This window comes from Pseudomonas sp. Leaf129 (assembly GCF_001423465.1).
GTDB classification, from domain to species: Bacteria; Pseudomonadota; Gammaproteobacteria; order Pseudomonadales; family Pseudomonadaceae; genus Aquipseudomonas; species Aquipseudomonas coleopterorum.
Window position 1 is genome coordinate 114244 of sequence record NZ_LMOC01000001.1, and the last position, 55803, is coordinate 170046.

A 55803-nucleotide genomic window follows, 5' to 3' on the forward strand; every position below is an offset into this window, starting at 1 on the left:
CCCAATGCCCAGGGCAACTACGAAAATGGTGAAAGATCCCCCAGAGCCGACTATTTGGCAGCTGTTTCGACGATAGGCGTCGACGTTCTGTATGTCGTGCTGGGGCGCCGGACACCCCTCGCCGAGCAGGCACTCAGCGGAGGCGAGGAAAAAGTCTTAGAGACATATCGGATACTTCCTACGTCTGGGCAAGCAGCTCTGAGCAATCTGGCCAACAGCATGGCCGAGATGGCGGCGAACTATTCGGTACGCGGCAGGGTCCAGAAAAAAATAGCGCCTGCAAAGCGTCCGGATTAATTGTCGCATCGACGTGCACCGCCATATCCATGACGCTTTGAGCTAGGTCCAAAGGGGCAATGTTTGCTACTGTGGCGGCATTCCCCGAGACCACTATTACGAGGTGTCCGTTTGATTCGGGTTCTAGTAGTCGACGATCACGACCTGGTCCGTACCGGTATCACGCGCATGCTCGCCGATATCGATGATCTGCAGGTCGTGGGCCAGGCGGAGTCGGGCGAGGGGGCGCTGCAGTCTGCCCGCGATCTCAAGCCGGACGTGGTCCTGATGGACGTCAAGATGCCCGGCATCGGTGGTCTCGAAGCCACGCGCAAACTGTTGCGCAGCCACCCCGATATAAAGGTGGTCGCCGTGACCGTCTGCGAGGAAGACCCATTCCCCACGCGCCTGCTGCAAGCTGGTGCGGCGGGGTACCTGACCAAGGGCGCAGGGCTGGCGGAAATGGTTCAAGCCATTCGCCTGGTCTTCGCCGGTCAGCGCTACATCAGCCCACAGATTGCCCAACAGCTGGCGCTCAAGTCATTTCAGCCACAGACCAGCCATTCGCCGTTCGACCTGTTGTCCGAACGGGAAATCCAGATTGCCTTGATGATCGTTGGCTGCCAGAAGGTCCAGATCATCTCAGATAAGCTCTGCCTGTCGCCAAAGACGGTCAACACCTACCGCTACCGGATCTTCGAGAAGCTTTCCGTGACCAGTGATGTGGAGTTGACCTTGCTGGCGGTCCGGCATGGCATGGTAGATACCAACCTTTGACCATGACCGCTCCATTCGATCCCAGTGCCTTTCTTGCCACCTGCAGCGGACGTCCGGGCGTGTACCGGATGTTCGACGACGCCATGCGCCTGCTGTACGTGGGCAAGGCCAAGAACCTCAAGAAGCGTCTTGCCAGCTATTTCCGCAAGACCGGCCAGGCACCCAAGACGGCCGCGCTGGTGGGCAAGATCCACCAGATCGAAACCACCATCACTGCCAACGAGACCGAGGCGCTGCTGCTCGAGCAGACCCTGATCAAGGAATGGCGGCCGCCCTACAACATTCTGCTACGTGACGATAAGTCCTACCCGTATGTGTTTCTGTCCGACGGCGAATTTCCACGGCTCAGCATTCACCGGGGCGCCAAGAAAGCCAAGGGTCGATACTTCGGCCCGTACCCAAGCGCCGGGGCGATCCGTGAAAGCCTGAGCCTGCTGCAGAAAACCTTCTTCGTGCGTCAGTGCGAGGACAGCTATTTCAGGAATCGTACGCGCCCCTGTCTGCAGCACCAGATCAAGCGCTGCAAGGCACCGTGCGTCAGGTTGGTGGAAGCGCCGGAATACGCCGAGGACGTGCGCCATTCGGTGATGTTCCTGGAAGGGCGCAGTAACCAGCTGACCAATGAGCTGTCGGCCAGCATGGAGAAGGCGGCGATGGACCTGCAGTTCGAGGAGGCTGCGCAACTGCGCGACCAGATCGGCCTGCTGCGCCGTGTGCAGGACCAGCAAAGCATGGAAGGCGGCAGCGGCGACGTCGACGTCATCGCCGCTTTCGTCAATCCGGGCGGTGCCTGCGTGCACCTCATCACCGTGCGCAGCGGCAGGGTTCTGGGCAGCAAGAATTTCTTTCCCCAAGTGGGTATCGAAGAGGAGGTCGCCGAGGTCATGTCGGCGTTCCTCTCGCAGTACTACCTGGGCAGTTCCGAGCGCGACCTGCCCAGCGAGTTGATCGTCAATGTCATTCCCGAAGACCACGAAGCGTTGCTCGATGCCCTCGACACCCTGCGTGGGCGCGAGCTGAGCCTAAGCCATCGCGTGCGCGGCACCCGGGCACGCTGGCAGCAGTTGGCGGTGACCAACGCCGAGCAGGCGCTGGGCGCACGCCTCGCCAACCGCCAGCACGTCGCCGCGCGTTTCGATGCGCTGGCCGAGGTGCTGAACCTAGACGAGCCCCCGCAGCGCCTTGAGTGCTACGACATCAGCCACTCCAGCGGCGAAGCCACCGTGGCGTCTTGCGTGGTGTTCGGCCCCGAAGGGCCGATCAAGTCCGATTACCGTCGCTACAACATCGATGGCGTTACCGCAGGCGATGATTACGCGGCCATGCATCAGGCGCTGATGCGGCGCTTCAGCAAGATCAAGGCAGGCGAGGGCAAGCTGCCAGACGTGCTGTTGGTGGACGGTGGCAAGGGCCAGTTGAACATGGCCCGGGACGTCCTCAACGAGCTGGCCATACCCGACCTGATCCTGCTCGGCGTGGCCAAGGGCACGACGCGCAAGGCCGGCTTCGAAACGTTGTACCTCAACGACGTGGCTCACGAGTTCACGCTCAAGGGTGATTCGCCGGCGCTGCACCTGATCCAGCAGATCCGTGACGAAGCCCACCGTTTTGCAATCACCGGTCACCGTGCACGGCGCGGCAAGACCCGACGTACCTCCACCCTTGAAGGGGTGGCAGGCGTTGGGCCAAAGCGCCGTCGCGAACTGCTCAAGCATTTCGGCGGGCTGCAGGAAATCGCCCGCGCCAGCGTCGAAGAAATCGCCAAGGCACCGGGAATCAGTAAAAAGCTGGCAGAGTCGATTTATGCGAACCTGCACAGCGAGTAGAATGCCATCTCACCTTGCAGCCAGTTGTGCCGATGAATATCCCTAACTTGCTTACCGTACTGCGCGTCCTGCTGATACCGTTCTTCATACTGCTGTTCTATCTGCCTTACCATTGGAGCTACATGGCAGCCAGTACGGTGTTCGCGATCGCGGCAGCAACCGACTGGCTGGATGGCTATCTGGCCCGTCGTTGGGAGCAGAGTACGCCGTTCGGCGCCTTCCTCGACCCGGTGGCCGACAAGCTCATGGTGGCGGTGGCCCTGGTGCTGCTGGTGCAGGAGCACGCCAACTTCTGGCTGACTTTGCCTGCTGCCATCATCATCGGCCGCGAGATCGTCGTTTCCGCGCTGCGCGAGTGGATGGCCGAGATCGGCGCCCGAGCCCAGGTGGCAGTGTCCAACATGGGCAAATGGAAGACCGCTGCGCAGATGCTGGCGCTGGTCATCCTGCTGGCCAACCCCAAGGCAGTGACCTTCTGGGTCATCGTCGGCTATACGCTTTTGATCGTCGCCGCCGCGTTGACCCTGTGGTCCATGCTGCAATACCTGCGCGCCGCCTGGCCACACTTGCGCACGACCGCCGAGAAAAAATAAAACTATTTTTGAATCAAAGGCTTGACGGGTGTCGCCGATTAGATAGAATGGCGCCCGTCAACACGACGCGGGAATAGCTCAGTTGGTAGAGCACGACCTTGCCAAGGTCGGGGTCGCGAGTTCGAGTCTCGTTTCCCGCTCCAAATTGGATCTGCAGGATTTCACGAATTCTGCAGATCATTGAAAAAAGGACCTTCGGGTCCTTTTTTCGTTGCCTCACAATCTTCCGAAAGGCCTCGCGAACGAGCCGTTGTAAGTGCATTTTTGAATGCAGAAAAACGACGTGTTTCTTATGGGTCTCTTACTATGCTCTGTATGAAATCCTGAGAAACCCAATCGGCATCCTTCGGAAGCTGAAATTTTTTAGAGTTGTCAGCTATCTGCAGAAAGGAATCCTGTGATGGCAAAGCATTACGAACTCTCTGATGAGGCTTAGGCTGTGGTTGCCGATCTCTTCATCGAAACTCATGGCCTGCCGGCCATCTGGAACCCGACGAAAATCTGCTGCAGGCAGCGCTGCGCGAAACGCTGGAAGAAACCGCCTGGGACGTCGAACTTACCGGAACGCTTCGGCCCTTGGTCAACAATGTGTCAACGGTTTCGGGGCTGACAAAACAAGGGGGCATTCGATCAGATGCTCAAACGCTTGCACCTGAGATTGAATGAGCGTGGATTGATCGATTTGCAAACATGGATGATCGACTCAACCGCAGTACGCGCAACCTGAGCCTCTTCTGGCGCCGGGAAAAAAGGAAGCCTGAGGAGCCTGCCGATCATGCTCTAAGCCGCAGTCACGGTGGCCCGACAACCAAATCCACATGCTCTGCGACGCCAACGGGACATCGTTGCGCTTTCTCCTCTCTGGCGGTCAAGCCAGTGACATCAGCTACGCCTAGCTACTGTTGGACGAGGTTAACATTCCATCAAGCCAACGTGGCCGCCCGCGTAAACGCTGTAGATGGTTACTTGCCGAAAAGGCTACGACGCCGAAGCGCTACGCCGCTACTGCGACCAATATCAAATGCAGCCCGTCATCCCCCTGCGCTCGATGAAGCGCAAACACAAGCCTGCCTTTCTAAGACTATTTGATCAGGCCAAGTACCGACAGCGCAATATCATCGAGCGTATGTTTGGCTGGCTGAAAGAGAACCGCCGGATCATGACACTCATTGAAAAGCTCATGAAAAGCTATGCCGCTATGGTTTCACTGGCTTGTTCCAGGCGGTGTTTGCGACAGCTCTTTTCGTACAGAGCCTAGAGGAGCGCCTGTAAGGGGCGAAGCATTTGATGCCCGTTTATCGTCTAGGTTTTGTACGAAAAGTATTGCCGCATACAGCGTAGGCTGCAGGCCAGCGTAACCATGGCCGAAAAGCTTCTCGCCAGCTTGTCGTAGCGAGTGCCGATTCTGCGGTTCTCCTTTAGCCAGCCAAACATACGCTCGATGATATTGCGCTGGCGATACTTGGGACGATCAAAGAGTCGGGGCAAGCCAGGCCGGCATCGCGCGCAGCGGGATCAACGGCTGCATTTGGTAGCGGTCGTAGTAGTGACGCAGGTGTTCTGCGTCATAGCCCTTATCGGCCAGTAACCAACGACTGCGTTTGCGCGGCCGCCCCGGCTTACCGGGAATTCGTACCCGATCCAACAACGGCTGGGCATGGGCGATATCACTGGCTTGTCCCGGAGAAAGCGTGAAGCGCAATGGCACGCCATTGGCATCGCAAACCATATGAGTCTTGGTTGTCAGGCCGCCTCGGCTGCGTCCCAGAGCATGGTTTAGCGGTTCTTCAGATCCCCCTTTTTCCCGGCGCCTGAAGAGGTTCGGGTTGCACGTACCGCCGTGGAGTCGATCATCCAGGTGTCCAGATCGATCAATCCTTCCTGATTGAGTCGAATGTGCAAGCGTTCCAGTATCCGGTCGAACGTACCGTCATCGCGCCTGTCACGAAAACGCTGATACACCGTCGACCACGGCCCAAATCGTTCCGGCAGGTCACGCCAGGCAGCGCCCGAACACAGGATCCACAGGATTCCATGCAGTACCAGACGATCATCGCTGCGTGGGCGACCCATTTTCTGCACTGGGGAAACCAGATCTTTGATCAATTCCCACGATGCGTCGGAGAGTTCGTAGCGCTTTGCCATGCGGGCCTCCAGCCAATCATGGCAGCAATCTTAACTGCACTGACTTTTCGTACAAAACCTAGGCATTCGATCACAGCGCTTCAGATCACTCGATGGGAGGCCGTAGGTATTGTCAGCAACTACAGTAGTTTCTGGTGCGGTACCTCATACGGACGACTGGGGTTGCAGCTTCGCTACTGCTGCGCTTACAAGCTCGCCAGATATCTCTCGAAAGCTGTCCCGAGGTGGGCCCGCAGCAAAATGTGATAGCAGATCACGTATCAATATGCAAACTATGAGTATGAATCTTCTACTTGACCGCAAGTGAAAGCGCCAGCGAATTTAGCTCGGAGACAGAACGCTGTCACATTTTAAGAGGAATAGCTCATTTATTTAGCGCTAGTGTCCGAAAGGCGTCGGCTATGAATCCCGATGTCAATCCGCTGAATGTATGCCGAAGATGTGCTCGCAACTGGCCGATTTTTTTCAGGCGCGCAGCACTTTAAACTATCCGATTTTTGGGCAGGTCTGGTATCAACCTCCGTAGGCGGTGGTGAAGAGAGGTCTCACTTGGTTTGTATAGCTTGGCCCTCCCCCTAAGCGTCTATTGTGGTGCACGGCCCTTCAAGGAAATCCGCTGCTTAGTCAGGATGTGACGATTTTGCCGCGATAGTGCGTTCAATATGATTACTTCCTGTAGATAAGAAGGCTATCTAACATCCTGCAGCAGGTACGTAATTAGTCATTCAAATCCTAGGTGCAGTTGAGGTGTTGATTAAGATCTTTGCGGACGTTTACTCGGCTAGGCTTTCCTATCTCTCGGCGCTATAATTTTAATCTAAGGGGTAGAGTATCACTTATTTTAACTTAGATATTGATGTAGGTTTAATTTGGCACGAATCACGATAATAAGCGTAGTGCCAGAATTGACATCACCATCAAACTGTATGGTGCCATAGCCTTCGAAGTAGTGCTTCATCGTCTAGTTTGCAGCAGGCTGGCGATGCAGTATTAGCGTGCCTACGTTGGAACTCTAGCGGAGCATACCAATAAAAACTTTCCGATCGCCGTGCAGGAGCGAGTTGAGATTCGAATCCGGTCACAGAGGCTAGAATCCGCCCAGCGCTGTCGGCACCGCTGAGAAGGGTCATCAGGCAGCTTTGGTTAGGATTACTACTTCCTGCGGGGGGGGGGCAGTGACTGGGCCAAGCCTGGGAGTGAGATTTTCTGTGCCTAAACGCCTGTCCTTAGCCTGTACTGGAGGCGTCGCTCTGATCGGCTGCATGAATGGGCAGTCCGTTGGGAGAGTTTAGGATTGATTTGATCCCTGCTAGGAGTAAAATCACCTTTTTTTGGCCACCTAGAGTGTTATTATCTCGATCACAGTCGATAGGATATTAGAAATGAGCTCTAGCGCTGCTCCTGCGAACCCCAAATTGCACAGCGTGTCAGGAACGGGCAGATCGCATTGGTATCCATATTATGCGGGCTATTCACCTGATTTTGTTGCAGACCTAATTTCGCATCTTCAGTTGGATTCTAAGTCTACCGTATTAGACCCTTGGAACGGGTCAGGAACCACAACGTCAATTTGCTCTATAAAAGGCGTACCGTCGATCGGGTTTGATATAAACCCCTCGATGGTAGTGGTTTCTCGTGCAAGGCTCGTAGCTGCTCATACATCTGCCAGTCTTGAACCGTTGCTTCAAAAAATCTTAGCTGTCAGCAAGGCGATGCGACGTCCGAAGCTTGCATCTGATCCTTTATGTTCTTGGTATACGCTCACCACAGCCAGAAGACTGAGGTCGGTGGAGTCTGCTATACGATCTATATTGGTCGGAGGAGATACCTCCTCAGTAGTCGATGTTTCAAATTTGTCGTCATTGGCGGCTTTTTACTATGTTCTTCTATTTAGAGTAACAAGGCGATTGGCAGGTAAAAGTACCACTAATCCAACTTGGATAAAAGTCAATGCTGAGGATAATCGAGTATCGTTGACGTGGGAGCAAATTGAATTTGCTTTATCTGTGGAGTTAAATGACATAGGTTTTTATGATGATGGCAGTACTGAAGACGGCCTACAAGCATCGGCGATCGTTAAAGTTGGAGATTCTAGAGCTCAATCGCTGAAAGACTCTTCTGTGGATGCTGTTATTACATCTCCACCCTATTGTACTAGGATAGACTATGCGGTAGCAACACGTGTTGAGCTGGCTGTTTTGAATTACAGTAATGGCTCTGACTTTGAAAGTCTTCGTAGGAGTATGCTTGGAACGACTCTTTCTGAGGCTCATTCGGGGCAAAGTGAGTTTCGAGTAGGCTCATTCGTAAGTACGTTGTTGGAAGCAATAAAGAAGCATCCTTCTAAAGCGTCGGCTGGCTATTATTATTTGACGTACAATGATTACTTCAATAAGCTCCGGAGGTCTATATGCGAGCTTGGTCGTGTTATTCGTAAGGGGGGGTCAGCAACTTTCGTCGTTCAAGATTCGCATTACAAGGAGCTGCATGTTGACCTTGCGCTTGTTGTTGAGCAACTATTTCAGGACTGTGGATTCAGGCTCGAAATGAAGTGGGATTATCCCGTATTGAGAAGTCTTAGGCAAATAAATTCTGGTTCGCGAAGCCATAGTGGTAAATGGCTGCCCACTGAAAGTGTTTTAATACTTCGTAAATAATGTCATATGGAGAATGCTTATGGATATAGAATCGGATTTCGAAAGGGAAGAAGAGTTATCATCTCCCAACATCCTAGAAGAAAAATATAGAAAGCAAATGCGGCAAATTCATCCGCAGAAAATAGAGCTGCCAATATCAACGCTCCAAGCAATGATCAAGGAGCAAATCACTCTGAATCCGGATTTTCAGCGTCGCGGTCGTTGGGATACAAAACGTCGATCTCGTTTTATCGAATCACTTATTATGAATGTTCCTGTGCCGCCTGTTTTTCTTGGTGAAGATGAATATGGTACCTATGTTGTCTTGGATGGGCGCCAAAGGCTCACAGCTCTAAGTGAGTTCCTAGATAATCACTATGCATTGGAAGATCTGACCGTATGGTCCGAACTGAACAAAAAACGTTATTCGGATTTGGTTTCTGAGGGGTTGAACCGAGCTTTAACTCGAAGATTTATTCCCGCAATCCTTTTGTTAAAAGAATCATCGGCGGAGGTTAAATATGACGTGTTTGACAGGCTTAATACAGGCGGTGTAAAAGCCAACGAAATGGAAATCCGGAATGCAGTATTTCGAGGCGATTTTACGAAACTCATGCATGAAATGTCTTCTTTGCAACGTTTTCGACAGTTGTGGGCAATTCCCGAGGGCAGGTCTGATCTTGAAAAGAATACTCTTTATAGTACGATGGAGGATGTCGAGTATGTCCTGAGATTTTATGCTCTGCAAGAGCCGGAGCGGATTGAAGGGCGACTTAAAGATTATTTAGGTTTATTTATGAAAAGCTCTAATGAAGCCTATAGAGCAGATGAGTCAAAAATGGCTGAGGACAGAGCTTTATTTTTACGCACTCTGGAATCTACGTGGAAACTGCTGGGCTCAAATGCATTTTTGCGACCTTCTACAAACGATCGTTTCCATCGCTCTGCACCACTCGCTGATGCAGTTCTTTATGGGATGTCGTTTATCGATCCGAACGCAATCGGAGAAGGCGATGATGTTCTCGCTCGGTCAGCACTCGATCAACTATTACTCGAGCCCGAATTTGCCGCTGCAGTAAGAGCGGGAACAAATGGTAAGGGTGCAATTGCTAAGCGCACTTCATCTGCTCGAGCAGCTTTTGCAGCAGTACTACCTCATGCTGTGAGGGCTTAAATCTATGCCTACGCCACTCAGGCTTCAATTTCAGAGTTTTAGTGAGTCAGCTAAACCTATTGGTAGGCTGATGGACGATATAGAGCTAGATGCAGCAAGAGTTTTGAAAGATTCGGCTGTAAGAGCTAAACATATAGCCGTAAGAAGCGCGTCGCTAGTTCTTTTAAGCGGGTTGCTGGAGTCGTTTCTTCGTCAGGCGGCGGAGGTGTTTTTTCAAGAGCTTGCTAGACGAGGGCTTACATATTACGAATTGCCGCCGGAAATGCATAAGATACATTTCGTGAACGGTCTTAGTTTGGCACAGAAAGCCGCTGATCAGAAGGAAGAGGTTAGCAATGCATTTAGTGAAACCCGACAAGCCCTCGTGCGATTAGCGGAACCACCCTCTAAAGGAATGCCAACTCTGATTTGGGAAGCTTTTGCGGTAACGAAAGGGAATCCAGGACCAAAAGTAATTGGTGATTATATGAGGGCCTTTGGTATAAAAGATGGTTTGAGAAAAATTGCAGAAGAATCAAAACAAGATTCTAATCTTTTGAATACGCATTTAGTAAGCTTTATTTTGTTGAGGAATGAGTGTGCACACACTGGCACTTCGAAAAATCCACCTTTACCATCTGACGTGAAAGTTTATGTAGATATTCTTCGTCGGACAACTCTTGGGATAAGTAAGGCTCTCGATAGACGAATTAATGAGTTGTATGCAGCGGCTGTTCAAGCTCGTGTTGTAGTCTAGCGTATTATATGCGTTATGCCCGAATTAGAGTAGTGATAGGGGTTTTCTGCTATAGCTCGGGCGCGTTCTTTCGGTTGTATAAGCCTGTTTTTCTGAGTGGCTCAGGTAGAGACGTTTGCTGTCGAGTATTTGCATGTTGATTATTATCCTTGGCTATTGAAATTGGTTTTTACGTGTTTCCGATTTTGAGTTGCTGGTTTCTTTTTGATGGGTTTGGATCTCTTGCTTGAGGAGGCCTGCAGAGGTATATGGCTTAGCTAGAGATATTTTCGTATGTATCCTTTGATCCCGAAAGCTTTTCCTGATTTTTAAATAGGTAGGTCTACTTCTATCCCTAGGCAGTTGCGGCAGTCGATGTCCGAATGATTCATGCTAGGGTTAGAGGTTTATATTATCGGTGTTTTATAGCCACGTTCGTACAGCATATTTTGACAATAAATGGGAGCTGGTCGTTATTCTGCTCTACTCGGAGTTGATGTCCAATCTGTCCGAAGCTGCTCAAACACACCTCGATCCAGATAAAGCATTGATTCTTATCAGCATGTGGATGAGTACCTGATAGATGTGTGGCGCCCCCCAGATGTCCACCGCTGACTCAGCAGACCACCTACGCTTCGTACGGTAAGTTTTTCATAGAACTTCGGGTCACTCAGTAAGCCGCATCCATGTCCCGCAAGCACGCTGAGCCGCTCACAATATGCGCTCCCGGCATATTCATAGCCCAAACAAATCGTTCGAGTTCAACCGCAATTGTTTTAGCTTAGCGGCCTCTAGTAAGCCTCACAGACCAACGCTGTGAGCTGCTCACACACTTGGGTAGGTCGTTCATGTCGCTGTCATCCGTCGCGTCGGACATTTGTGTCGATAGTAGCAACCAGGGCGATGCCGCCTATGCGCGCATTCGTCGTGACATCCTGTCGTGCCGCTTGATGCCGGGCGTGAACATCACCGAGCCTGCCTTGATGCAGATGTACGACATCGGCAAGAGCAGCTGCCGCATTGCCCTGACCCGGCTGTGCCACGAACATCTGGTCACGTCGCGTCCACGCAAGGGCTACCAGGTGGCGGCCATCACCGTGAAAGATGTGGAGGAAGTGTTCACGCTACGTGTGCAACTGGAGCCGTTGGCCGCGCGCTTGGCGGTCGGCAGGGTGGATGTTTCCCGACTCAAAGCGTTGGAGGCGGCCTGCCGGGTCAGGCATCTGACCCCCTTGCCGGACCAGATCGACGTGTTTATGGATGCCAACAAGGCGTTTCATCTGGAGATCGCCCAAGCCACGGGCAACGAGCGGTTGCTGCGGACGCTGTCCAGTCTGATGGATGAAATGAGCCGGCTGGTGGCGCTCGGGTTCAACGTGCAGGGCACCAAACCCGAGATCAAGCACGACCACAATGCGCTGATCACCGCGTTTGAGGAAGGCGATGCTAAACGGGTGGAGTCCATTGCCCGCCGGCACATCGAAACCTTCCAGGCCATGACTCTCGAAAAAGTTTATGCCAGCCTTCGCGAAGCCGGAGCGTCACTGCCGATGCTAGCGGCGAGGTTCGCCCGATGAACGCGGCCCTGAATATCGAGCTCGCACCCTTGGCGTTCAGCGCCAGAGGGCTGAACAAGCGCTTCGATAGGCTGCAGGTGTTGAGTGATATCTCTTTGGATGTAGCACAAGGGGAGATCGTCGCCGTGCTGGGTACCTCGGGCTGCGGCAAAAGCACGCTGCTCAACATTCTCTCCGGGTTGCTACCGACCGACCATGGCTCCCTCTCCATCGAGGGGGTGCCCGCCGAGCGTTTTCACGATTGGCAGGCAATTGCCTACATGTTTCAGGAAGATCGCTTGCTGCCGTGGCGGAGTGTGCAGGAAAACATTGCGTTCGGCCTGGAGGCCTCTTCGCTGGGCAAGAGCAGGCGGGCACAGCGGGTAGCGCAGGTGTTGGAACTTGTCGGCCTGGTCCCGTTCGCCAAGGCATGGCCACACCAATTGTCCGGCGGCATGCGCAGCCGGGTCGCTTTGGCGCGCAGCCTGGTGGTGGAGCCGCGGATTCTGCTGATGGACGAGCCGTTCTCCAAACTTGACCCCAGCACTCGCGGGCAGATGCACGACGAGCTGCTGCGCCTGCACGCGCTTACTGGCATGACTGTGGTGTTCGTTACTCATGATGTGGAAGAGGCGGTAGTGCTGGCCGACCGCGTGGTGATTCTCGATCCGCGGCCAGGGCGCGTGCGCGCGGTCAAATCGCTGACACTTCCGCGGCCGCGTATCCCGACCGATCCTGCGGTGACCGAGCACGTCCGGCAATTGCGGCTGGAGGTCTGAGATGGGACAGGCCAAACTCTATTCCAGCCTTGTATTGCAGCGTCTTGCGCTGCTTGCCGTAGTTGCGGTGGTGTGGTGGTACGCCGCCGGCAGGATGCCGTCGTTCGTACTGCCCGGTCCACAGAAGGTCTTCGCTGCGCTGACTAGCCTGCTGCACAGCGAAACCTTTTTGCATGACGTCGGCGCGACCATGGGGCGGGTTTTCAGCGGGTTTTTCCTTGCAGTGCTAGTGGGCACGCCGCTCGGGCTGGCATTAGGCACAAGCCGCATGCTGGCGCTTTTTTTCGAACCGCTGCTTGCGGTATTCAATACGGTCTCATCGGCCATTTGGGCCATTTTCGCGATCATCTGGTTCGGTATTTCCGATGCCACTACGGTGTTCGTGGTGTTCATGACCGCCATGCCGTTGATCCTCACCAACGTCTGGCAGGGCGCGCAGACGGTGGAGCGGCAATACGTCGAGTTGGCGCGGTCGTTCCGCATGTCGCGCCTGCAGATTCTGTTGAAAATTTCCCTGCCCAGCATCCTCCCTCATTTCTTTGCCGGTGCGCGCCTGGCGTTCGGTTTCGGCTGGCGTGTGTCGCTGGTCGCGGAAACGCTGGGTGCGTCGGACGGCATCGGTTATCGCCTGCGCCAGGCGGCGGACCTGGTGCAAAGCGATCAGGTCTTTGCCTGGACGGTGCTGCTGGTGGCGTTGATGTTGTTGCTTGAAGCCGGGGTCCTCAAACCCCTGGAACGCTGGCTGTTCCGTTGGAAAACCCACAGTCTTTAACTCATAAGGTTGAACCCCAGATGCGCAAATTGATCATCGTCGCCGCGCTTGCCGCGAGCGCTGCGTTGTCGGCTGCTGCCCAAGCGGCGGAGAAAGTCCGGATCGGCTATTGGACCAGCGGCGTCAGCCTGGGTTATGGCTCAGTACTGGAGGCCAAGGATTTCCTCGCCAGGCGCGGCATTGACGCCGAGTTTTTCCACTTTCCCGACGTCAATGCGCCGGTCCGTGCCTTGGCTGCAGGCTCCATCGATCTGGCTTTCGGCGCGCCTTTGGCCGGGGTGTTCAGCTCGGCGGCGGAAGGCGTGCCGATCAAGATCTTCGCCGCGACCCAGCCGGCCGATGTGCAATTCGTAGTGCCCGCCGATTCACCGGTCAACACCCTTGCCGAACTCAAGGGCAAGAAGATCGGCATGTCGCCTGCCGGCTCGTCGGTGGCGGTGATCGCCAGCGCGGTGCTCGAAGGCAATCACGGCATCCGCAGCAACGACTTTTCACTGGTGGGCGCCAACGAGTCGCGGCTTGCGCAGTTCCTCGCTCAGCACCAGGTGGACGCCGCCGCATTGCGTTCGGTGACCATCGCCCAAGTCGGCGATGAGCTCAAACTCAAGCGTCTGGGCAGCTTTGCCGAGGAATGGAAAACCCTGACCAAAAGCGATGCGGTGCCGTACATCGGTGTCGGCGCGGTCAGCAGCGGGTTGGTCGATGGCCATCCGCAGACCGTGGCAAAGGTCATCGCAGCGCTGCGTGACACCTTGGCCTGGGGTGACGCCCATCCCGATGAAGTGGTCGCGATCCTGAAGAAGAGCGCCAATCTGCCCGACAACGACGCACGGGTCTATGCCGGCCAATGGAACGCGATGAACCGCCTGGCCTTCGAGCCTCAGGACCTGGACACACTGCGTCGCCAGCATCAGGTGTTTGCTGCGGGCGGCCTGATCAAGGGTGACCTGACGCCTGACCTGTTCGCGACCGAACCCTACGCCCAATCCAAACACCTCAACTGACCCTGGAGACAACGACTGTGAGCACAACCATGAAAGCCCTGGTACTCGACGAACACGGCGACCTCGACCGGCTGCACGTCGTCACCGACAAGCCGATCCCGGCCGTCGCAGCCGGGCACGTGTTGATCCGCGTCGGCGCCTCCTCGTTCAACTACCACGACGTCTTTACCGTCAAGGGTATGCCGGGCATCAAGGTACCGCTGCCGGTAGTGATCGGCCTGGACCTGGCGGGCACCATCAGCGCCATTGGCGACGGGGTCTCGGGTTGGCAGGAAGGCGAGCGGGTGTTGGTCAATCCGCTCAAGCCAGACGTGGGTTTGATGGGCGAGATGGTCGACGGCGGCATGGCCGAGTACGCGCTGGTCGATGCCCGCCAACTCATTCGTCTGCCCGATGCGGTGAGTTTCGAACAAGCGGCTGCGTTGCCGGTGGCTTACGGCACGGCTCATCGCATGCTGGTGACGCATGACACGGTCAAGGCGGGTGATCGGGTGCTGATCCTCGGTGCCAGCGGCGGGGTCGGCACTGCCAGTGTGATTCTCGCGAAATTGCTGGGTGCGCAAGTGATCGCCTGCGCTGGCAGCGATGCCAAGGCCGAGCGCTTGAAAGCCCTGGGCGCCGATCATGTCATCAATTATCGCGACACTGATTTCTCCAAGTGGGCGATTGCCCAGTACGGCAAACCGCAGCGGCGCAACTACGAAGGGGGCGTTGATGTGGTGATCAACTTCACCGGCGGCGATACCTGGCTGCCATCGCTAAAGTGCATCAAGCGTGGGGGGACCTTGCTGGTATGCGGTGCCACTGCCGGGCATGACCCCAAGGAAGACCTGCGCTACGTGTGGAGCTTCGAGCTCAACATCAAGGGTTCGAACAGTTTCTACGAAGAGAACCTGGTCGGGCTGCTCGACCTGATTGCCGACGGCAAGATCGACCCGCTGATCGATCGCGTCCTGCCCTTGGAACAGGCCGCAGAGGGGCTGGCGCTGATCCGCGACCGCGAAGTTCTGGGCAAGGTCGTCATCACACCATGATCGCCCTGTCGGCTGCGGCGAGTCATGTCGCAGCCCAAGTTCATTCTCCACTTGAAAGGAATACATCCATGACTGAAGTCACCCTGCCCACTGCCGCTGAAATCCAATCCCTTTTGCTCAAAGGCCCTTACCACCAATGGTTGGGCCTGCAAGTGCTCGAAGTCGGTGAGGGCAGCATCGAGTTGAGTGCCACATGGCGTGAAGAGTGGGTCGTCAACGTCGAAGGCGGCTACACCCATGGCGGCATTCTCGCAGCGTTGGCGGATTTGACGGCCGACTGGGCCCTGGTATCCAAAACCGGCAAGGGCGTGCCCACGATCGACCTGCGTGTGGATTACCACCGTGCCGCCAAAGGCAACTTGCGGGCGAGCGGCAAGGTGATCAAGTTCGGCAAGCAGTTCTCGGTCGCCGAGGCTCAGGTGTTCGACGCCCAAGGCCACTTGGTCGCCAGCGGTCGGGGTGTGTACGCCACGCCTGCGGCAAAGGCCTGAAGCATGAGCGTCGCCGTGGATCATCTGGTCATCAACACCCGCTTCGATACCGAGGCTGCTGCAACGCTGTTCAGGCAGTTGGGGTTTACCCTGACACCGCAGGGGCATCACTCGCTGGGTTCGATCAACCACTTGGTGATGTTCACCGAGGGTTATCTAGAGCTCATCGGCCTGCCATTGGGTACCAATACCCTGCGCCTGGAGGTCCTCGACAGCCCGCGTGGCATCGATGGACTAGTGGTCGCCACGGCTGATCCGAAAGCTACCCACGCAGCGTTGCTGGACCGAGGGTTTCGGGTACAGCCGGTGCAGTATTTTTCCAGGCCGGTGGAGATCGATGGCGCGGCGGCAGAAGCGCGCTTCGGCACTGTACGCCTGGTGCCCGGGCAGTTCCTGGCAGGTCGCGTCTACTTCTGCCATCACCAGACGCCGGAACTGGTCTGGCGCCCCGAGTGGCTGGGCCATGCCAATGGCGCCACGGCGCTGGCCGGCCTGACTGTGGTCAGCCAGGACCCGGAAGCGACCCGTCGACAATACGCCAAACTGGGTGCATTCGATTCAGGCTTCGTGCTCGACATCATTGATGAGGCCACGCTTACGGAGCGCTTTGCAGCCTTGGCCCAAGCCCTCACGCCGCGCGCCGAACGCTTCGCGGCAATCACGTTTCGCGGCGCCGATCCGTTGTTGCTCGCGCGGCACGCAGTGCGCCTGGGCCTGGACCATCGCGTCGAGGCAGCCCGAGTGACCATTGCGGTGCCGGCGTTCGACCTGTTGCTCGAGTTCATTGCATGAGGCTGACCATTCGAAATCTGGGGGACGTCGTCGGTGCGCACAGCCCTGCCGATCAGGCGGCCTTCATCGGGCTGGATGGCGAGCAGGGCGAGATCTGCTATCGCTTCGATGAGTTGGATCGGTTGGCCAGTGGTGTCGCTCGGGGCCTGCACGCCCGTGGCTATGCCCAAGGCGAGCGCATCGCGTTGCTGGCCGCAAACTCCGTCGAATTTATCGCAGTGCTGCTGGGCATCCTGCGCGCAGGTCTGGTCGCCGTGCCGGTCAACCATCGTTTTCCGCAGGCGCTGGTCGAGTACGTGATCGCCGACAGCGGCGCTCGTCTGGTGTTCTGCGATGAACCACGGGCGTCTTTTGTACCTGTGAACTTGGCGCAAGTGTCATTGGTCCGGGGCGGCGAGCGCGGGCTGGACGCATTTCTCGACGCGGGTCCGTTCGCAAGCTTCCAGCCCCGGGCAGACGAGCCTGCCTTGATCCTCTATACCTCCGGCTCCACCGGCAAACCCAAGGGTGTGGTACTCAGCCATGCTGCCCAACTGTGGGTGGTCCGGACACGACTGCAAGCTACGCCCTTGGGGCAGGAACGCCCGCTCATCGCCGCGCCGCTGTACCACATGAATGCCCTTGCGCTGGCGTTGCTGAGCTTGGCCTGCGGAGCAACCACGGTGTTGATGGCGCAGTTCAACGCAGTGGGTTACATCGATGCCATCCAGCGCTATCGCTGCACCTGGCTGACGGCAGTGCCGCCAATGATCGCCATGATGCTGCAGGAACAGGCGCAATTGGCCCAGGCCGATCTGAGTTCGGTACGGGTGATCCGAATGGGCTCGGCGCCGGTCAGCGCCAGCTTGCTCCACAGCATTCATCACCTGCTGCCCAATGCGCGGGTCATCAATGCCTATGGTACTACCGAGGGTGGCCCGGTGGTTTTCGGCCAGCATCCCAAAGGGCTGCCCAGTCCAGCGCTATCGGTAGGTCACGCCCATCCACAGGTGCAGCTGCGCCTGCGCGATCCTGCCGGGCGCCTGGGCGAAGAGGGCGTTCTGGAGCTGAAAAGTCCCGGCTTGATGATCGGTTATCACCGGCGTCCGGACTTGCCAGCCCCCATCGACGCCGACGGCTTCTACAGCACGGGTGACGTGTTTCAGCGCGACCGCAACGGCTTCTATACCTATGTCGGGCGCCGCGATGACATGTTCGTCAGCGGTGGGGAGAACATCTATCCCGGCGAAGTGGAGAAGCTTCTGGAGCGCCATCCTGCGGTCCAGCAGGCCTGCGTGGTCGCGGTGGTCGACGACATCAAGGGCTTCAAGCCCATGGCCTTCGTGGTGCTGCGCCAGGGGACGGACGCCAGCGAGGCGCAGATCAAAGCGTTCACGCTGGAGCATGCCCCGGCCTACCAGCACCCGCGCAGGATCTGGTTCGTCGACGCCTTGCCGTTGGCGACAACCAACAAGATCGACCGCACCACCTTGCTGCAGGACGCCCACCGGCGGCTTCAGGCAGCGGACGAATAGCCCAATCCCCATCAGGTCAAGGAATCCGATATGCGCCTCACGTATCTACTGCCGCTCACCCTGGCGTGTGCCACTCCTGCTTATGCTCTCGACGAGGTCACCGTTGCCCTGGCGATTCCGCCCGCCGTGCATGACGGCGCCCCTTACGCAGCGGCCGAGGCGCTGGGTCTGTTCAAGGACCAGGGGCTGGACGTCAAGGTACTGATCTTCCAGGGCGCCGGTGCCTTGCTGCCGCAGGTCGCCAGCAAACGAGTCACCTTCGGTTTTCCTGTGGCGGAGCCGGTCATCTCCAGTTATTTCCACGGCAAGGACCCGCTGCCGGTGCGTTACTTCTACAACGGTGTGCCCAGCCAGACCTTGGAGTACGCCGTACTGGCCGATTCTCCGATCAAGACCCTGGCTGACTTGGCGGGCAAGCAGATCGGCGTTGGCGCTCTGACGTGGGGAACCCTGCCCAACAGCCGCGCGGCGCTCAAGGTCGCCGGCCTGAAACCGGGAGAGAACGTCGAGTTCGTGGCCGTGGGCGCGTTGGGCGCGGGATTTCAGGCGTTACGCAGCAGAAAAGTCGATGCCTTGAACTTCAACAGTAGCTGGGACGACATGCTGGAGCTTTCAGGTACCGCGATTCGCCGGATCGCCTACCCGGATGTCTTTCAGGAAAATCCGGGTAATGGCTTCATCGCCCACCAGGACACCTTCAGAGACAACCCTGATCTGATCCGCCGCTTCGGTCGTGCCTACACCCAGGCGCAGTTCGTCTGCGAGGTCAATCCGGCGTTCTGCGTGCAGGCTTTCTGGCGGCAGCATCCGGAAAGCAAACCGGCCGACGCCGATGGCAAAGGCCTTGAAGAGGCCAAGACTCTACTCAGCCGACGCTTGCAGCGCACCCTCTATCGGCCTGACGGCAGCGCCCGGACGCCTGGGCAGTACGACCTGAAGGTGATCCGCGCGGCGATTGGCGCCATGGCTGCCGCTGGCGAATTTCCTACTGCCGAACTGCCGGTTGAGCAAATTTTCTCCAATGAGTTCGTGACCTCGTTCAATGATTTCGACAAGTCAGCGCTGCGTCAGCGTGCGGAGGGAGCCAAGTGAGCCTGCAACTGTTCATCGATGCGGCTGACGGCCTGATCGACCAACCGCGGCGCATAACGGCGCGCGGTGCCACGCCCGGAATCGCCAGGCTTACAGCCACGCTGGCGCACCCTGATGGCAGTCAGTGGCGCAGCCAGGCGGATTTTCGGATTGCCGATGACGGTCGCTTGGACCTCGACGCGCAATCGCCGGTGGCGGGCGACTGGGATGTGCCGCAAGCCATGGCCTGCGTATGGGCCATGCGCCAGATCCGCGAACCGCTCGACTCATCGCTGAGCGAGAGCGTTGCACCGCTGAACATCGATGTGGAGATCGAGGACGAGCGCGGCGGCCTTGCCTGCGCGACTTTCGGCCAAAGATTCCTGGCCCCCGGAGTAAGTCGTCGACCTATCGTCGACGCCGGCCTGTCGGGCACCGTATTTCTCCCCGCTGGCAACGGCCCGTTTCCAGTGGTCATCGTTTTGAATGGCTCGGGTGGCGGCACGCCGGAGCAGCGCGCTGCGCTGTATGCCGCCCATGGCTACATTGGCGTAGCGCTCGCTTATTTCAAAGCACCGGGGCGCCCGGAGTACATTTCTGATACGCCGCTGGAGTACTTTCAAACGGCACTGGAGTGGGCGCAGCGCAGCCTCGCCCCTCGTCATAATTTCATCGCCGTGGCGGGCCTTTCGCGCGGGGGTGAGTTGGCGTTGTTGTTGGCCACTACCTTTGCACAGCAGGTATCGGCAGTGATCGGCTACGTACCCAGTGCCGTTGTGCACGGCACCCTGCGCGCCGGACGCCCGGGCCAGGCCCGCGACGCCGATGCCTGGACGTGGCAGGGGCAGCCGCTGCCCAACGTCTGGCGGAACAACGTCCATGCCGACTGGTCCGCTTTCGACCAGCCGCCGATACCTGGGGTGCCCATTCGTCAGGCGCCCGCTTTCAGCACAGTGGAGCAGGCCGCCGATAACGTGGCGACCGCACGTATTCCCGTGGAGCGCATCAACGGTCCGGTGTTACTGATCTCGGGTAGCGACGATGGCTTCTGGCCATCGACTGAGTATTGTACGCGCATCGTCAAAGCGTTGAGCGCTGCGGGGCATCCGTGGCCGGCTCAGCACCTATGCAATGAAGGCGCCGGGCACGCCATCGGTTTTCCCTACGTGCCCACGACGCTGATTGCCAAGCGTCATCCGGTAGCCGGAGTGGTGATCAGCGGCGGCGGTACGGCCTTGGCCAATGCCCAGGCCAACCGCCGCAGTTGGGATGTCGTACTGGCATTTCTCGATCGCGCCGTGAGCGCGCAGGGTGAACGCCCATGAGCGCTGCTCTGGCGTTGCACGGTGTCGGGGTTACCTACGCCACTCGGCGCGGTGCGATCGAAGCGCTGGCTGACATCGATTTGAGCATACAGCCTGGTGAGTTCGTTGCCCTGCTGGGCCCCTCCGGGTGCGGCAAGTCGACGATACTCAAGCTGGCCGCCGGTCTGCTGTCGGCCTCACGCGGGCGTATAGAACTCGCCGGGCACACAGTCTCCGGCCCCGGACGCCACACCGGCGTGGTGTTCCAAAAACCCAATCTGTTGCCATGGAAGACCGTGCTGGACAATGTCCTGTTGCCGGCACGGACCCTGGACTTGCCGACGGGGCCTGCGCGGGAACGCGCCATGGCCCTGCTGGAACTAGTAGGGCTTGCACCCTTCGCCAAGGACTACCCGTTCGAGTTGTCCGGCGGCATGCAGCAGCGCGTAGGGATCGCGCGGATGTTGCTGCACGATCCCGATCTGTTGCTGATGGACGAACCCTTCGCCGCGCTGGACGCGCTGTCCAGAGAGTCATTGACCCTGGAGTTGCAGCGCATCTGGAGTCAGCACCGCAAGTCGGTGCTTTTCATCACTCACAGCATCCAGGAAGCCGTATTCCTGGCCGACAGGGTCCTGGTCATGTCGCCGCGGCCCGGACGGATCATCGAGCAATTACCCATCTGCCTGGCCAGACCGCGCACCCTTGGAACCCTAGCCGATCCTGAATTCACGGCGCTTTGCCAACACCTGCGCAGGCACTTCACCCATGAATAGACTCACTGCCATGCTGTACCCGCTCATCAGCCTGGCTGGGGTCATTCTGTTGTGGTCCTTGGCCGTGGCGGTGTTTGCCATACCAGACTATGTACTGCCAGGCCCCTGCGCAGTATTCCAGTCGCTGGTCAGCGGTTTCGCCGACGGCAGCCTGTGGCCTCACATCGGCGCCACGCTTGCGGAAATGCTCAGCGGCTATTTCATCGGCGGGGTTTTGGCGATCGTGCTTGGTGCTTCGCTGGCCGAATCGCAAACGTTCGAGCGCTTCGTCTATCCGCTGTTGATCGGTCTGCAAGCCACGCCGAAGATTGCACTGGGACCCATCATCCTGGTGTGGTTCGGTTTCGGCATGGCGTCCAAGGTCGTGCTGGTCGCGCTGGTCTGCTTCTTTCCCCTGTTCGTCAATACGGTCAACGGCATTCGCCGCACCCCTCCGGAATTGCTTGATGCTTGCCGGGTTTTTTCCGCCTCGCGCTGGTACTTGCTGGTGCACGTCAAGTTGCCCTCGGCTGCTGGCGAAATCTTCGCAGGCCTGCAAATCGGTGTGTCCCTGGCGCTCATTGGTGCGGTTGTCGGCGAGTTTCTCTCGGCGCAGCGCGGGCTGGGTTACCTGATCGCTTCGAGCTCGGTGAGCATGAGCCTGGCGACCATGTTCTCCGGCGTGGTGCTGCTGGCGCTGATCGGTCTGTGCGGCGCGCAATTCATCCGCTGGCTACAACGGCGGGTGATTTTCTGGGAGCCCGGTGCGGCTCGAAACACTCAACGCTAGAGATACGTCCATGACTTTCAATTGGCACAACCCTTACCCCACCACCCGTATTCCCGTGTTCGCACGCAATGTCGTGTCGACTTCCCATCCCATTGCGGCGCAGGCTGGGGTGCGGATTCTGCTGGCAGGTGGCAATGCCATCGATGCCGCCATCGCCACGGCGGCTACCCTGACTGTGGTCGAGCCAGTCTCCAACGGCCTGGGCAGCGATGCCTTCGCCTTGGTGTGGGACGGTCAGCAGGTGCATGGGCTTGATGCCTCCGGCCCCGCGCCGCATGCATGGAATCTGGAGTACTTTCGCCAGCGCTACGGCGAAGATGGCCAAGGGCACGTCAAGCGGCCGGTTCGGGGCTGGGATGCGGTGACCGTTCCCGGCGCAGTGGCGGGTTGGGCGGCGCTGCACGAGCGCTTCGGCAAACTGCCGTTCGCCGATGTAATGGAGCCGGCCGCCGAGATCGCCGAGCGAGGGATTACCCTGGCCCCCATCGTCGCACTCAAATGGGCTGCGGCCATTCCAGCCCTGCATGACCAGCCCGGGTTCGCTGACACCTTCATGCCGGGCGGCCGCGCCCCTGTTACCGGTGAGAAGTTCATCTTCAAGGAGGCAGCCCGTACCCTTCGGCTGCTGGGTCAGCAGGGCGGGCGAGCCTATTACGAAGGCGAGATTGCCGAGGCCATTGCCGGCTACGCCAAGGCAACCGGTGGAGGATTGGCGCTGGATGACCTGCGCCGTTACCAGCCCGAATGGGTCAAGCCAATCACGCAACGCTACCGCGGTCATGAGGTTCATGAGATTCCACCCGCCGGCCAAGGCATTGCGGCCTTGATCGCCTTGGGCATACTCGAGCATTTCGACCTGGCGGCCCTGCCGGTTGATTCGGCGCAATCACAGCATCTGCAGATAGAAGCCATGAAGCTCGCATTCGCCGATGTCTATCGCTACGTCGCCGACCCCGCCAGCATGGCGGTGACGCCTGAGCAGATGCTCGATCCTGCTTACCTTGCCAATCGTGCGCGGTTGATCGACCCGGTCAAGGCCAGTCACCCTGGCTTCGGCATGCCCAAATCCGGCGGTACCGTCTACCTCACAGCGGCCGACGAGAGCGGTATGATGGTCTCGTTCATCCAGTCCAACTACATGGGATTTGGCTCCGGCATCGTCGTGCCAGGCTACGGCATCAGCTTGCAGAACCGCGGTGCCGGATTTTCCAGCGACCCTGCATCGGCCAACGTCGTGGCTCCAGGAAAGAAACCTTTCCACACCATCATTCCGGCGTTCCTGACCAAGGACGGTATCCCACAAATGAGCTTTGGTGTCATGGGTGGGGACATGCAGCCGCAAGGCCATGTGCAAACGCTGGTGCGCATGCTGGATTACCAGCAACAGCCGCAAGCGGCCTGCGACGCGCCGCGCTGGAAGGTCAACCGGGATTTCTCGGTCGACCTCGAATCCACTATGAACGCCGAGGCGGTCAGCGGCTTGACCGGCAGAGGGCATGCACTCAAGTCGGTGGAGGATCCTTATATGGACTTCGGTTCCGGCCAGTTCATCTGGCGACTCTCCGGGGATGCCGATCACGGCTACGTAGCCGCCAGCGACAGTCGTCGCGACGGACATGCGGTGGGATTCTGATACTGTGTGTCGAGGTTGGACGGGAAGGGCGCGTGGCGGAAGTTTTTTATACTGCGTGTTGACAAGCTTTCCAAAGCAGTCCAGAATTGCGTCCATTCCTGAGGCAGGAATGAGAAAAATCCAGGTTAATCAAAAGGTTAGCTCGAGGTTTGAAGTATCTCTCCTGCGCTAGTTTGTTTTCGCGAAGCAGCGGTTTGTTTCGCGTCTGAGGCCGAGTAGCAAAGTGGTTATGCTGCGGATTGCAAATCCGCCTACGCCGGTTCGATTCCGACCTCGGCCTCCATCATTGAGAACCCCGCAGATTAACATCTGCGGGGTTTTTCTTTGGGCGACCGAAAAAGCCTGTGTAACCGAACTGCACGTACCTCTACGGTGGTGGTCTGTTGGTCTGCACAACGTCAGTTGCGCGTCAGAGGTACCGCGCGCCTGATTGCGGTTGTGCCCGCCAAAGGATTGGTTTAGCTTTGCGCCAATAATGGCAAGGGGCCATGTCTCTTGGCATGACACCGGGATGGCAACGGTTACAACACTCTGGGATGAACCATGAAAAGATTCGTCGTGCTCGATAGTTTCCGCGGTCTCTGTGCGGTTGCCGTCGTGCTGTTCCACACTTACGTGGTTCAAAGCATTGCCGAGCTCGAGTTTTTCAAGCACGCGTTTCTGTTCGTGGAGTTCTTTTTTATCCTCAGCGGTTTCGTGTTGTTCCACACCTACGGCCAGCGTTTGAACAACGCGACTGATTATAAGGATTTCTTCATCAGTCGCACGGCGCGCCTTTATCCCCTGCACCTGACAATGTTGGGCGTTTACCTGGCACTGGAGCTGGGCCGCTCGTTGGCTGAGAAGAAAGGGTTCAGTTTCAACGAGCCGGCATTCAGTGGCGCTACGTCGATGCACGAATTCCTGCCCAACCTGCTTCTGCTGCAATCCTGGCTGAACAGTGCCATGACCGGCTCGTTCAATTACCCGGCCTGGAGCATCAGCATCGAGTACTACCTGTACTTGATATTCGGCGTCATTGCAGTGCTGGCGCGCACCCGCAGGATCAAGATCTTCGCGATCATGTCCCTGGCGGCCTTCATCACCTTGTGGAACGGTGAGTCCTGGCTGAAGCTGGAGATCTTCCGCGGTGTTTCATGTTTCTTCGCCGGTGCCTGCCTGTACGTGCTCTACGATCGCATCAAAGACCTAGACCTGGACGCCGTGGACTTCAACCTGCTGGAAATTGCCCTGGTCCTGGGCAGCTATCGCCTCCTGGTATCGGACATCGATCACAAGGGCGTGTATGCCAGTCTGCTGTTCTGTGCCTTGATTCTGGCATTCTCGTTCGAGCGCGGCGTGGTTTCGCGACTGCTGCACCACCGTTTCTTCGTCTGGCTGGGCGCCTTGTCGTTCTCGATCTATTTGACGCACGCGGCCATTCTCTTTGTGTTCAAGAGCGCCATCATCGTGCTGTCGAAAGTGCTCCACACAGACCTGACGGAGACCATGCAGGGCCATGACATGCCCAACATGGTCAAGTACATTTCGACCCACAGTGTCTGGCTCGACAACGGCATCGTCGTCTTGCAACTGGCGGCAGTGCTGCTGGTCTCGGCCTTGACCTACAAGTACGTCGAGATGCCGGGCGTGCAACTGGGCAAGCGCCTGACTCGCCGCAAAGGCTCGACGCCTGGCCCTACCTTGCAGGGCGCCGCGCAGTAACTTGATCAGCTCACCCCATTGGGCCCTTCCAGCACCCGGCGGATCTTCTTCGCCAGTTCACTGGGAATATAGGGCTTGGAAATCACCTGGAAATCCGTGCCGCCCACGTCGGTGCGCTCCAGGGAGTTTTCCGAGTAGCCGGTTGTGAGCAGGATCTTGATGCTGGGGCGCATGCGTTTGGCTTCGCGGGCGAGCATGACGCCGTTGATGCCGCCAGGCATGATCAGGTCGGTGAACAGCACGTCGAAGTCGGCGTTCTCCAGCTGCTCGAGGGCGTCCTTGCCGTTGTAGGCAATGACGCAGCTGTAGCCGTACTCCTCGAGAATGGTCTGCGCCAGTTCGGCGACATCGGGCCGGTCTTCGACGATGAGGATTTTCTCGTGACCGGGATAGGCGTGGGTGTCCTCGATTGGCGTCAGGGCATGAGGTTGGCTGTCATCGGCAGGAAAGTACATGCGCAAGGTGGTGCCAATACCCTCTTCGGAGTAGATGCGCACCGAGCCGCCGGATTGCTTGACGAATCCGTACACCATGGAGAGCCCCAGTCCCGAGCCCTTGCCTTCTTCCTTGGTAGTGAAAAAGGGGTCCATGACCCGGTTGACGATCGATTCGGGCATGCCGCGACCGCTGTCGGTGATCGCGATGCTGACGTAGCGGCCAGGCATCAGCCCGTCGTAGGAGACTTGTCGATCAAGCGTGACATTCTGCGTATCGACGGCCAAGGTGCGGCGGGCACGGCCCTCCATGGCGTCGCGGGCATTGATGAACACGTTGAGTAATGCGACTTCGGTCTGGGTCGGGTCCAGGCGGCAGTTCCACAGGTCTTCGGCCAGGCTGTAGCGGATCTGCGTATCGGCCAGAGTGCGCTCGGCGGTTTCCTTGAAGTTGTCGATCAGGCCGTTCAAATTCACCACGCGGCCTTGCAGCTTCTGTTTGCGAGAAAACGCCAGCAGCTGTTGCGTCAGCGTGGTTGCGCGCTCGGCGGCATCGCGGGCGTGCCTGGCGTTGCGCCGCAGGCGTTCTTGTTCATATTGCGGCTTGTCGACCGAGCGCTGGATCATGTCCAGGTAACCGATCATCACCTGCAGCAGGTTGTTGAAGTCGTGGGCAATACCACCGGTCAACTGCCCCAGAGCTTCCATCTTCTGGGCCTGACGCAGGCCATCTTCGGCATCGCGACGACGACTGACGTCAAGTTGCGAGGCGAAGAAATAGATGAGCTCATTGGATTCGTTGTACACGGGCGAGATGAACAGGGCATTCCAGAAACTGGAGCCGTCCTTCTTGTAGTTGACGACTTCGACGGCCACTTCCCGACGCGCCTCTACTGCGGCCCTGACTTGGGCAATGGTATCGGGATCGGTTTCCGGGCCTTGCAGGAAGCGACAGTTGCGACCGAGCAGCTCGCTTGACGAATAACCGGTCATCTCGATGAAAGCATTGTTAGCAAAGATGATCGGATTGTCCGGCATCTTGGGGTCGGTAATGATCATCGGCATACGAGTGGTTTCGACAGCGGCGAAGAAGATATTGTGATCAGACTTGCTGATATCGCCCGTGAAGCCGTCGGTCACTCGGGTAGTACGTTTAGTCATTACTGCTCCGGGTAAAGGATACACAGGGCCTGCGTCACTGCCGCCGCATGGGCGATGGCACGATCAGGCCTGGGTAGGAGGTGCGAGTTTTTCGCAGATGCCTTTCAACTTGTCCATCGAGAAAGGTTTGCCCAGCCAATGCACTTTCTTGTCGCACAGGGAGTTCGCGGCCCCGTGGAAACCGGATGCGACGATCACTGGTGTTTCCGGGTTGCGGGTATGGACGCGATTCACCAACTCCACCCCGTCGATCTCGCCCGGCATTTGCAGGTCGGTGATCAGCAGTTTGAGTGGGAAAGGGCGGTTGACGATGTGCTGCCAGGCTTCGTCGGCCGTGGCGAATGCTCGGACGTGATAGCCGAAGTCTTCGAGAATCTCCACCAGGAGTTCAAGGACCAGCGTTTCATCTTCGACGACGACAATCGTTTCCATGGCGGCAATCATTTGGAGGGCTAGCAAATCGGACACGGCGCCGACGGGAAGATTCACTGTGCCGTACCGCTCGTAACTTCCCACTACCGTTCATGCCATTGGTGCCCGACAATCGCCCCTCACTAATGGCACTAAGATATCATTGCGCAGTCTAGTAAAATTCTGAATCACATCTCCGGTGTCCCATGCAAGCCGTTCAAGCCCAACCGGCCCAATCCCCTGAGCCGCACACCATGGCAATGGTCGAACAAGCCATCGCCGGCGGGGTAGGCGGACTAACCTTCGAGCCGGCCCTGGAGCGTCGTTACGAGACGGACACGCAGCGTCAGCGTCTGCAATTTCTGACGTCGACAGGCATTTGCGGCGCGGTCATCTACAACCTCTTTCTGATCAGCGACTGGCTTGCCCTCCAGGACGTGTTTGCCTACGTAGCCGTAGGGCGCCTGCTGCTGATCACCCCGATGATCATCGCCATCCTGCTGCTGGCACAGCGCCTGACGTCGCGTCGTGCGCTGGAAACCGTTTCGGCGACAGCCACGGTATTGTCCTCGCTGATGCCGCTGGTGGTGATGATCTACAGCGACAGCCCCTATCGCTTGCACTATCAGCTAGGCATGTTGTTGCTGATGGTCTACTGCACGATGATCCAGCAGTTGCCGTTTCGCTTTGCGGCAGCCGCCATGGCCAGCATGTTGGGAATCCAGCTGGTCACCACCCACATTGCCGGGTTCATGGACCCGGTCACGTGGCGCGCCAATGCCTTTCTATACGGCTCCACGGTCGTACTGCTGTTGATGGCGTCGTATTTTCTGGAGCGGGGTAGCCGCTTGAGATACCTGTATGCCTTGCGCGGACGCCTGCTGGAGGTGCAGCTCACCGACATGGCCCGTACCGACCCGCTGACCCAGTTGTTCAACCGCCGACATCAGGGCGATGTAATGGCCCAGCTATGGCAGGCGGCGGGGACCCAGGCGACTCGCGTCACGGCGATCCTCATCGATATCGATCATTTCAAGCTCTACAACGACAGCTATGGGCACCTTCAGGGGGACAACTGCTTGAAGCAGGTCAGCGCCACCATCAAGCAGTTGTCCGCGCAAGCCAACGCCTTGCCGTTCCGTTTCGGCGGGGAGGAAATGCTGGTGTTGTGGGTAGGGGTCGACGGCCAACAGGCCAGACAGTTGGGGCAAGACCTGTGCACGGCGGTGGCGGATCTGGCGCTGCCCCATCCGGCCCTGGGTGCGGAGGCGCGGGTAACCATCAGTGTGGGAATAGCGACGGGTCTTGCGCCCTATGTCACGGCGCATAATTTGATCGGGGCGGCGGACCAGGCGTTGTATGCCGCCAAGGACGCCGGACGCAACTGCCTGCGTCAGGCACCCTTCGAAGGCAGCGCTGCGGCTTGACCGGCGATGCGGGTGGTCAATCCTGCAGGGCTCGCAGCCGCGCTTCCTTGGCATCGTCGAAAATCATGTAAAGCGTTTCGATGTCGGCAGGCTTGAGCTTGCGCGATTGTTCCAGCCCCAGAATCAGCGCGATTTCGAGCGCGCCTTCGCGCTCGACATCCGCCTTCGTGCTCGCGGCATTCAGTGCCCGTACCAAGTCGTTGATCGAACCTCGCACGTCCTTGGGCAGCTTTAGTAGATCCAGGCGTTCCTGCGGCATATATGACGCTCTCCAACAAGACAACGGGGGACGGTGGCGACTCCACCTGGCCTCAACGCGTCAATTCATGGCCGTAGGGTACGCGGAAGCCCGACGCATTGCGATGACCGCCACCGCCGAACTGTTTGGCGATTTCGGACACGTCCATGCCTTCATCCGTGCTGCGCAGTGAAAACGAGCGGCCTTTGGGACCGTCCGAGTAGCACGCGGCAAATGGCTCGCCTTGGGTCATGATGTTGCCCGCATCGCTGGCGAACAGCGAGGGTATGTTGGCCACCGGAACGTCATGGCCGCCAATCGACATGCGACGCGCAGTGGACCGCAGCAGATCGGCCACGGTCTTCTGCCGCTGCCTTTCGATCGCGATGCCATCGGCCAGCAGATCCTCCACGGGCGCTGCCAGCAGCGTGTCCCACACAGTGAAATCCTGCGGATAGCTGAACAGATTGGACAGCACTTCACGAGTACCCGGCAGGTTGAAGCGCCACAGGTCACGATCCTCGATATGGTCGATCAGGGCAGGGCGCGGCTGGCCGGCGAAGAAGTAGTCCCAGGCCAGGCCCGCACCCGAACGGTTCATATCGAACAGGGCGTGCACGTTACCGCCCTCGACCGGTTCGCCGAAGGCCCCGGCCACCGGCACCTTGAGCAGGTCTGCCTGGGCGGTCTTGTGGTGATCGAGCACCAGAATCGACAAGGCCTGCGCGGCCATAGCCATGAGCGTTTCGTAATCGTAGGCGAAATCCACAATCAGCACGTGCCGACCACTGACATCAGGAGGCAGCTGGCCGTGGCCGGCGGCGTGGAACTCGACCTCAGGCCCAAGTGCCTTGCGCACTACCCAGGCTGCGCCGAACCCGTCGGCGCAGTTTCCATGGTAGATGCAAAGCGTGTTCGTCGGGACTGCGGTCATGTAGGGCTCCGGAATAGATGATCAATGCGCATCGGTCATTCTAAGCGATTGCAGGGACGTGCGCGTGAACCCGATGGCAGAACTGGCCTTTGGCCTACGACCGTCCATCGCGGCGGCGAAGCATTTGTTCGACGCCGGCAGTCATTGTCATGGGATGAGCCCGAACAAGGATTTCATTGAGGAGCCACCGTGTCGATTTCAACGTCCAGTCCAGACCAGCGTCACCATGCAATGCAGGCGCTGCTCGAAGAGTTCGCGTTGCGCGGCGTCGACATGCAAGCGGTCGCCGAAGCCGCCAAGCTGCGGCTGCTGGGCAGCTCCGAGCTGTGCCTGCTGCACGCCGACTACCGCGTTCAATGCGCCAGGGCGGTAGATGAATTGCTCAGTCAGGTCACGCTGTCGCAAACTTGAACGGTGGCGCCCGCGCGGGCGACAGCTCTCAACCAGAGGTGCATGCAGCCATGGTCGAACTCGATACGCTGTACCAGCATATGGCGCAGGGGCCCTATCTGGTCTTGACCGGGGCCGGTATCAGTACCGCTTCGGGCATTCCCGATTATCGCGATACCGAAGGCGTCAGGCGCGGCAATGCGCCCATCATGCATCAGGATTTCATCGCCAGTGCCTCCACGCGCAAGCGCTATTGGGCGCGGGCCATGGTGGGCTGGCGCGGCGTGCACCAGGCTGCGCCGAATGCCGCCCACCAGGCGTTGGCAGCGTTGCAGTCGCAAGGCCTGATCAGCGGCGTGATCACCCAGAATGTCGATGGACTGCATGATGCTGCCGGTAGCCGCAATGTCGTCGAACTGCACGGCAACCTGCATCGGGTGGTCTGTCTGGACTGTGGAATGCGCCTGCAACGCGACGATGTCCAGTTGTTGCTGGAAGAACAGAACCCCTACTTGCAGGATGTGCACGCGGTACTTGCGCCCGACGGTGATGCGCAACTGGCGGCGCGCTTTCTGGAGGCCTTCCGAACGCCCCACTGTCCCTGTTGCGGAAGCGACATGCTCAAGCCTGACGTGGTCTTTTTTGGTGGGGGCGTGGAACCAGCGCACGCTCAGGCGGCCTGGAAAGCCGTGGCGTCGGCACCGGGCATGCTGATCGTCGGCTCCTCGCTGATGGCCTACTCGAGCTTCCGCCTGTGTCAGGAAATGTCGCGTCAGGGCAAGCGTCTGCTCGCGATCAACCTGGGACGCACCCGCGCCGATGGGTTGCTTAGCGTCAAGGTCGTACAGCCCTGCGAGCAGGTGCTGCCCCAGATCGCGCAAAAGCTCGTCCAGGGCGCTCCACCCTCAGCCTAGTGCTGTGTCCATGAACATCATGACGGCGAAGCCTAGCATCAGGCCTAGCGTTGCTGGGGTCTGGTGACCATTGCGGTGAGTTTCCGGAATGACTTCATGGGACACCACGAAGATCATGGCACCAGCCGCCAGGCCCATGCTGATCGGGTAGGACAGTGCAAAGCCGCTCGACAATCCCAGGCCGACCATCGCCCCCAGTGGCTCCATCAGGCCCGAGCCCATGGCCACCAATGCGGCTTTGCCGGAACTCAAGCCCGTTGCCCGCAGCGACATGGCCACCGCCAGCCCCTCGGGAATATCCTGCAGCAGGATCGCGCTGGTCAGCGGAATCCCGACCGCCAGGTTGCCATCGGACAAGCTGACGCCAATGGCCATGCCTTCAGGCAGGTTGTGCAGCGTGATGGCCAGCACGAAGAGCCATACCCGGTGAATCCGCTCGGCGTTGGGACCGTGTCTGCCGGCGTTCTCATGCTCGTGGGGAATCACCTTATCCAGCGCCAGCATCAGACCGACGCCAAGGCCCAGGCCCAGGATCACCACCAGCGCTGCCAGCGCTGGGCTGTCGGTGTGGGTATTGGCGGCCTCCAGACCTGGTAGCAACAGGGAGAACGTACTGGCCGCCAGCATCATGCCACCGGCGAAGCCAAGCATGACGTCTTGCACCTTCGAGGAAATTTCCCGCAGCGCCAAAGCAATCAACGCACCCAGTGCCGTCGCCGCGAAACCGCCGGTACCACCGAGCAGGGCGTACCAGGCGTGTTGACGGTCGGCATGCAACAAGGCATTGACGATGCTCCACACCAGGACCACGGCGCTGACGGCCAATAGCACGCCGGTGAGGGTCCATAACCAGGGTTTGTCGCGAAATCGCTGTGGCCAGCTGTCGCTGGCGGCGGTGTTGGAAGGCATAGGGCTCTCGGGAATTTGCGGCAGGCATAAGCATGGACCCAAATAAGCGGCAGGGGTTGCGCCGCATGTAAATGGACGCGATAGGAAAAATCTTTTTTTTTCGTGCATCCAAAGCTTCGGCTCGCGAGTAGTACCTACAGCAGCCACACAAGGCGCTGCCGCCTCGATCACTCTTCTGGAGCTTACGCGATGAACAGCACACACCGTTTCTGCCTGGCCAACGTCCTCTTCGCCGCTACCTTCGCTTTGGCAACCACTGCCCAGGCGCAAATGGATCTGCCTGCCCCGGTCCAGGTTCCGGCCGGTAACAAGGTCGCCATGGAAACCGTCGGCAAGGGTGAAATCACCTATGAATGCCGTGACAAGGCCAATGCCGCCGGCCAGACCGAATGGACGTTCGTCGGACCCAAGGCGGTCCTCGATGATCGTGCCGGCAAGCAGGTGGGCACCTATTATGGCCCGCCCGCCACCTGGCAGTCGGCAGACGGCTCCAAGGTGACCGGCACCCAGGTCGCCGTGGCTCCAGCCGGTGACGGCAATCTGCCGTACCAATTGGTCAAGGCCAACCCCGCCGAAGGCAAAGGCGCCATGCAGGGTGTGACCTACATCCAGCGCACCGCGCTCAAGGGTGGCGTGGCTCCCACCAGTGCCTGCACCACCGCGCAGAAGGGCCAGAAAGAAACCGTGAAATACCAGGCCGACTACATTTTCTGGTCCGCCAAGTAACGAAGTCGTAGCAGCGGCGCGCGGAACGGCAAATCCGCGCGTCTGGGCTACACTGCCCAGCGAACTTCATTCTTCCACTTGCCATGGCGGTCTTTCGTGTCCTTGCCGGAAAATCCATTCGATTACGAAGTCGCCCTGCAGCAGTGTGCTCGTGGCGATCGCCAGGCATTGCAGGGCTTGTATCAGCGCGAGGGCGGGCGGCTGCTGGCCGTGGCCCTGCGCCTGGTGGGCGACCGGGCACTGGCCGAGGACATCGTGCACGACGCGTTCGTGCGGATCTGGACCCAGGCGGCCAGTTTCGATGCCCAACGAGGCTCGGCGCGGGGGTGGATGTTCACCATCACCCGGCATCTTGCGCTGAACCATATTCGTCGCCACGCCCGGGTGCGAGCCCTCAACGATGAAGATCTGGACGGGTTGGCGACCGAGGAGCCAGCGGAGGCTGTGCTGGGCAGCGCACGAATCGACGGCTGCCTGGAGCAACTCGATCCGCAGCGCCGCCAATGCCTGTACCACGCCTACCTGGATGGCTATTCACATGCTGAAATCGCTCAGCGGCTGCAAACGCCGCTGGGTACGGTCAAGGCCTGGATCAAACGCAGTCTGGCAGCGCTGCGTGAGTGCATGGGATGAGCGAACCAAGCGAGCAGGTAGAACCCATGAATACTGAAGAACTGGCCAGCGAATACGTACTCGGAACGCTCGATGCCGCGCAGCGCGCAGAGGTCGAACGGCGATTGGCCACAGATCGTGAACTGCGCGCCGCGGTCGATGCCTGGGAAGCGCGGTTGCTGCCGCTAGCTGAACGCGTCAACCCAGTACCCACGCCTGCGACCTTGTGGCCTCGCATCCAGCGCAGCCTGGACAGCGCAGGGGCGCAGCCGGTACCCATCTGGTGGAATCGCCTGGGTGTATGGCGGGGCCTGGCGGGCGCCGGGCTGGCGGCAACCCTGGTGCTCGGCGCCCTGTTGTTCAACGTCCGCGCGCCGGTGCCGGGACCGGCCTATGTGGTCGTGCTCATCGCGCCGCAGGACAAGGCACCGGGCTGGGTCGTGCAGGCCAGCGATTCGAGGGAAGTGCAATTGATCCCCCTCAGCGAGACGGCGGTACCGCCGGATCGAGCCTTGCAGTTCTGGACCAAGGCCGACAGCTGGCAAGGCCCTGTCTCCCTGGGGCTGGTGGAGCCTGGACAAAGCGTGCATGTACCCTTGGACAAGCTGCCACCGCTGGAAAACAACCAGCTGTTCGAGCTGACCTTGGAGCCCAAGTCGGGTTCGACGACAGGCCGACCGACCGGCCCCATCCAGTTCATCGGTCGTGCGGTCAAGGTGATCTGAGCCGTAGCGCAGCGGCCTACGGCCGCAGCCGCTCTTCCTGGCAATCCGGGCCGCCCATGTCGAACTCGCGACAGATCAACGGGCGATTCAGGTAGATACTGCAACTCATGGTGCGTCGGTCCAGTGCCGCGCACCAGCCATCGTCGAGACGCGACATGGTTTCCGATCCCCATTCATCCACTTCGATGAAGCGCTCCGGCACGCCGGTGTCGGTGATCAGCATGACTTCCAGCCGGCAACATTTGGCCGCGCAGCGGTCACAGCTAATGGTAGGGTCGAAGTCGCTGGCTACAGCGATGTCATGCAGCACGATCAAGGGCAAGGCCTGGCGGAAAATGATCGGCGCAGCCTACCGGGTGTTGCGCCATTTCACAAAGCAAGCCGACCGTATCGGCGCTTCAAGCGACGGGTTGCAGCTCAGGCCGCCTTGGAGGGTTTGCGTTTGCGTTTGTTCTTCCACGGTGTGGCACCCTTCGGCGCCGTGCCACTGATGACCATGCGCAACCCAGCACAACGTTCCACCAGCTTGCTCATCCAGGCCGATTGCTTGGCCACGAACGTCTCCAGCGACATCTCGCCGCTCTGCACCATGTCCAGTGCCTGTTCCCAGATGGCGGTGGTGCCCGGGTCGGCGATGGCCCGCGGCACCGCGTCGATCAAGCTGAAGGCGGCAGGTGCGGCGGCCAGGGCCTTGCCCTGTTTGGTCAGATAGCCGCGGTCGATCAGGCCTTGGATGATTCCGGCACGAGTGGCCTCGGTGCCGATCCCGGTGGTGTCCTTGAGTTTCTGCTTCAGGCGCGGGTCTTCGACCAGCTTGGCCACGTTCTTCATCGCCTTGATCAGATCGCCTTCGGTGAAGGGCTTGGGCGGTTGAGTCCACAGATCCTTGAGTTTCACTTCGCGCACCGCGCAAGTCTGGCCCTGGATCAGCCGTGGCAGGGGCTGTGGTGCCGGTGCTTCGCGGCCCTTGGCTGCGCCGAGCGCTTGTGGGATGGCGCGCTTCCAGCCGGGCTCGACCACCTGTTTGCCTACCGCACGCAGCGCGTGGCTCGCGCAGTCGAAGTCGGCCTGGGTACGGTCGTATTCGTGATTGGGCAGGAACTGCGCCAGGTAGCGGGCGCGAATCAGGCTGTAGACCGCGCGGTATTTGCCCTGCAGCTTGTCCGCCGTTGCAGCGACAGCGGTCGGGATGATGCCGTGGTGGGCACCGACCTTGGCGTCGTTCCAGGCGCGTGAGCGGCGCTGGGCATCCAGGTAGGGCAGCAAGGGCGTCAGTCCGGGATCGGCGCGGCCCAGCGCGGCGATGATCGCGCCTGCATCCCCATGCTGGCTGAGTGGCAGGAAGCCGCAATCGCTGCGAGGGTAGGTGATGACCTTGTGGGTTTCGTACAGCGCCTGAGCCACGTCGAGCGTCTCCTGGGCGCCCAGGCCAAGCTTCTTCGAGCAGACTTCCTGCAGTGTGCCCAGGTCGAAGGGCAGGGGGGCGGCCTCTTTCATGCGCTCGGTGCGCAGCTTGGTCAGCGTCGCCTGGTTCGCCTGCATCATCGCTGCAGCGGCCTGCTGCGCCAGCGGCTGGTTCAGGCACCGTCCCTGATCGTCGCAGCTGTCCGTCGGTGGTATCCAGTGCGCCGTGAATTCGGTCTGCTCGCCGAGCAGTTGCACATCGATGGCCCAATGGGCTGCGGGGACGAAATCGGCAATGCTGCGGTCGCGGTCCACCACCAGCCGCAGGGTCGGCGTCTGGACGCGCCCCACGGGCAACACACCCTGGTAGCCGGCCTGACGCCCGAGCAGGGTGAACAGCCGGCTCATGTTCATGCCGATCAGCCAGTCGGCCCGCGAGCGGCCCAGTGCGCTGTGGTAGAGGGGGAACGTCTCGGCACCTGGCTTGAGGGCCGCCAACGCCTTGCGGATCGAGGCGTCGTCCAGGGCCGAGAGCCACAGGCGCTGCACCGGACCCCGGTAGCGACAATGCTCGACCAGCTCGCGGGCGATCATTTCACCTTCGCGGTCTGCGTCCGTCGCGATGACCAATTCCCCAGCTTCACCCAACAGGCGCTTGACCGCCTTGAACTGGCTGGCGGTCTTGCGCTTGACCTGCATCTTCCACTGCTGCGGGATGATCGGCAGGTCCGCCAGTACCCAGCGCTTGTAGCGGGCGTCGTAGGCGTCCGGCGGTGCGGTCTCCAGCAGGTGGCCGATGCACCAGGTGACCGTGACGGCGTTGCCCAGCCAGCAGCCGTCGCCACGACGCGTAGCGCCGAGGACCTTGGCGATGTCCTTTGCCTGGGACGGTTTTTCGCAGAGAAACAGCCGCATGGGAACCTGATCGAAAAGCTGTACAGAGGTCTAGCATGCCAGACGTGCCGACACAGGCAAGCTTTATGTGTATGGATGTACAGTTTATGATGTTGCTTCATATGAGCCGGACGTGCCGTTGTTGCGTCCACATTCTCCGTTAAAGGTCTTCTGCCGTGACCCCACAACAGGGCTTCATCCTGACGCGACATTGGCGCGATACCGCCGAAGGTACGCAGATCGAGCTGTGGCTGGCGACCGACGCCGGCCCACGTCTCGTGCGCCTGCCCGCGCAGCCCTCGGTCGCGTTTCTGCCCGTGCAGCACCAGGAGCAGGCGCGGCGCTTGCTCGAGGACGAAGCCGGCGTCGAGATCAAACCGTTGGCCCTGCGTGATTTCGACCAGCGTCCGGTGGCCGGGCTGTACTGTCGGCAGTACGGCCAGTTGCAGCGTGTGGAAACAGTGCTCAGGCAAGCCGGGATAGAGCTCTTGGAGGCCGACATTCGCCCCCATGAGCGCTACCTGATGGAGCGCTTCATCACCGCCGGTGTGGCCTTCGACGGTCAAATGCAGGCCGATGGCCAATACCATGAGGCCAAGCTCAAACCGGCGCCGGGCTACCGTCCACAACTGCGCCTGGCATCCCTGGATATCGAGACCACGGCCCAGGGTGAGCTGTACTGCATCGGCATCGAGGGCTGCGGGCAGCGCGACGTGTTCATGCTGGGTCCGCCCAATGGCGATACCCGTCAGACGGATTTCGCTCTGCACTACCGGGACAGCCGGGTGGAACTGCTGCAGAGCCTCAACGCTTGGTTCGCCGAGCACGACCCAGACGCAATCATTGGCTGGAATGTCGTGCAGTTCGACCTGCGGGTCCTGCACGAACACGCCAGGCGCCTCAACGTCCCGTTGCTGTTGGGCCGCGGGGGCGCCGAAATGACCTGGCGCGAGCACGGCAGCGGCAACGATCACTATTTCGCCGGTGCGCCTGGGCGGTTGATCATCGACGGCGTCGAGGCCTTGCGCTCCGCGACCTGGAATTTTCCCTCGTTCAGTCTGGAAAACGTTTCCCAGACCTTGCTGGGCGAAGGCAAGGACATTTCCACGCCGTACCAGCGCATGGACGAGATCAACCGCATGTTCGCCGAGGACAAGCCGGCTCTTGCACGTTACAACATCAAGGACTGCGCACTGGTCACACGGATTTTCGCCAAGACCGAGCTGCTCACGTTTCTGCTCGAGCGCGCGAGCGTCACCGGCCTGCCGGCAGACCGCAGCGGCGGTTCGATCGCGGCCTTCACCCATCTGTATTTGCCGGCTATGCACCGCCAGGGGTTCGTCGCGCCCAGCCTCGGCCGTCGTCCGCCCGAGGCCAGTCCCGGCGGCTTCGTCATGGAATCGCGGCCGGGTCTGTACGAATCGGTGCTGGTGCTGGACTACAAGAGCCTGTATCCGTCGATCATCCGCACCTTCCTGATCGACCCGGTGGGTCTGGCCGAAGGCCTGGCCAATCCCGACGACGAGCACTCGGTGCCCGGCTTTCGCGGCGCGCGCTTCTCACGCACCGTTCATTGCCTCCCGGCCATCGTCGCAAGTGTCTGGGAAGGGCGCGAAGCGGCCAAGGCGCAGGGCAACGCGCCGCTGTCGCAGGCGTTGAAGATCATCATGAATGCGTTCTACGGCGTACTGGGTTCCAGTGGCTGCCGCTTTTTCGATACGCGGCTGGCATCGTCGATCACCCTGCGTGGTCACGAGATCATGCGCCGTACGCGCGAGCTGATCGAGGCGCGCGGATATCCGGTGATCTATGGGGATACCGACTCGACGTTCGTCTGGCTCAACGGCGCTCACGACGAGGCTGATGCCGCTCGTATCGGCAAGGAACTGGTGGTCGAGGTCAATCAGTGGTGGCGTGATCATCTGCGGCGCGAACATGGGCTCGACAGTGCCTTGGAATTGCAGTTCGAGAGCCACTTCCGGCGCTTTCTGATGCCGACCATTCGTGGCGCGGAGGAGGGCAGCAAGAAGCGCTACGCAGGCTTGGTCAGGCGCGCCGACGGCCAGGACGAAATGGTCTTCAAGGGCCTGGAGAGCGTGCGCACCGATTGGTCGCCGCTGGCTCGCGAGTTCCAGCAAGCGCTCTACTCTAAAATCTTCAGGCACCAGGGCTACCAGGCGTATGTGCGTGATTACGTCAAACGGACCCTGGAAGGTGAATTGGACGGCCTGTTGGTCTACCGCAAGCGGCTGCGCAGGCCGTTGCACGACTATGAGCGTAATGTTCCTCCTCACGTCCGAGCGGCGCGTATCGCCGATGAACACAACCGATCCACAGGGCGCCCGCTGCAGTATCAACGTGGTGGCTGGATCAGCTATGTCATGACGGTGGCGGGGCCCGAACCTCTGGAAGCGCGTCAGTCGCCCATCGACTACGACCATTACCTGACTCGACAACTGCAGCCCATTGCCGATGCGATCCTGCCGTTCGTCAACGACGACTTCAACACGCTGATCGGCGGCCAGCTCGGTCTGTTTCAGTAAGCTCAAAGACTCTGGCTGATGAGCTCCAGGGCCAGTGCCATGGCCAGGCCTGCCGTCGCCCACCCCCGTAGCCCCAGCCCTTGCCGAGCCTTGTGGTGCCAGCGGTCATGCCCCAGCAGCGTGGCGGGCGCGAGCAACTGGCGCCATTGCAGCTCGGTGGCGTGAAAGGCAGCCAGGTGCGCGGCATCGCTGTCGAGCCAGCGACGGAAGTCGATGCGCTCGCTGGCCGTAGTGAGCGGATTTTGCAGTTTGACGTACCAGTGAATGGCCAGGCTCTGGCCTGGCAGCAGCGGTTTGCAGCAGGCGCGCATCGCGCTCTGCATTCGCTGTTCGACGTCGTTCAGGGTCAGGTGCAGTCGCTGGGCAATGGCCGGGTAGTCCAGTTCGTCGAGACGGCTGTAGAGCAGCACCTGTTGCGTTCGGCGCGGCAGGCCACGCAACTGCCGATAGAGGCGTTGACGGTGCGGCTGGCCGTGAATGAGGTCCAACAGATCATGAGAGGGCGTGAGCAGTGGGGTCATGGGGACACCTCCTTTTGCGCGAATCCTAGTCATCTGTAGAGAGAAGGCGAGTTCGGACTTCCGTTTTCCGATGTTCTTTTGATATCATTCGCGCCATCTTTGCAGTGGCGCCTTCAAGTCGGTGATGTTCGAAACCGACGGCGTGCAACACTCTTCATTAGCCTGAAGAGCCAAAAAAAAAGACCCGGCAAAAAGCCGGGTCAAAAACCGTGATTAGCCTGATGAGGAGATAATCTGAAGGTCCGACCTAAGGCCCTTCGGATTATCCAACCGATCTCTCGACCGGTTGAGCTCAATAATAATCGTTATCATTTGCATGTCAAATGATTTGTCTGCGTTTTCCTTCTTTTCTCCTTCCAGCCTTCATTCCAGCGGCAGCTCGGTCGTGCGTTTGACTTCGCTCATGGCGATGTTGGAGTAGGCTTCCTGCACGTGGGGCTTCTGCAGCAGGTGGTCACGCAGGAATCGCTCGTAGCTGGCGATGTCCTTGGCCACCACCTTGAGCATGAAATCCATGCCTCCGGCCATGGTGTAGCACTCCAGCACCTGCGGATAGCCGATGATGGCCTCCTCGAATTCGGTCAGGTGCCGTCGGCCGTGGCCCGACAGCTTGACGCTGACGAAGATGGTCATGCTCAGGCCGAGCTTTTTCGGGTTGAGCAGGGCGACCTTGCGCTCGATCAGCCCTTCCTCCTGCATGCGGTGGATGCGTCGCCAGCACGGCGATTGGGACAACTCCACGCGTTCGGCGACCTGCGCCGCCGAGAGGTCGGCGTCGTGTTGGAGCAGGCGCAGGATGCGCCGATCGATCGGGCTGAGGCTGTTCTGCATGAATGAGTCCGGTTCTTGTGATTATCGGGTCGACTTCATGCAGAGTATGGCGCGCTCCTGGGGTTTTGCTCCAGTGAACCGCTCAGAATTCAGCCCTGAATGTGACCGAACTTGCCAGCCTGATAATCGGCGAACGCCTGCTGGATCTCTTCGCGGGTGTTCATCACGAAAGGTCCATAACTGGCCACTGGCTCGCCCAACGGTTCGCCATGGCCGTACAGCAGAGTGGCGGAGCCGGTGGCCTCGACGGTTACGTTGCCGTGCGTCTCGCTGAGTTTGACCAAGTGATGGCACCGCAGCGCGGTACTCGCGATGCTGGCTTGGCCGTCAACCACATACAGAAAGACGTTATGGCCCACCGGTGCTGGCAGCGAAAGTCGGGCGCCGGGTTGCAGGTGCACGGTCATCAAACACAAACCCGTCAACGAGTCGATCGGCCCGCGCTCAGAACGCTGTGTACTGGAAACATAGTCACCGGAAATCAGGCGGACTTCGGCCAGAGGTTCAGTGATCATGGGGATGTCCGCGCCTTGCAGGCCGACATAGACCGGGGCAGTCATCTTCAGGCGCGCGGGGAGGTTTACCCACAACTGGAGAATCTCCAGCGGGCCGCCCTCGCGCTTGAACGACTGCGGCGAGAGCTCGGCATGGACCAGTCCGGAACCTGCGGTCATCCATTGCACACCACCGGCCCCGATGATGCTCTCGTGGCCACCGCTGTCCAGATGCGACAACTCGCCTTGCAGGATAAACGTGACGGTTTCGAAGCCGCGATGGGGGTGGGGGCCGAACGGCAGCCCTTGATTGTTGCGTGGGTAGGTCTGCGGGCCGTGATGGTTGAGAAACAGGAAGGGATCGAGGTGCTCGATGCCAGGGCCCGGCAGCGGGCGACGGGTGATCAGGTCACCGATGTCGTCGCGCTGCGCGGGAAACTGCTGGAGAACGGTGCGGGTCATGGGGCCTCGGCGCGTGGGTAGACGATGCAATGCATGACTATGCCGCACAAGCCCGCTGCCTGAACAGCTCAGCGGCGATCGAGCCACACCGTCTGGGCGTTGCAGAACTCGCGCACACCGAAGTGTGAAAGTTCGCGTCCGAAGCCGCTTTTCTTGATGCCACCGAAGCCCACGCGGGCATCCGACGCACCGTAGCCGTTGATGAAGATCGCACCGGTTTCCAGGCGCTCGGTGAAGTATTCGATCAGTTCGGCATCGGCCGTCCACACCGTCGCCGACAGCCCGAACTCACTGTCGTTGGCCAGTGCCAGCGCATGCTTTGCATCGCGCGCCTCGATGATGGACGCCACGGGACCGAACAGTTCCTGATCGAAGGCGGTCATGCCGGGCTGCACGTTGCCAAGCACCGTCGGTGCGTAGAAATTGCCAGCGCCGGCGAGCTTGTGCCCACCCAGCAGCAGTTCGGCACCTTGCTCGATGGAGGCCTGGACCTGGCCATCCAACTCGTCGCGCAGATCGTAACGCGCCATGGGGCCGATGTAGGTGTCGTCGAGCTGCGGATCGCCGACCTTCAGCGCACGGGTGGCGGCCAGGAAACGCTCGGTGAAGGCGGGCAGAATGCTGGATTCGACGATCAGGCGCTTGGCCGCGGCGCAGACCTGACCGGTGTTCTGGAAACGGCCGAGCAGGGCAGCCTTGACCGCTTCGTCCAGGTCGGCATCGGCCAGGACGATGAACGGGTCGCAACCGCCCAGTTCCAGTACGCATTTCTTCAGTGCTGCGCCGGCTTGAGCGGCGATGGCCGAGCCGGCGCCGACGCTGCCGGTCACGGTGACGGCTGCCACACGCGGGTCGGCGATGGCTCGCGACACACCGGCTGGCTCCACGTTGAGTACACCGAACAGGCCTTGGGGCAGCCTCGCCCGATCGAACGCTTCACGCAGCAGGGTGGCGCTGCCCATGACGTTCGGCGCGTGCTTGAGCAGATAGCCATTGCCTGCCAGCAGCACGGGAATGGCACCGCGCAGGACCTGCCAGAGCGGGAAATTCCACGGCATCACCGCCAGCACCGGCCCCAGCGGGCGGTACTCGATGCGTGCCTTCTGCCCAGGCACTTGGGTAGCTTCGGCTGCAAGCATCGCCGGGCCGTGCTCAGCGTACCAATGGCACAGTCCGGCACACTTTTCGACCTCGGCGCGGGCCTGGGTGATGGGCTTGCCCATTTCCTGGGTGATCATCTGCGCCAGTGGTTCGCCCATCTGGCGCAGGACGTCGCCCATGCGTGCGATGACGGCGGCGCGTTCATTCAGTGCAACGTAGCGCCACTGTTCGAAGGCGGCGAAGCTGCCGGCCAGGGTCTGTTCGAGTTGCGCCTCGCTGTCGAACGGGTAGCGTTGCAGCTCGGTGCCGGTGGCGGGGTTCATGGAGATGGCATGGGTCATGGCGTTCACCTGTCGAGAGAAGATGTCAGCTACGATACGGAGATGGTTAAATCATGAAAACTGAATAATACTAACCAAAACCATCTCGTTTGGAGAATGTATGGACCTGACACAGCTGGAGCTGTTTCGCGCGGTGGCGGAGGAGGGCAGTATCGCCGCTGCGGCGCAACGGGTGCATCGTGTGCCGTCGAACCTGACCACGCGGATCAAGCAACTGGAAAGCGAACTGGGGGTCGATCTGTTCATCCGCGAGAAACTGCGTCTGCGTCTGTCGCCCAACGGCTGGAGCTTTCTGGATTACACCCGGCGCATTCTCGATCTGGTCGAAGAAGCGCGCCAGGCGGTGTCCGGTACCGAGCCCCAGGGCTCCTTCGCGCTGGGTTCGCTGGAAAGTACGGCGGCGGTGCGCATTCCACCGCTGCTGGCGGCTTATCACCACCGCTATCCGAAGGTGGAACTGGATCTCTCCACCGGGCCTTCGGGCGACATGCTCGACAGCGTGTTGAGTGGGCGCCTGGCGGCGGCTTTCGTCGACGGACCGCTGCGTCATCCGCTGCTCGATGGACGGGTGGTGTTCGACGAAGAGATGGTCCTGGTCAGCGCGCGCAGCCATGCGCCGGTGTCACGACCTCAGGACGTGAATGGCGAAACCATTTATGCCTTTCGCGCCAACTGCTCCTACCGTCGCCATTTCGAGAACTGGTTCGTCGCCGACGGCGCCGCGCCGGGCAAGATTTTCGAGATGGAGTCCTACCACGGCATGCTCGCCTGCGTCAGCGCCGGGGCCGGCTTGGCGTTGATGCCGCGCAGCATGCTGGAGAGCATGCCGGGCAGCAGCAACGTCAGCGTATGGACCTTGGCCGAGGATTTTCGCTGGCTGCACACCTGGCTGATCTGGCGCCGTGGCGCCGGCTCGCCGAACCTGACGGCGATGCTCGAACTGCTCGATGAAAGCGGTCTGGCAACCGTGACCGGCTCCGGTACCCCGGCATCCACCGCAGCAATCGCATGATCCTATGCACCGGAAGGGGCTTGCGACTGGGATCGAGTGGCAAAATGTCGCAGGCAATCGTTGACGTTGCGGGCCACGGAAAATAGGCTACGCGCCGACTAAGGGTGAACATCCGCGGTGCCTGCGCTTCCTATAGAATGCACCGCATGTTTTTCGATGCCTGATGAGGGCACGCCAGCCGCAGGCGCCGCCGTGGCGCCCGGCCAGATTTGAAGGAGTACGCATGGCTGTCTACAACTACGACGTAGTGGTGCTGGGTTCCGGCCCCGCCGGAGAAGGGGCGGCGATGAACGCCGCCAAGGCCGGGCGCAAGGTGGCCATGGTCGACAGTCGGCGCCAGGTCGGCGGCAACTGCACCCACCTGGGTACGATTCCTTCCAAGGCGCTGCGCCACTCGGTCAAGCAGATCATCCAGTTCAACACCAACCCCATGTTCCGAGCCATCGGCGAGCCGCGCTGGTTCTCGTTCCCGGACGTACTCAAGAGCGCCGAGCGGGTGATCGCCAAGCAGGTGGCATCGCGCACCAGCTATTACGCGCGCAACCGTGTCGACGTGTTCTTCGGCACCGGCAGTTTTTCCGACGAGCAGACGGTGGAAGTGATCTGCGCCAACGGCGCGCAGGAAAAACTCATCGCCAAGAGCGTCATCATTGCCACCGGCTCGCGCCCCTACCGGCCTGCCGACATCGATTTCAGCCATTCGCGCATCTACGACAGCGACACCGTACTGAGCATCACCCACACGCCGCGCAAGTTGATCATCTACGGCGCCGGGGTCATCGGCTGCGAGTACGCATCGATCTTCAGTGGCCTGGGCGTGCTGGTCGAGCTGATCGACAACCGCGAGCAATTGCTCAGTTTCCTCGATGCCGAGATTTCCCAGGGCTTGAGCTATCACTTCAGCAACAACAACGTGATGGTGCGGCACAACGAGGAATACGAGAAGGTCGAGGGCCTGGAAAACGGCGTGGTGCTGCACCTCAAGTCCGGCAAGAAGATCAAGGCCGACGCCTTGCTCTGGTGCAACGGCCGTACCGGCAACACTGACCGTCTGGGCCTTGAGAACATCGGCATCAAGGTCAACGGCCGCGGCCAGATCAGTGTCGACGAGGCGTATCGCACCTCGGTGCCGACGATCTACGGTGCGGGCGACGTGATCGGCTGGCCGAGTCTGGCCAGTGCCGCCCATGACCAGGGTCGTTCGGCGGCCGGCAGCGTGGTCGACAACGGCAGCTGGCGCTTCGTCAACGATGTGCCGACCGGGATCTACACCATTCCCGAGATCAGCTCGATCGGCAAGAACGAGCATGAACTGACCCAGGCCAAGGTGCCTTACGAAGTGGGCAAGGCGTTCTTCAAGGGCATGGCTCGCGCGCAGATTTCCGGCGAACCGGTGGGCATGCTGAAGATCCTGTTCCACCGCGAGACCCTGCAGGTACTGGGCGTGCATTGTTTCGGCGACCAGGCCTCGGAGATCGTGCACATCGGCCAGGCGATCATGAACCAGCCCGGTGAGCTCAATACCCTGAAGTACTTCGTCAACACCACCTTCAACTACCCGACCATGGCCGAAGCCTATCGAGTGGCCGCCTACGACGGCCTCAACCGGCTTTTTTGAGCGGCTCCGGCCGGTGGCCTGAGCCGGCCGGGGAGACCGATTTCAGCGATTCCCGAGGGTGGCGCTGGCCAAACCGGGAAAGTCTGTGATCAGGCTGTCCACGCCGAAGTCGGCGAGTCTGCGCATCAGCGCAGGCTCGTTGACCGTCCATACCGACACATGCAAACCCTGGCGCTGCGCCTTGAGCAGGCGCTCGGGGGTGCACAGCGTCCAGTTCAGCGCGAGCATTTCGCAGCCATAGCTCTGCGCGACCTTGATCGGATCGAGCCAGGCATATTCGGCCACCAGCCCGCGCGCCACGTCCGGGGTCAATTCCAGGGCCGCGCGCAGCACTTCACGGGAGCTTGAGGTGATGGTGATGCGGTCCAGAAGGTTCATGCGCTGCGCCAGTTCGCGGATGGCCAGCACGGTGGTCGCCGCGCGGGTGCGCGACGCGCTCTTGACCTCCAGCTGCCAGTGCTCGAACGGGCATGCCTGGAACAGCTCCTCCAGGCGTGGAATGAGGCAGGGCGACACCCAGCCCGGGCCGCCCTTGCGCGCGTCGTAGGTGACCAGCGCCTGGGCATCGTGCTCGACGACCTTGCCGCCGCGCCCGGTGGTGCGCTTGAGGGTCGGGTCATGAATGACCATCAACTCGCCGTCTCGGGACAGATGCAGGTCCAGTTCGCATCGACGCACCCCGTGTTCGAGGCATTGCTTGAAACTGGCGAGGGTGTTTTCCGGGGCTTCGCCCTTGGCGCCGCGATGGCCGTAGATAAGCGTCACGTTCGCTCCTTGAATGAATGTGTGGGTCAATCGATTGCCGGGGCTTGCCGCTCGCGCGCCTGGCGGCGTTGCAGTTGCTGTCTGTGCAGGATGTAGCGGGCCAGCAGTTGACGCTGGGCATCGCTGATGTCGATGAACTGGGTACCGATCTCGAACTGGTCATCACCCACGGCAGTGCAACTGGTGACGCTTGCCTTGAGCGACAGGCCGAGCGCCTGTGGCATCAGCGCGATCCGCAGGGTCAGGCGCGTGCGTTCGGTCATCGGCTGCTGCTGGAAGAACGCCAGGCCACCTTCGGACAGCACCACCGGACGAGGTTCGCCGATACGCTCCAGCAGGGTCTGCGCGACCAGTTGGCCGAGCAGGTCGATGCGCCGGTTCTGCGCCTTGAGCACAGCCTCCACGGCGCGGTTGGTTTCGCTCAGCTGGCGCAGCAGGTGCTGGGTTTCGAACTCGGCCAGGTGCATTTCACCGAGCAGGTCGAACAGTGGTGAAGCATCCTGCAACATGTCTTCACCTGCCGTCTCGACCTCCGGGAGTATGGTGATTTCCAGTGCGATGCGGTCATCGATGCGATAGTATTCGCGGCGATCTTCTTCATCTGATGTCGTCATGACGAACCCGGGGTAGAGGCGATGGTCCGAGTGTAAAGCTGCTCGTCACGCCCTGCCAGCAGGACGTCTCCTCTTTCACCCGAACAAGCCCCTACATGTTCAGACCTCTTTTCGTTTTCATTGGCGCGCGCTACACCCGTGCCAAGCGACGCAATCATTTCGTGTCGTTCATCTCCCTCACCTCGATGATCGGTCTCGCCCTGGGCGTGGTCGTGATGATCGTCGTGCTGTCGGTCATGAACGGCTTCGATCATGAGATGCGTACCCGCGTGCTGGGCATGGTCCCCCACGCTACCGTCGAATCCGGCCAGCCCATCGCCGACTGGCCAGCCCTGGCCGCGCAGGTTCGGCAGAATCCGCAGGTGGCGGCGGTCGCGCCGTTCACCCAGATGCAGGGTTTGCTGACCCATGACGGGCAGGTCCAGAAGATTCTGCTCAATGGCATCGATCCTGCCCAGGAGCACAACGTCTCGATCATCGACGCCTTCGTGAAGCAGGGCAGGGTCGATGACCTCAGGCCCGGCGAATTCGGCCTGATGATTGGCGACAAGGCCGCGACCAAGCTGGGCGTCGGTGTCGGCGACAAGGTGACCTTCGTGGCACCGGAAGTCACCGTCACTCCGGCCGGCATGTTCCCGCGCATGAAGCGCTTCACCGTGACCGGCATCTTCCACGTCGGCGCCGGCGAACTGGACGGCTACCTGGGCCTGGCCAACCTCGAAGACCTGGGCAAGCTGCACCGCTGGAAAGCCGGTGAGGTGCAAGGCTTGCGTCTGAAGTTCGAGGACCTGTTCCAGGCGCCGCGTGTGTCCTGGCAGATCGCCCAGCAGCTGGGCGACCAGACCTACTATGCCCGCGACTGGACCCGCACCCACGGCAATCTCTATCAGGCCATCGGCATGGAAAAAGCCATGATCGGCCTGCTGTTGCTGCTGATCGTCGCCGTGGCCGCGTTCAACATCATTTCCACACTGGTGATGGTGGTCAACGACAAGAAGGGCGACATCGCCATTCTGCGCACCCTGGGCTCGACGCCGGGGCAGATCATGCGCATCTTCATGGTCCAGGGCACGGTGATCGGCGTGGTCGGCACTTTGATCGGCGCCGCTGTCGGCATTCTTGCGGCCTTGAACGTGAGCGCCGCCATTGCCTTGCTGGAAAAGGCCATCGGCCACAAGTTTCTCAACGCCGATGTCTACTTCATCGATTACCTGCCGTCGCAGCTCATGGCCAACGATGTGTTCATGGTCTGCGGCGCGGCGTTGGTCCTGAGTTTCCTCGCCACCTTGTATCCGGCCTGGCGTGCTGCGCGTACCCAGCCGGCGGAGGCGTTACGTTATGAGTGAGTCGGGCATGAGTGAACAAGCAGTATTGAGTTGTCGCAACCTGGGCAAGTCCTACGAGGAAGGCCCGGAATCCGTGGTTGTGCTGGACAACCTGCAACTGGAGCTGCACGCCGGTGAGCGAGTGGCCATCGTCGGCAGTTCCGGCTCGGGCAAGAGCACCTTGCTCAACATGCTCGGCGGGCTCGATACGCCCAGCCGCGGCAGTGTCTGGCTGGCCGGGGAAGAGCTCTCGGCGTTGAACGAGCGGGCCCGTGGCCTGCTGCGCAACCGCGCTCTGGGGTTCGTCTACCAGTTCCACCACCTGTTGCCCGAATTCACCGCGCTGGAAAACGTCTGCATGCCGCTGCTGATCGGCAAGACTGCGATCCCCGAGGCCCGGCAGCGTGCTACCGCGTTGCTGGAGCGTGTCGGCCTGGGTCATCGGCTGCAGCACAAGCCTGCCGAGCTGTCGGGGGGTGAGCGTCAGCGCGTGGCGATTGCCCGTGCCCTGGTGAACACGCCTGGCCTGGTCATGCTCGACGAGCCCACCGGCAACCTCGACCACCATACGGCACAAGGCATTCAGGACCTGATGCTCGAACTCAGCGTGTCGTTGCGCACCGCATTTCTGGTGGTCACCCACGACCTGAGCCTGGCACGTCAGATGGACCGCGTGCTGCGCCTGGAAGATGGCCGTCTGGTGCCGATCTAGCTTCTTTTTTCTAATGGGTTACCTCTGCATGTTCAGACCCTTGTCAATCTTCGTCGGCTTGCGCTACACCCGCGCCAAGCGTCGCAAGAACTTCATTTCGTTCATCTCCATGACGTCGATGATCGGCCTCGCCCTGGGCGTGCTCGCGATGATCGTGGTGCTGTCGGTGATGAACGGCTTCCAGCGCGAAATGAGCTCGCGCATTCTGGGCATGGTGCCCCATGCCATGATCCAGGGCGTGAAACCGCTGGACGACTGGCGGCCGGTGGCTGCCGCAGCCATGAAAAACCCCGAGGTCCTGGCGGCCGTGCCGTTCACCGAACTCGACGGCATGCTGTCGTACAAGGGCATGATGCAGCCGATCCAGATCAGCGGTGTCGATCCGGCTCGCGAAGGTGAGGTGTCGATCGTCGCCGATCACATCGTCCAAGGCCGTCTGGACGACCTCAGGCCCGGTGAGTTCGGCGTCGTCATCGGCGAGATCACCGCCCGGCGCTTTCGCTTGAACGTGGGCGACAAGATCACCCTCATCGTGCCGGAAGTCAGCACTGCACCCGGTGGCATCACCCCGCGCATGCAGCGCTTGAACGTGGTGGGCGTGTTCAAGGTCGGCGCCGAGCTGGACGGCTCCATGGGCCTGATCAACGCGGCGGATGCGGCCGAGATGCAGCGCTGGCAGCCAGGTCAGGTGCAGAGCGTGCGGCTCAAGCTCAAGGACCTGTACACGGCCCCTGAAGTGAGCGCCGCCATCGTCAAGGGCCTGGGCACGGGCTACAAGGCCGACGACTGGACCCACACCCAGGGCAGCCTGTTCAGCGCGATGAAGATGGAGAAGACCATGATCGGGCTGCTGTTGCTGATGATCGTTGCGGTGGCGGCGTTCAACATCATTGCCACCTTGATCATGGTAGTGAACGACAAGGGCGCGGATATCGCCATCCTGCGCACCATTGGCGCCACGCCGCGGCAGATCATGGGCATCTTCATGGTCCAGGGCACGGTGATCGGCGTCGCCGGTACGGTGATCGGGGGCGTGCTGGGCGTGATCGCTGCGATCAACGTCAGCACCATCGTCGGCTGGCTGGAGCGCGTCACTGGGCAGCACATCTTCACCTCGGACGTGTACTTCATCAGCAACCTGCCATCGGAGCTGCAGGCAGGCGATGTCATGCTGATCTGCGGGGCTGGGCTGGTGCTGAGCTTTCTTGCGACCCTCTATCCCGCCTATCGGGCCTCGCAGATCGAGCCTGCGCACGCCTTGCGTTACGAATGAGCCATGGCAACGGTGGCGCGGTCCTGTGACCGCGCCGCCGTTGCCATGCAGGGCGGCGGCAAATTCGCTAGACTGATGCCGTTCATTCAGTCAGGTTTATGTCATGCACCCCGCAGCCGAACATTCCCCGCTGGGCAAGTCCAGCGAGTACGTTTCCACCTACACCCCCTCCTTGCTGTTTCCCATTCCTCGCGCCGCGAAATGGGCCGAACTGGGCCTGAGCGCCGACACCCTGCCCTATACGGGTGTGGATGTATGGAACTGCTTCGAGCTTTCCTGGCTGCTGCCTTCGGGCAAACCGGTGGTGGCCATCGGTGAGTTCAGCATTCCGGCGGATTCGCCGAACATCATCGAATCCAAGTCGTTCAAGCTGTACCTGAACTCGCTGAACCAGACGCCGTTCGCCTCGGTGGACGCGCTCGAGAAGGTGCTGGTGCAGGACCTGTCCGGCGCAGCCGGCAAGCCGGTGGGCGTCAAGGTGCGGCGGTTGGGGGAGGTGGAGGCCGAAGGCGTGGTCAGCCTGCCGGGGGTGTGCATCGATGATCTGGATATCACGGTCAGCAGCTACGATCACCCGCAGCCGGAACTGCTGCGTTGCGATCCGGCCAGGATTGTCGAGGAGTCCCTGCACAGCCATCTGCTGCGGTCCAACTGCCCGGTCACCAGTCAACCGGACTGGGGCAGTGTGTGTATTACCTACACCGGCGCTGCGCTGGACCATGCCAGCGTGCTGGCCTACCTGGTCAGCTTTCGCCAGCATTCGGATTTTCACGAGCAGTGCGTGGAACGGATCTTCACTGATCTGCAGCGCCTGCTGCAGCCGCAGAAGCTGACCGTGTTCGCCCGCTATGTGCGGCGCGGCGGCCTGGACATCAACCCTTACCGCAGCACCGAAGCACTGGATTTCGCCAACGGTCGACTTGTGCGCCAGTAACGCGGCGATTCAACAGCCGCTGGGAACGGCGGCTGTAGGGGTATCGCGCTCAGATGCCGATGTTGCCAAGGGTCTGGACAATGTTGCGCAACGCGCCGGCTACGCCTGGGTGATCGACTTCGAAGCGCTCCACGGCCAGGTTCACGTTGTCGGCGACCGAATTGTCGGCGGTGGCGTTTTCAAGTTCCATGCGCGCCTTGATCTGTTCCATCAAGGCGCGCATGTCTTCGCGCTCCTCGAGCGACAGCGTCTGGTTCTTGTCCAGTTGCTCGCGCAGTTCATCGAGCTGTTCTTGCAATTCGCGGGCTGGCATGACGTTCTCCTTGAGTGATAGGCACTTACATGGACCGCACCCGGTGCGCAAAGGTCCGTATCGACCCTGTCTGATTCGCAGTTGGCAGGGTTGCGAACCCGTCCGCGAGTGAACTTGAGGGCAGCCCGGAAGTCTGGCATGGGTACGTTCGGAACCTGGCATCCACCTGCGATCGCAAGTGCACTGCCTAATCGGGTCTGGACGCCTTATACTGGCTCACAAATTTTTGGACGGTCGCCTGCGACCGAATCGTATCTCAAGGAGTAACCTGTATGCGTCTGACCGGTTCAGCTGTGATAGACCGAGTGGCTGGAGCCTGTCTGCTCCTTGGACTTGCCGTGGCCCCCATGGTCGCCCAGGCTGCAGAAGAAGATCCATGGGAGCCGGTCAACCGTGCGATCTTCCGGGTCAACGACACCCTGGACACCTATGCACTCAAGCCTCTGGCTCAGGGCTACCAGTGGATCACCCCGCAGTTTCTGGAAGACGGCATCCATAACGTGTTCAGCAACATCGGCGATGTCGGCAACCTGGCCAACAACGTCATGCAGCTCAAGCCTGCGGCGGCCGGTACCGATACGGCGCGCTTGATCTTCAACACCACCTTCGGCCTGTTCGGCTTCTTCGATGTGGGCACCAAGATGGGCCTGCAGCGCAGCGACGAAGATTTCGGCCAGACCCTGGGCTACTGGGGTGTGAGCAGCGGTCCTTACGTGGTTCTGCCCCTGCTGGGCCCAAGCACCGTTCGCGATGCGTTCGCCAAGTACCCTGACACCTACACCTCGCCTTACCGCTACATCGACCATGTACCGACCCGCAACACGACACTGGGCGTAAATGTGGTCGATACCCGCGCCAGCCTGCTGTCGGCGGAAAAGCTCATCAACGGCGACAAGTACATCTTCCTGCGCAATGCCTATCTGCAGAACCGCGAGTTCCGCGTCAAAGATGGCCAGGTGGAAGACGATTTTTAATTGTAACCAGGCATGAAAAAGGCGACCCGAGGGTCGCCTTTTTCATGCCTCGCATTCACTCCATGCTGAGCGTATGCAGGCCTATGGTCTGCGCGCCTTCGTGCCCCGAATCTTCCACGCGTATCACTTCGGCCTGAACGTTGAGGTCGGTGAGGGTAGGGTGGTTCGAGGGCAGATGGACGCTGACCTGGTCCCCAACCCGCAACTGGGTGCGTGCTTCCAGCTGCATACCGGTGCTCGAAAGATCCTTGCATACGGCGGGAACTACAACGTCGCCAACCCGAAGGTCGACCTGGGCATCCACGGTCATGCGGATGAAATCACGTTTCTCACTGTAGTCACGATCATTGACGCTCATGGCTTGTCCTTCGATCTGGTTGCTATTGTTGACGTTTTTATAACCAAGGGTGATTTGCCGGGCGAGCCGCTCTGGCTCGTGTCGCAACACCCTTGAAACGCTTGCCGGATGGGAGTACCGTCTGCGCCTTACAAGGCACCTCTGCATCCGCATGCGCAGGGCACCCAGCGCTTGTATTCGCCTCTGCGAGAGGCTAGAAGTAAAGGTAGGCGATCCATTGCTGTCTTCGCCAGGTTTTACTTTGCTGACCTACTTACGACAACCAATTTCTGGCGCCGTTTGCCCACATGCAGAAAACCAGTGCAACGCTGCTGATCATCGATGACGACGATGTGGTGCGCGCAAGCCTTGCGGCCTACCTCGAAGACAGCAGCTTCAGCGTGCTGCAGGCGAACAATGGCCTGCAGGGCCTTCAGGTATTCGAGCAACAGCAGCCCGATCTGGTCATCTGCGACCTGCGCATGCCGCAGGTCGGTGGCCTGGACCTGATTCGCCAGGTGACCGAGCTGTCGCCGGATATCCCCGTCATTGTGTTGTCCGGTGCCGGTGTGATGAACGACGCCGTCGAAGCACTGCGTCTGGGCGCTGCGGACTACCTGATCAAACCTCTCGAAGACCTCGCCGTTCTGGAGCATTCGGTTCGGCGCGCACTGGATCGCTCCCGGTTGTTGCTGGAGAACCGGCGCTATCGCGAGAAGCTGGAAACGGCCAACCGTGAACTGGAGGCCAGCCTGCACCTGTTGCAGGAGGACCAGACCGCCGGCCGCCAGGTGCAGATGAACATGCTGCCGCAGAACCCCTGGAGCACCGACGGGTTCAGTTTCGAGCACCAGATCATCCCGTCGTTGTACCTGTCGGGGGATTTTGTCGATTACTTCAGGGTCGACGAGCATCGCGTGGCGTTCTATCTGGCCGATGTCTCGGGCCATGGCGCTTCATCGGCATTCGTCACGGTGCTGTTGAAATTCATGACCACGCGCCTCATGTTCGAATCACGGCGCGGTGGTTCGATGCCCGAGTTCAAGCCATCGGACGTGCTGGGCCATATCAATCGTGGTCTGATCAACACCCGCCTGGGCAAGCATGTCACCATGGTCGGCGGCGTGATTGACGAGCACACCGGGTTGCTGACCTACAGCATAGGCGGGCATCTGCCGCTTCCCGTGTTGTACACCCCTGAACGGACGCGTTACCTGGAAGGGCGTGGTCTACCGGTCGGCCTGTTCAATGAAGCCACCTACACCGATCACGTCATGGCGTTGCCGGAGCAGTTCAGCCTTACCCTGTTTTCCGATGGGATACTGGACCTGCTGCCGGGTGAGACGCTGAAGGAAAAAGAAGCTGCATTGCCTGAGATCGTCAGCGCAGCGGGCGGCAGCCTGGATGGCTTGCGGCAAACGTTTGGACTGGCCACACTTGGGGAGATGCCGGATGATATCGCCCTGATGGTGCTGAGCAGGAACCTTGCATGAGTACTGGTAGAATCCAGTTTGCGGAACAAAGCGGCACGTTCGTGTTGAAATTCGTGGGAGAGGTGCGCCTGACGCTTTGCTCGGCGCTGGATGCGACGATCGAGCGGATCTTCACCGCTCTGGATTTCTCCGCCATCGTCATCGACCTGACCGAAACCCGCAGCATCGACAGCACCACCTTGGGCTTGCTGGCCAAGCTGTCGATCATGTCCCGACAAAAAGTGGGATTGCTGCCGACCGTGGTGACGACCCACGAGGACATCACGCGCCTGTTGCAGTCCATGGGGTTCGATCAGGTGTTCAACATCGTTGGCCGTCCTATTCCGTGCCCCGACTGCCTTACCGATCTGCCTTCGCAGGACCTTTCCGAAGATGTCGTAAGGTCCAAGGTGCTGGAGGCGCACAAGATCCTCATGGGCCTGAACGAGTCCAACCGCGAAGCCTTCCATGACCTGGTCAACGCCCTCGAGCGCAGCTGAGACTTCCAGGCAGTGCTTCCGGCCACAAAAAAGGCGACCTTGCGGTCGCCTTTTCCATGTGTCGCCGTACTGAATCAGGAGACCTTGGCGGTGAGCAGGGTTTCCAGCTTCTCTTGGTCACGCGCAAACTGACGAATGCCTTCGGCCAGTTTTTCGGTGGCCATTGCGTCTTCGTTCGATGCCCAGCGGAACTGAGCCTCGGTCAGGATCTGCTTTGGCTCGCTGGCATTGCCAGGCTTGAGCTTGCGCTCCAGGGTGCCTTCATCTTCCGCCAGCTTGTGCAGCAGCTCCGGGCTGATGGTCAGGCGATCGCAACCGGCCAGTTGTTCGATCTGGTTGATGTTGCGGAAGCTGGCGCCCATGACCACGGTGTCGTAGCCGTTGGCCTTGTAGTAGTTGTAGATGCGCGTTACCGACTGCACGCCTGGATCTTCGGCACCGGTGTATTCCTGGCCGGTGGACTTCTTGTACCAGTCGTAGATGCGACCCACGAACGGCGAAATCAGGAACACGCCAGCATCGGCACAGGCCTGTGCCTGAGCGAAGGAGAACAGCAGCGTCAGGTTGCACTGTATGCCGGCTTTTTCCAGCTTCTCGGCGGCACGGATGCCTTCCCAGGTGGAGGCCAGTTTGATCAGGACGCGCTCGCGGCCCACGCCGGCCTTTTCGTACAGGTCGATGATCTGGCTGGCCTTGGCCAGCAGAGCCTGTTCGTCAAAGGACAGGCGTGCGTCCACTTCGGTGGAAATACGGCCCGGGATGGCTTTGAGAATGCCGGTGCCCACGGCGACCGCGAAGGTGTCCGAGGCCAGGCCGACGTCACCGTTGCTGTCGCTGATGGTCTTTTGCAGCAAGTCCTTGTAACCGTCCAGGGAAGCTGCCTTGAGCAGCAGCGACGGGTTGGTGGTGGCGTCGACCGGCTTGAGTTTGGAGATGGCGTCGAAGTCGCCGGTGTCGGCGACGACGGTGGTCATTTGCTTGAGTTGTTCCAGCTTGGAAGTCATATGCGTGCTCTGTCCTTTGCGAATGGATGACGTTACCCGAGCGCTGCGTCTGGCTCAAGGGCCAACGGGGTGCAGCAGGGGAAAGGGCGGTGGTAGATCAACATTCGAGTGTCTTGCCGCGCGACGGTTCAATGGAT

Annotated in this window: 53 protein-coding genes, 2 tRNA genes and 3 pseudogenes (1 of these 58 only partly in view); 41 read left to right on the top strand and 17 right to left on the bottom strand. The window is 60.0% G+C overall.

The window, feature by feature from the left end:
* The 7 genes and pseudogenes from ASF66_RS00505 to ASF66_RS23120 all read left to right on the top strand — a co-directional run.
* Positions 1-297, top strand: partial view of a helix-turn-helix domain-containing protein gene (locus tag ASF66_RS00505; RefSeq protein ID WP_056842275.1) — the 3' portion only. Its footprint begins 87 nt before the window's first position; only the last 297 of its 384 coding nucleotides appear in the window; its start codon lies off the left edge, out of view; the stop codon is at positions 295-297.
* A 111-nt stretch (positions 298-408) separates the two neighbouring features.
* Positions 409-1053 carry a response regulator transcription factor GacA gene (gene gacA / locus ASF66_RS00510; protein WP_049859929.1) on the top strand — a complete coding sequence of 215 codons (645 nt, stop codon included), beginning with the start codon at positions 409-411 and terminating at the stop codon, positions 1051-1053.
* 2 nt (positions 1054-1055) lie between these two features.
* Complete coding sequence (gene uvrC / locus ASF66_RS00515) at positions 1056-2879, top strand: excinuclease ABC subunit UvrC (protein ID WP_056842276.1); 1824 nt, start codon at positions 1056-1058, stop codon at positions 2877-2879.
* A gap of 32 nt (positions 2880-2911) precedes the next feature.
* Positions 2912-3472, top strand: a complete 561-nt coding sequence (pgsA, locus tag ASF66_RS00520; protein WP_049859931.1) for a CDP-diacylglycerol--glycerol-3-phosphate 3-phosphatidyltransferase — start codon at positions 2912-2914, stop codon at positions 3470-3472.
* A gap of 67 nt (positions 3473-3539) precedes the next feature.
* Positions 3540-3615 (top strand) — tRNA-Gly (locus ASF66_RS00525).
* A 328-nt stretch (positions 3616-3943) separates the two neighbouring features.
* Positions 3944-4042: pseudogene (locus tag ASF66_RS22795) on the top strand (NUDIX domain-containing protein); the annotation flags it as partial.
* Positions 4026-4730 (top strand): annotated as a pseudogene (locus tag ASF66_RS23120) (IS5 family transposase); the annotation flags it as partial. The pseudogenes ASF66_RS22795 and ASF66_RS23120, both read left to right, overlap by 17 nt.
* Positions 4731-4774: 44 nt before the next feature.
* Here the strand turns inward: ASF66_RS23120 and ASF66_RS21800 are convergent.
* Positions 4775-5617 (bottom strand): annotated as a pseudogene (locus ASF66_RS21800) (IS5 family transposase).
* Between the two features lie 1382 nt (positions 5618-6999).
* On the opposite strand from ASF66_RS21800, the gene ASF66_RS22355 reads away from it, so the two are divergent.
* From ASF66_RS22355 to ASF66_RS00620, 18 genes are all read left to right on the top strand, one after another.
* The gene (locus ASF66_RS22355; protein WP_156463095.1) at positions 7000-8274 is read left to right on the top strand and encodes a hypothetical protein; all 1275 of its coding nucleotides are present in this window, start codon (positions 7000-7002) and stop codon (positions 8272-8274) included.
* A gap of 19 nt (positions 8275-8293) precedes the next feature.
* A complete protein-coding gene (locus tag ASF66_RS21805; protein ID WP_162240063.1) occupies positions 8294-9427 on the top strand; it encodes a DUF262 domain-containing protein in 1134 nt (377 codons plus the stop codon).
* A gap of 4 nt (positions 9428-9431) precedes the next feature.
* A complete protein-coding gene (locus tag ASF66_RS22360; protein WP_156463096.1) occupies positions 9432-10163 on the top strand; it encodes an MAE_28990/MAE_18760 family HEPN-like nuclease in 732 nt (243 codons plus the stop codon).
* Positions 10164-10990: 827 nt separating this feature from the next.
* Positions 10991-11719: a GntR family transcriptional regulator gene (locus ASF66_RS00550; protein WP_049859932.1), complete on the top strand. Its 729-nt coding sequence runs from the start codon at positions 10991-10993 to the stop codon at positions 11717-11719.
* On the top strand, positions 11716-12477 hold the full coding sequence (locus ASF66_RS00555) for an ABC transporter ATP-binding protein (RefSeq protein ID WP_056842279.1): 762 nt from the start codon (positions 11716-11718) through the stop codon (positions 12475-12477). The genes ASF66_RS00550 and ASF66_RS00555 overlap by 4 nt, the downstream gene beginning before the upstream one ends.
* Before the next feature lies 1 nt (position 12478).
* Entirely contained in the window at positions 12479-13249 is a 771-nt protein-coding gene (locus ASF66_RS00560; protein ID WP_056842280.1) for an ABC transporter permease, read from the top strand.
* Between the two features lie 20 nt (positions 13250-13269).
* Positions 13270-14253 carry an ABC transporter substrate-binding protein gene (locus tag ASF66_RS00565; RefSeq protein WP_056842281.1) on the top strand — a complete coding sequence of 328 codons (984 nt, stop codon included), beginning with the start codon at positions 13270-13272 and terminating at the stop codon, positions 14251-14253.
* Positions 14254-14282: 29 nt separating this feature from the next.
* Positions 14283-15287, top strand: coding sequence for a zinc-binding dehydrogenase (locus ASF66_RS00570; RefSeq protein WP_177327953.1), 1005 nt, complete (start codon positions 14283-14285; stop codon positions 15285-15287).
* Positions 15288-15355: 68 nt separating this feature from the next.
* On the top strand, positions 15356-15778 hold the full coding sequence (locus ASF66_RS00575) for a PaaI family thioesterase (RefSeq protein WP_056842282.1): 423 nt from the start codon (positions 15356-15358) through the stop codon (positions 15776-15778).
* Between the two features lie 3 nt (positions 15779-15781).
* The gene (locus ASF66_RS00580; protein WP_056842283.1) at positions 15782-16570 is read left to right on the top strand and encodes a VOC family protein; all 789 of its coding nucleotides are present in this window, start codon (positions 15782-15784) and stop codon (positions 16568-16570) included.
* Entirely contained in the window at positions 16567-18084 is a 1518-nt protein-coding gene (locus ASF66_RS00585) for a class I adenylate-forming enzyme family protein (RefSeq protein ID WP_056842284.1), read from the top strand. Before ASF66_RS00580 ends, ASF66_RS00585 begins: the two co-directional genes overlap by 4 nt.
* 30 nt (positions 18085-18114) lie before the next feature.
* Positions 18115-19176: an ABC transporter substrate-binding protein gene (locus ASF66_RS00590; protein ID WP_056842285.1), complete on the top strand. Its 1062-nt coding sequence runs from the start codon at positions 18115-18117 to the stop codon at positions 19174-19176.
* Entirely contained in the window at positions 19173-20480 is a 1308-nt protein-coding gene (locus tag ASF66_RS00595) for an acyl-CoA thioester hydrolase/BAAT C-terminal domain-containing protein (protein ID WP_056842286.1), read from the top strand. Before ASF66_RS00590 ends, ASF66_RS00595 begins: the two co-directional genes overlap by 4 nt.
* Positions 20477-21235, top strand: coding sequence for an ABC transporter ATP-binding protein (locus tag ASF66_RS00600; RefSeq protein ID WP_049859942.1), 759 nt, complete (start codon positions 20477-20479; stop codon positions 21233-21235). The genes ASF66_RS00595 and ASF66_RS00600 overlap by 4 nt, the downstream gene beginning before the upstream one ends.
* The gene (locus tag ASF66_RS00605) at positions 21228-22004 is read left to right on the top strand and encodes an ABC transporter permease (RefSeq protein ID WP_056842287.1); all 777 of its coding nucleotides are present in this window, start codon (positions 21228-21230) and stop codon (positions 22002-22004) included. The genes ASF66_RS00600 and ASF66_RS00605 overlap by 8 nt, the downstream gene beginning before the upstream one ends.
* Before the next feature lie 10 nt (positions 22005-22014).
* The gene (locus ASF66_RS00610) at positions 22015-23637 is read left to right on the top strand and encodes a gamma-glutamyltransferase family protein (protein WP_056842288.1); all 1623 of its coding nucleotides are present in this window, start codon (positions 22015-22017) and stop codon (positions 23635-23637) included.
* 209 nt (positions 23638-23846) lie between these two features.
* Positions 23847-23920 (top strand) — tRNA-Cys (locus ASF66_RS00615).
* 260 nt (positions 23921-24180) lie between these two features.
* Positions 24181-25341, top strand: a complete 1161-nt coding sequence (locus ASF66_RS00620) for an acyltransferase family protein (protein ID WP_056842289.1) — start codon at positions 24181-24183, stop codon at positions 25339-25341.
* 5 nt (positions 25342-25346) lie between these two features.
* Here ASF66_RS00620 and ASF66_RS00625 read toward each other — a convergent pair whose 3' ends face one another.
* Positions 25347-26936: a hybrid sensor histidine kinase/response regulator gene (locus ASF66_RS00625; protein WP_056842290.1), complete on the bottom strand. Its 1590-nt coding sequence runs from the start codon at positions 26934-26936 to the stop codon at positions 25347-25349.
* Positions 26937-26999: 63 nt separating this feature from the next.
* Positions 27000-27425 carry a response regulator gene (locus tag ASF66_RS00630; protein ID WP_156463097.1) on the bottom strand — a complete coding sequence of 142 codons (426 nt, stop codon included), beginning with the start codon at positions 27423-27425 and terminating at the stop codon, positions 27000-27002.
* 128 nt (positions 27426-27553) lie between these two features.
* On the opposite strand from ASF66_RS00630, the gene ASF66_RS00635 reads away from it, so the two are divergent.
* The gene (locus tag ASF66_RS00635) at positions 27554-28774 is read left to right on the top strand and encodes a GGDEF domain-containing protein (protein ID WP_056842292.1); all 1221 of its coding nucleotides are present in this window, start codon (positions 27554-27556) and stop codon (positions 28772-28774) included.
* A 16-nt stretch (positions 28775-28790) separates the two neighbouring features.
* Here the strand turns inward: ASF66_RS00635 and ASF66_RS00640 are convergent, their stop codons facing one another.
* Both ASF66_RS00640 and ASF66_RS00645 read right to left on the bottom strand, forming a co-directional pair.
* Positions 28791-29033, bottom strand: a complete 243-nt coding sequence (locus tag ASF66_RS00640) for a hypothetical protein (RefSeq protein ID WP_049859949.1) — start codon at positions 29031-29033, stop codon at positions 28791-28793.
* A 52-nt stretch (positions 29034-29085) separates the two neighbouring features.
* Positions 29086-29946, bottom strand: a complete 861-nt coding sequence (locus ASF66_RS00645; protein WP_056842293.1) for a DHH family phosphoesterase — start codon at positions 29944-29946, stop codon at positions 29086-29088.
* 189 nt (positions 29947-30135) lie between these two features.
* Between ASF66_RS00645 and ASF66_RS00650 the strand changes: the two genes are divergently transcribed.
* The gene (locus ASF66_RS00650; RefSeq protein ID WP_152965719.1) at positions 30136-30357 is read left to right on the top strand and encodes a hypothetical protein; all 222 of its coding nucleotides are present in this window, start codon (positions 30136-30138) and stop codon (positions 30355-30357) included.
* A 38-nt stretch (positions 30358-30395) separates the two neighbouring features.
* A complete protein-coding gene (locus tag ASF66_RS00655) occupies positions 30396-31250 on the top strand; it encodes an NAD-dependent protein deacetylase (protein WP_269083341.1) in 855 nt (284 codons plus the stop codon).
* Here the strand turns inward: ASF66_RS00655 and ASF66_RS00660 are convergent.
* On the bottom strand, positions 31242-32159 hold the full coding sequence (locus ASF66_RS00660; protein WP_049859953.1) for a ZIP family metal transporter: 918 nt from the start codon (positions 32157-32159) through the stop codon (positions 31242-31244). The two genes, ASF66_RS00655 and ASF66_RS00660, sit on opposite strands and share 9 nt — an antisense overlap.
* A gap of 189 nt (positions 32160-32348) precedes the next feature.
* Between ASF66_RS00660 and ASF66_RS00665 the strand changes: the two genes are divergently transcribed.
* The 3 genes from ASF66_RS00665 to ASF66_RS00675 all read left to right on the top strand — a co-directional run bounded on the left by ASF66_RS00665 (position 32349) and on the right by ASF66_RS00675 (position 34222).
* Positions 32349-32885: a DUF3455 domain-containing protein gene (locus ASF66_RS00665; RefSeq protein WP_056842295.1), complete on the top strand. Its 537-nt coding sequence runs from the start codon at positions 32349-32351 to the stop codon at positions 32883-32885.
* Positions 32886-32981: 96 nt separating this feature from the next.
* On the top strand, positions 32982-33518 hold the full coding sequence (locus ASF66_RS00670; protein WP_056842296.1) for a sigma-70 family RNA polymerase sigma factor: 537 nt from the start codon (positions 32982-32984) through the stop codon (positions 33516-33518).
* Complete coding sequence (locus ASF66_RS00675) at positions 33515-34222, top strand: anti-sigma factor (RefSeq protein ID WP_056842297.1); 708 nt, start codon at positions 33515-33517, stop codon at positions 34220-34222. The genes ASF66_RS00670 and ASF66_RS00675 overlap by 4 nt, the downstream gene beginning before the upstream one ends.
* A gap of 16 nt (positions 34223-34238) precedes the next feature.
* On the opposite strand, the gene ASF66_RS00680 is transcribed toward ASF66_RS00675, so the two are convergent.
* Complete coding sequence (locus tag ASF66_RS00680) at positions 34239-34538, bottom strand: YkgJ family cysteine cluster protein (protein WP_082223603.1); 300 nt, start codon at positions 34536-34538, stop codon at positions 34239-34241.
* Between the two features lie 101 nt (positions 34539-34639).
* Positions 34640-36541 carry a DNA topoisomerase III gene (locus ASF66_RS00685; RefSeq protein ID WP_056842298.1) on the bottom strand — a complete coding sequence of 634 codons (1902 nt, stop codon included), beginning with the start codon at positions 36539-36541 and terminating at the stop codon, positions 34640-34642.
* Positions 36542-36696: 155 nt separating this feature from the next.
* Here ASF66_RS00685 and ASF66_RS00690 point away from each other — a divergent pair, with 155 nt between their 5' ends.
* The gene (locus ASF66_RS00690; protein ID WP_056842299.1) at positions 36697-39063 is read left to right on the top strand and encodes a DNA polymerase II; all 2367 of its coding nucleotides are present in this window, start codon (positions 36697-36699) and stop codon (positions 39061-39063) included.
* 2 nt (positions 39064-39065) lie between these two features.
* On the opposite strand, the gene ASF66_RS00695 is transcribed toward ASF66_RS00690, so the two are convergent.
* The 4 genes from ASF66_RS00695 to ASF66_RS00710 all read right to left on the bottom strand — a co-directional run bounded on the left by ASF66_RS00695 (position 39066) and on the right by ASF66_RS00710 (position 42813).
* The gene (locus tag ASF66_RS00695) at positions 39066-39584 is read right to left on the bottom strand and encodes a sigma factor-like helix-turn-helix DNA-binding protein (RefSeq protein WP_056842300.1); all 519 of its coding nucleotides are present in this window, start codon (positions 39582-39584) and stop codon (positions 39066-39068) included.
* A gap of 363 nt (positions 39585-39947) precedes the next feature.
* Complete coding sequence (locus ASF66_RS00700) at positions 39948-40415, bottom strand: Lrp/AsnC family transcriptional regulator (protein WP_049859960.1); 468 nt, start codon at positions 40413-40415, stop codon at positions 39948-39950.
* 89 nt (positions 40416-40504) lie between these two features.
* Positions 40505-41371 (bottom strand): pirin family protein, encoded by an 867-nt coding sequence (locus tag ASF66_RS00705; RefSeq protein WP_056842301.1) that lies wholly within the window; start codon positions 41369-41371, stop codon positions 40505-40507.
* Between the two features lie 68 nt (positions 41372-41439).
* A complete protein-coding gene (locus ASF66_RS00710; protein ID WP_056842302.1) occupies positions 41440-42813 on the bottom strand; it encodes an aldehyde dehydrogenase family protein in 1374 nt (457 codons plus the stop codon).
* A gap of 100 nt (positions 42814-42913) precedes the next feature.
* Between ASF66_RS00710 and ptrR the strand changes: the two genes are divergently transcribed.
* Together ptrR and sthA are read left to right on the top strand one after the other, a co-directional pair.
* On the top strand, positions 42914-43825 hold the full coding sequence (gene ptrR / locus ASF66_RS00715; RefSeq protein WP_056842303.1) for a putrescine utilization regulator PtrR: 912 nt from the start codon (positions 42914-42916) through the stop codon (positions 43823-43825).
* Between the two features lie 223 nt (positions 43826-44048).
* Complete coding sequence (gene sthA, locus ASF66_RS00720; protein WP_049859964.1) at positions 44049-45443, top strand: Si-specific NAD(P)(+) transhydrogenase; 1395 nt, start codon at positions 44049-44051, stop codon at positions 45441-45443.
* Between the two features lie 42 nt (positions 45444-45485).
* Here the strand turns inward: sthA and ASF66_RS00725 are convergent, their stop codons facing one another.
* Positions 45486-46208, bottom strand: a complete 723-nt coding sequence (locus ASF66_RS00725) for a glycerophosphodiester phosphodiesterase (protein WP_056842304.1) — start codon at positions 46206-46208, stop codon at positions 45486-45488.
* A gap of 26 nt (positions 46209-46234) precedes the next feature.
* Positions 46235-46822 carry a PilZ domain-containing protein gene (locus tag ASF66_RS00730; RefSeq protein WP_056842305.1) on the bottom strand — a complete coding sequence of 196 codons (588 nt, stop codon included), beginning with the start codon at positions 46820-46822 and terminating at the stop codon, positions 46235-46237.
* A gap of 95 nt (positions 46823-46917) precedes the next feature.
* Between ASF66_RS00730 and ASF66_RS00735 the strand changes: the two genes are divergently transcribed.
* From ASF66_RS00735 to queF, 4 genes are all read left to right on the top strand, one after another.
* Complete coding sequence (locus ASF66_RS00735) at positions 46918-48168, top strand: lipoprotein-releasing ABC transporter permease subunit (RefSeq protein WP_056842306.1); 1251 nt, start codon at positions 46918-46920, stop codon at positions 48166-48168.
* A gap of 7 nt (positions 48169-48175) precedes the next feature.
* Entirely contained in the window at positions 48176-48859 is a 684-nt protein-coding gene (gene lolD / locus ASF66_RS00740) for a lipoprotein-releasing ABC transporter ATP-binding protein LolD (protein WP_177331277.1), read from the top strand.
* 28 nt (positions 48860-48887) lie between these two features.
* A complete protein-coding gene (locus ASF66_RS00745; protein WP_056843386.1) occupies positions 48888-50132 on the top strand; it encodes a lipoprotein-releasing ABC transporter permease subunit in 1245 nt (414 codons plus the stop codon).
* Positions 50133-50235: 103 nt separating this feature from the next.
* Positions 50236-51066: an NADPH-dependent 7-cyano-7-deazaguanine reductase QueF gene (queF, locus tag ASF66_RS00750; RefSeq protein ID WP_056842308.1), complete on the top strand. Its 831-nt coding sequence runs from the start codon at positions 50236-50238 to the stop codon at positions 51064-51066.
* Between the two features lie 49 nt (positions 51067-51115).
* Here queF and ASF66_RS00755 read toward each other — a convergent pair whose 3' ends face one another.
* A complete protein-coding gene (locus tag ASF66_RS00755; RefSeq protein ID WP_049859971.1) occupies positions 51116-51379 on the bottom strand; it encodes a DUF4404 family protein in 264 nt (87 codons plus the stop codon).
* A 272-nt stretch (positions 51380-51651) separates the two neighbouring features.
* On the opposite strand from ASF66_RS00755, the gene ASF66_RS00760 reads away from it, so the two are divergent.
* A complete protein-coding gene (locus tag ASF66_RS00760; RefSeq protein ID WP_049859972.1) occupies positions 51652-52353 on the top strand; it encodes an MlaA family lipoprotein in 702 nt (233 codons plus the stop codon).
* A 55-nt stretch (positions 52354-52408) separates the two neighbouring features.
* Here the strand turns inward: ASF66_RS00760 and ASF66_RS21810 are convergent, their stop codons facing one another.
* On the bottom strand, positions 52409-52711 hold the full coding sequence (locus ASF66_RS21810) for a PilZ domain-containing protein (protein WP_082223604.1): 303 nt from the start codon (positions 52709-52711) through the stop codon (positions 52409-52411).
* Positions 52712-52998: 287 nt separating this feature from the next.
* On the opposite strand from ASF66_RS21810, the gene rssB reads away from it, so the two are divergent.
* Both rssB and rssC read left to right on the top strand, forming a co-directional pair.
* Entirely contained in the window at positions 52999-54183 is a 1185-nt protein-coding gene (gene rssB, locus ASF66_RS00770; protein WP_049859974.1) for a two-component system response regulator RssB, read from the top strand.
* A complete protein-coding gene (gene rssC / locus ASF66_RS00775) occupies positions 54180-54662 on the top strand; it encodes an anti-sigma factor antagonist RssC (RefSeq protein ID WP_043190372.1) in 483 nt (160 codons plus the stop codon). The genes rssB and rssC overlap by 4 nt, the downstream gene beginning before the upstream one ends.
* Before the next feature lie 74 nt (positions 54663-54736).
* Here the strand turns inward: rssC and tal are convergent, their stop codons facing one another.
* A complete protein-coding gene (gene tal / locus ASF66_RS00780; RefSeq protein WP_049859975.1) occupies positions 54737-55666 on the bottom strand; it encodes a transaldolase in 930 nt (309 codons plus the stop codon).
* Between the last annotated feature and the right edge of the window lie 137 nt (positions 55667-55803).

Excerpts from the sequence above, each read along its gene's own strand:
- sthA (WP_049859964.1), top strand. The coding sequence starts at position 44,049 with ATGGCTGTCTACAACTACGACGTAGTGGTGCTGGGTTCCGGCCCCGCC.
- ASF66_RS00620 (WP_056842289.1), top strand. The coding sequence starts at position 24,181 with ATGAAAAGATTCGTCGTGCTCGATAGTTTCCGCGGTCTCTGTGCGGTT.
- uvrC (WP_056842276.1), top strand. The coding sequence starts at position 1,056 with ATGACCGCTCCATTCGATCCCAGTGCCTTTCTTGCCACCTGCAGCGGA.
- ASF66_RS00570 (WP_177327953.1), top strand. The coding sequence starts at position 14,283 with ATGAAAGCCCTGGTACTCGACGAACACGGCGACCTCGACCGGCTGCAC.
- ASF66_RS00735 (WP_056842306.1), top strand. The coding sequence starts at position 46,918 with ATGTTCAGACCTCTTTTCGTTTTCATTGGCGCGCGCTACACCCGTGCC.
- ptrR (WP_056842303.1), top strand. The coding sequence starts at position 42,914 with ATGGACCTGACACAGCTGGAGCTGTTTCGCGCGGTGGCGGAGGAGGGC.
- tal (WP_049859975.1), bottom strand. The coding sequence starts at position 55,666 with ATGACTTCCAAGCTGGAACAACTCAAGCAAATGACCACCGTCGTCGCC.
- ASF66_RS00605 (WP_056842287.1), top strand. The coding sequence starts at position 21,228 with ATGAATAGACTCACTGCCATGCTGTACCCGCTCATCAGCCTGGCTGGG.
- ASF66_RS00585 (WP_056842284.1), top strand. The coding sequence starts at position 16,567 with ATGAGGCTGACCATTCGAAATCTGGGGGACGTCGTCGGTGCGCACAGC.
- ASF66_RS21805 (WP_162240063.1), top strand. The coding sequence starts at position 8,294 with ATGGATATAGAATCGGATTTCGAAAGGGAAGAAGAGTTATCATCTCCC.
- ASF66_RS00610 (WP_056842288.1), top strand. The coding sequence starts at position 22,015 with ATGACTTTCAATTGGCACAACCCTTACCCCACCACCCGTATTCCCGTG.
- ASF66_RS00590 (WP_056842285.1), top strand. The coding sequence starts at position 18,115 with ATGCGCCTCACGTATCTACTGCCGCTCACCCTGGCGTGTGCCACTCCT.
- ASF66_RS00600 (WP_049859942.1), top strand. The coding sequence starts at position 20,477 with ATGAGCGCTGCTCTGGCGTTGCACGGTGTCGGGGTTACCTACGCCACT.
- ASF66_RS00675 (WP_056842297.1), top strand. The coding sequence starts at position 33,515 with ATGAGCGAACCAAGCGAGCAGGTAGAACCCATGAATACTGAAGAACTG.
- ASF66_RS00685 (WP_056842298.1), bottom strand. The coding sequence starts at position 36,541 with ATGCGGCTGTTTCTCTGCGAAAAACCGTCCCAGGCAAAGGACATCGCC.
- lolD (WP_177331277.1), top strand. The coding sequence starts at position 48,176 with ATGAGTGAACAAGCAGTATTGAGTTGTCGCAACCTGGGCAAGTCCTAC.
- ASF66_RS00745 (WP_056843386.1), top strand. The coding sequence starts at position 48,888 with ATGTTCAGACCCTTGTCAATCTTCGTCGGCTTGCGCTACACCCGCGCC.
- ASF66_RS22355 (WP_156463095.1), top strand. The coding sequence starts at position 7,000 with ATGAGCTCTAGCGCTGCTCCTGCGAACCCCAAATTGCACAGCGTGTCA.
- ASF66_RS00700 (WP_049859960.1), bottom strand. The coding sequence starts at position 40,415 with ATGCAGAACAGCCTCAGCCCGATCGATCGGCGCATCCTGCGCCTGCTC.
- rssC (WP_043190372.1), top strand. The coding sequence starts at position 54,180 with ATGAGTACTGGTAGAATCCAGTTTGCGGAACAAAGCGGCACGTTCGTG.
- ASF66_RS21810 (WP_082223604.1), bottom strand. The coding sequence starts at position 52,711 with ATGAGCGTCAATGATCGTGACTACAGTGAGAAACGTGATTTCATCCGC.
- ASF66_RS00755 (WP_049859971.1), bottom strand. The coding sequence starts at position 51,379 with ATGCCAGCCCGCGAATTGCAAGAACAGCTCGATGAACTGCGCGAGCAA.
- ASF66_RS00665 (WP_056842295.1), top strand. The coding sequence starts at position 32,349 with ATGAACAGCACACACCGTTTCTGCCTGGCCAACGTCCTCTTCGCCGCT.
- ASF66_RS00580 (WP_056842283.1), top strand. The coding sequence starts at position 15,782 with ATGAGCGTCGCCGTGGATCATCTGGTCATCAACACCCGCTTCGATACC.
- ASF66_RS00625 (WP_056842290.1), bottom strand. The coding sequence starts at position 26,936 with ATGACTAAACGTACTACCCGAGTGACCGACGGCTTCACGGGCGATATC.
- ASF66_RS00660 (WP_049859953.1), bottom strand. The coding sequence starts at position 32,159 with ATGCCTTCCAACACCGCCGCCAGCGACAGCTGGCCACAGCGATTTCGC.
- ASF66_RS00640 (WP_049859949.1), bottom strand. The coding sequence starts at position 29,033 with ATGCCGCAGGAACGCCTGGATCTACTAAAGCTGCCCAAGGACGTGCGA.
- ASF66_RS00705 (WP_056842301.1), bottom strand. The coding sequence starts at position 41,371 with ATGACCCGCACCGTTCTCCAGCAGTTTCCCGCGCAGCGCGACGACATC.
- ASF66_RS00730 (WP_056842305.1), bottom strand. The coding sequence starts at position 46,822 with ATGACGACATCAGATGAAGAAGATCGCCGCGAATACTATCGCATCGAT.
- pgsA (WP_049859931.1), top strand. The coding sequence starts at position 2,912 with ATGAATATCCCTAACTTGCTTACCGTACTGCGCGTCCTGCTGATACCG.
- ASF66_RS00760 (WP_049859972.1), top strand. The coding sequence starts at position 51,652 with ATGCGTCTGACCGGTTCAGCTGTGATAGACCGAGTGGCTGGAGCCTGT.
- ASF66_RS00560 (WP_056842280.1), top strand. The coding sequence starts at position 12,479 with ATGGGACAGGCCAAACTCTATTCCAGCCTTGTATTGCAGCGTCTTGCG.
- ASF66_RS00710 (WP_056842302.1), bottom strand. The coding sequence starts at position 42,813 with ATGACCCATGCCATCTCCATGAACCCCGCCACCGGCACCGAGCTGCAA.
- ASF66_RS00575 (WP_056842282.1), top strand. The coding sequence starts at position 15,356 with ATGACTGAAGTCACCCTGCCCACTGCCGCTGAAATCCAATCCCTTTTG.
- ASF66_RS00550 (WP_049859932.1), top strand. The coding sequence starts at position 10,991 with ATGTCGCTGTCATCCGTCGCGTCGGACATTTGTGTCGATAGTAGCAAC.
- ASF66_RS00555 (WP_056842279.1), top strand. The coding sequence starts at position 11,716 with ATGAACGCGGCCCTGAATATCGAGCTCGCACCCTTGGCGTTCAGCGCC.
- ASF66_RS00635 (WP_056842292.1), top strand. The coding sequence starts at position 27,554 with ATGCAAGCCGTTCAAGCCCAACCGGCCCAATCCCCTGAGCCGCACACC.
- ASF66_RS22360 (WP_156463096.1), top strand. The coding sequence starts at position 9,432 with ATGCCTACGCCACTCAGGCTTCAATTTCAGAGTTTTAGTGAGTCAGCT.
- ASF66_RS00695 (WP_056842300.1), bottom strand. The coding sequence starts at position 39,584 with ATGACCCCACTGCTCACGCCCTCTCATGATCTGTTGGACCTCATTCAC.
- queF (WP_056842308.1), top strand. The coding sequence starts at position 50,236 with ATGCACCCCGCAGCCGAACATTCCCCGCTGGGCAAGTCCAGCGAGTAC.
- ASF66_RS00645 (WP_056842293.1), bottom strand. The coding sequence starts at position 29,946 with ATGACCGCAGTCCCGACGAACACGCTTTGCATCTACCATGGAAACTGC.
- rssB (WP_049859974.1), top strand. The coding sequence starts at position 52,999 with ATGCAGAAAACCAGTGCAACGCTGCTGATCATCGATGACGACGATGTG.
- ASF66_RS00565 (WP_056842281.1), top strand. The coding sequence starts at position 13,270 with ATGCGCAAATTGATCATCGTCGCCGCGCTTGCCGCGAGCGCTGCGTTG.